The 57671-nt window shown below is 34.1% G+C and carries 44 protein-coding genes (2 of these 44 only partly in view); 29 read left to right on the forward strand and 15 right to left on the reverse strand.

Annotated elements, in window-relative coordinates; all coding sequences use genetic code 11:
- Nucleotides 1-6118 carry the 3' portion of a GA-like domain-containing protein gene (locus tag ACW5YJ_RS02535; RefSeq protein ID WP_457338444.1) on the forward strand. 4697 nt of this gene lie to the left of the window's left edge, so only the last 6118 of its 10815 coding nucleotides appear in the window; its start codon lies beyond the left edge, outside the window; its stop codon occupies nt 6116-6118.
- A gap of 105 nt (nt 6119-6223) precedes the next feature.
- Here ACW5YJ_RS02535 and ACW5YJ_RS02540 read toward each other — a convergent pair whose 3' ends face one another.
- The 4 genes from ACW5YJ_RS02540 to ACW5YJ_RS02555 all read right to left on the reverse strand — a co-directional run bounded on the left by ACW5YJ_RS02540 (nt 6224) and on the right by ACW5YJ_RS02555 (nt 9645).
- Nucleotides 6224-6793: an NADPH-dependent FMN reductase gene (locus tag ACW5YJ_RS02540; RefSeq protein ID WP_017723958.1), complete on the reverse strand. Its 570-nt coding sequence runs from the start codon at nt 6791-6793 to the stop codon at nt 6224-6226.
- A gap of 11 nt (nt 6794-6804) precedes the next feature.
- Nucleotides 6805-7866: an LLM class flavin-dependent oxidoreductase gene (locus ACW5YJ_RS02545; protein WP_017723957.1), complete on the reverse strand. Its 1062-nt coding sequence runs from the start codon at nt 7864-7866 to the stop codon at nt 6805-6807.
- Between the two features lie 13 nt (nt 7867-7879).
- Entirely contained in the window at nt 7880-8806 is a 927-nt protein-coding gene (locus ACW5YJ_RS02550; protein WP_107551815.1) for a VOC family protein, read from the reverse strand.
- Nucleotides 8807-9027: 221 nt separating this feature from the next.
- The gene (locus ACW5YJ_RS02555) at nt 9028-9645 is read right to left on the reverse strand and encodes a GntR family transcriptional regulator (RefSeq protein WP_107551816.1); all 618 of its coding nucleotides are present in this window, start codon (nt 9643-9645) and stop codon (nt 9028-9030) included.
- A gap of 116 nt (nt 9646-9761) precedes the next feature.
- On the opposite strand from ACW5YJ_RS02555, the gene ACW5YJ_RS02560 reads away from it, so the two are divergent.
- The 3 genes from ACW5YJ_RS02560 to ACW5YJ_RS02570 are packed head-to-tail and all read left to right on the forward strand — an operon-like array spanning nt 9762 to nt 13400.
- Nucleotides 9762-10637, forward strand: a complete 876-nt coding sequence (locus tag ACW5YJ_RS02560; protein WP_457338445.1) for an NAD(P)-binding domain-containing protein — start codon at nt 9762-9764, stop codon at nt 10635-10637.
- 8 nt (nt 10638-10645) lie between these two features.
- Nucleotides 10646-12022 (forward strand): four-carbon acid sugar kinase family protein, encoded by a 1377-nt coding sequence (locus tag ACW5YJ_RS02565; RefSeq protein ID WP_457338446.1) that lies wholly within the window; start codon nt 10646-10648, stop codon nt 12020-12022.
- 16 nt (nt 12023-12038) lie between these two features.
- A complete protein-coding gene (locus ACW5YJ_RS02570) occupies nt 12039-13400 on the forward strand; it encodes a gluconate:H+ symporter (RefSeq protein WP_107551819.1) in 1362 nt (453 codons plus the stop codon).
- 71 nt (nt 13401-13471) lie between these two features.
- On the opposite strand, the gene ACW5YJ_RS02575 is transcribed toward ACW5YJ_RS02570, so the two are convergent.
- The 4 genes from ACW5YJ_RS02575 to ACW5YJ_RS02590 all read right to left on the reverse strand — a co-directional run bounded on the left by ACW5YJ_RS02575 (nt 13472) and on the right by ACW5YJ_RS02590 (nt 16375).
- On the reverse strand, nt 13472-14134 hold the full coding sequence (locus tag ACW5YJ_RS02575; RefSeq protein ID WP_017723951.1) for an ABC transporter ATP-binding protein: 663 nt from the start codon (nt 14132-14134) through the stop codon (nt 13472-13474).
- A 14-nt stretch (nt 14135-14148) separates the two neighbouring features.
- Nucleotides 14149-15198, reverse strand: a complete 1050-nt coding sequence (locus tag ACW5YJ_RS02580) for an ABC transporter permease (protein ID WP_017723950.1) — start codon at nt 15196-15198, stop codon at nt 14149-14151.
- A 93-nt stretch (nt 15199-15291) separates the two neighbouring features.
- Nucleotides 15292-15717 (reverse strand): pyridoxamine 5'-phosphate oxidase family protein, encoded by a 426-nt coding sequence (locus ACW5YJ_RS02585; RefSeq protein ID WP_017723949.1) that lies wholly within the window; start codon nt 15715-15717, stop codon nt 15292-15294.
- Between the two features lie 115 nt (nt 15718-15832).
- A complete protein-coding gene (locus ACW5YJ_RS02590) occupies nt 15833-16375 on the reverse strand; it encodes a LysE family transporter (RefSeq protein WP_261793564.1) in 543 nt (180 codons plus the stop codon).
- 164 nt (nt 16376-16539) lie between these two features.
- Between ACW5YJ_RS02590 and ACW5YJ_RS02595 the strand changes: the two genes are divergently transcribed.
- A complete protein-coding gene (locus ACW5YJ_RS02595; RefSeq protein WP_017723947.1) occupies nt 16540-17088 on the forward strand; it encodes a helix-turn-helix domain-containing protein in 549 nt (182 codons plus the stop codon).
- A gap of 248 nt (nt 17089-17336) precedes the next feature.
- Complete coding sequence (locus ACW5YJ_RS02600) at nt 17337-18356, forward strand: DUF418 domain-containing protein (RefSeq protein ID WP_017723946.1); 1020 nt, start codon at nt 17337-17339, stop codon at nt 18354-18356.
- Nucleotides 18357-18724: 368 nt separating this feature from the next.
- Here the strand turns inward: ACW5YJ_RS02600 and ACW5YJ_RS02605 are convergent, their stop codons facing one another.
- Nucleotides 18725-20281: an alanine/glycine:cation symporter family protein gene (locus ACW5YJ_RS02605; RefSeq protein WP_017723945.1), complete on the reverse strand. Its 1557-nt coding sequence runs from the start codon at nt 20279-20281 to the stop codon at nt 18725-18727.
- A gap of 246 nt (nt 20282-20527) precedes the next feature.
- Between ACW5YJ_RS02605 and ACW5YJ_RS02610 the strand changes: the two genes are divergently transcribed.
- Entirely contained in the window at nt 20528-21268 is a 741-nt protein-coding gene (locus ACW5YJ_RS02610) for a sulfite exporter TauE/SafE family protein (protein ID WP_017723944.1), read from the forward strand.
- Between the two features lie 136 nt (nt 21269-21404).
- On the opposite strand, the gene ACW5YJ_RS02615 is transcribed toward ACW5YJ_RS02610, so the two are convergent.
- Both ACW5YJ_RS02615 and ACW5YJ_RS02620 read right to left on the reverse strand, forming a co-directional pair.
- The gene (locus ACW5YJ_RS02615; RefSeq protein WP_017723943.1) at nt 21405-21827 is read right to left on the reverse strand and encodes a DUF2871 domain-containing protein; all 423 of its coding nucleotides are present in this window, start codon (nt 21825-21827) and stop codon (nt 21405-21407) included.
- A gap of 541 nt (nt 21828-22368) precedes the next feature.
- Nucleotides 22369-23229, reverse strand: coding sequence for an oxidoreductase (locus ACW5YJ_RS02620; RefSeq protein ID WP_017723942.1), 861 nt, complete (start codon nt 23227-23229; stop codon nt 22369-22371).
- A gap of 82 nt (nt 23230-23311) precedes the next feature.
- Between ACW5YJ_RS02620 and panB the strand changes: the two genes are divergently transcribed.
- The 8 genes from panB to ACW5YJ_RS02660 all read left to right on the forward strand — a co-directional run bounded on the left by panB (nt 23312) and on the right by ACW5YJ_RS02660 (nt 39741).
- Nucleotides 23312-24124 carry a 3-methyl-2-oxobutanoate hydroxymethyltransferase gene (gene panB / locus ACW5YJ_RS02625; RefSeq protein WP_017723941.1) on the forward strand — a complete coding sequence of 271 codons (813 nt, stop codon included), beginning with the start codon at nt 23312-23314 and terminating at the stop codon, nt 24122-24124.
- Entirely contained in the window at nt 24121-24969 is an 849-nt protein-coding gene (panC, locus tag ACW5YJ_RS02630; RefSeq protein ID WP_017723940.1) for a pantoate--beta-alanine ligase, read from the forward strand. Before panB ends, panC begins: the two co-directional genes overlap by 4 nt.
- Before the next feature lie 248 nt (nt 24970-25217).
- Entirely contained in the window at nt 25218-26705 is a 1488-nt protein-coding gene (gene mqo, locus ACW5YJ_RS02635; RefSeq protein ID WP_017723939.1) for a malate dehydrogenase (quinone), read from the forward strand.
- A 702-nt stretch (nt 26706-27407) separates the two neighbouring features.
- Entirely contained in the window at nt 27408-27716 is a 309-nt protein-coding gene (locus ACW5YJ_RS02640; protein WP_457338447.1) for a YSIRK-type signal peptide-containing protein, read from the forward strand.
- Between the two features lie 379 nt (nt 27717-28095).
- Nucleotides 28096-37053 carry an Ig-like domain-containing protein gene (locus ACW5YJ_RS02645; RefSeq protein WP_457338448.1) on the forward strand — a complete coding sequence of 2986 codons (8958 nt, stop codon included), beginning with the start codon at nt 28096-28098 and terminating at the stop codon, nt 37051-37053.
- A 217-nt stretch (nt 37054-37270) separates the two neighbouring features.
- Nucleotides 37271-38791, forward strand: coding sequence for an aldehyde dehydrogenase family protein (locus ACW5YJ_RS02650; RefSeq protein ID WP_017723935.1), 1521 nt, complete (start codon nt 37271-37273; stop codon nt 38789-38791).
- A 97-nt stretch (nt 38792-38888) separates the two neighbouring features.
- The gene (locus tag ACW5YJ_RS02655) at nt 38889-39215 is read left to right on the forward strand and encodes a hypothetical protein (protein ID WP_107551569.1); all 327 of its coding nucleotides are present in this window, start codon (nt 38889-38891) and stop codon (nt 39213-39215) included.
- Nucleotides 39216-39399: 184 nt separating this feature from the next.
- Complete coding sequence (locus ACW5YJ_RS02660; protein WP_017723933.1) at nt 39400-39741, forward strand: DoxX family protein; 342 nt, start codon at nt 39400-39402, stop codon at nt 39739-39741.
- Nucleotides 39742-39806: 65 nt separating this feature from the next.
- Here ACW5YJ_RS02660 and ACW5YJ_RS02665 read toward each other — a convergent pair whose 3' ends face one another.
- Together ACW5YJ_RS02665 and ACW5YJ_RS02670 are read right to left on the reverse strand one after the other, a co-directional pair.
- Nucleotides 39807-40259 (reverse strand): hypothetical protein, encoded by a 453-nt coding sequence (locus ACW5YJ_RS02665; RefSeq protein ID WP_107551568.1) that lies wholly within the window; start codon nt 40257-40259, stop codon nt 39807-39809.
- A gap of 5 nt (nt 40260-40264) precedes the next feature.
- Nucleotides 40265-41068 carry a DUF3100 domain-containing protein gene (locus tag ACW5YJ_RS02670; protein WP_017723931.1) on the reverse strand — a complete coding sequence of 268 codons (804 nt, stop codon included), beginning with the start codon at nt 41066-41068 and terminating at the stop codon, nt 40265-40267.
- Nucleotides 41069-41480: 412 nt separating this feature from the next.
- On the opposite strand from ACW5YJ_RS02670, the gene ACW5YJ_RS02675 reads away from it, so the two are divergent.
- Complete coding sequence (locus tag ACW5YJ_RS02675) at nt 41481-42461, forward strand: tRNA dihydrouridine synthase (protein ID WP_107551567.1); 981 nt, start codon at nt 41481-41483, stop codon at nt 42459-42461.
- 57 nt (nt 42462-42518) lie between these two features.
- Here ACW5YJ_RS02675 and ACW5YJ_RS02680 read toward each other — a convergent pair whose 3' ends face one another.
- On the reverse strand, nt 42519-43709 hold the full coding sequence (locus ACW5YJ_RS02680) for an MFS transporter (protein ID WP_457338449.1): 1191 nt from the start codon (nt 43707-43709) through the stop codon (nt 42519-42521).
- A gap of 112 nt (nt 43710-43821) precedes the next feature.
- Here ACW5YJ_RS02680 and ACW5YJ_RS02685 point away from each other — a divergent pair, with 112 nt between their 5' ends.
- The 9 genes from ACW5YJ_RS02685 (at nt 43822) to ACW5YJ_RS02725 (ending at nt 53433) form a co-directional block, all read left to right on the forward strand.
- Nucleotides 43822-44709 carry a LysR family transcriptional regulator gene (locus tag ACW5YJ_RS02685; RefSeq protein WP_017723928.1) on the forward strand — a complete coding sequence of 296 codons (888 nt, stop codon included), beginning with the start codon at nt 43822-43824 and terminating at the stop codon, nt 44707-44709.
- A 129-nt stretch (nt 44710-44838) separates the two neighbouring features.
- Complete coding sequence (locus tag ACW5YJ_RS02690; RefSeq protein ID WP_457338450.1) at nt 44839-45891, forward strand: M23 family metallopeptidase; 1053 nt, start codon at nt 44839-44841, stop codon at nt 45889-45891.
- Nucleotides 45892-46066: 175 nt separating this feature from the next.
- Entirely contained in the window at nt 46067-46810 is a 744-nt protein-coding gene (locus ACW5YJ_RS02695) for a glycerophosphodiester phosphodiesterase family protein (RefSeq protein WP_017723926.1), read from the forward strand.
- Nucleotides 46811-47037: 227 nt separating this feature from the next.
- The gene (arr, locus tag ACW5YJ_RS02700) at nt 47038-47466 is read left to right on the forward strand and encodes an NAD(+)--rifampin ADP-ribosyltransferase (protein WP_107551563.1); all 429 of its coding nucleotides are present in this window, start codon (nt 47038-47040) and stop codon (nt 47464-47466) included.
- Between the two features lie 209 nt (nt 47467-47675).
- Nucleotides 47676-48617 carry a mechanosensitive ion channel gene (locus tag ACW5YJ_RS02705; protein ID WP_107551562.1) on the forward strand — a complete coding sequence of 314 codons (942 nt, stop codon included), beginning with the start codon at nt 47676-47678 and terminating at the stop codon, nt 48615-48617.
- Nucleotides 48618-48944: 327 nt separating this feature from the next.
- The gene (locus ACW5YJ_RS02710) at nt 48945-49400 is read left to right on the forward strand and encodes a MarR family winged helix-turn-helix transcriptional regulator (RefSeq protein ID WP_017723923.1); all 456 of its coding nucleotides are present in this window, start codon (nt 48945-48947) and stop codon (nt 49398-49400) included.
- A 422-nt stretch (nt 49401-49822) separates the two neighbouring features.
- Nucleotides 49823-51466, forward strand: a complete 1644-nt coding sequence (locus ACW5YJ_RS02715) for an alpha-keto acid decarboxylase family protein (RefSeq protein WP_457338451.1) — start codon at nt 49823-49825, stop codon at nt 51464-51466.
- 255 nt (nt 51467-51721) lie between these two features.
- The gene (locus ACW5YJ_RS02720; RefSeq protein WP_017723921.1) at nt 51722-52288 is read left to right on the forward strand and encodes a PadR family transcriptional regulator; all 567 of its coding nucleotides are present in this window, start codon (nt 51722-51724) and stop codon (nt 52286-52288) included.
- A 14-nt stretch (nt 52289-52302) separates the two neighbouring features.
- Nucleotides 52303-53433, forward strand: a complete 1131-nt coding sequence (locus ACW5YJ_RS02725) for an FAD-dependent oxidoreductase (RefSeq protein ID WP_017723920.1) — start codon at nt 52303-52305, stop codon at nt 53431-53433.
- Nucleotides 53434-53545: 112 nt separating this feature from the next.
- Here ACW5YJ_RS02725 and ACW5YJ_RS02730 read toward each other — a convergent pair whose 3' ends face one another.
- Nucleotides 53546-54775: an NADH-dependent flavin oxidoreductase gene (locus ACW5YJ_RS02730; RefSeq protein ID WP_457338452.1), complete on the reverse strand. Its 1230-nt coding sequence runs from the start codon at nt 54773-54775 to the stop codon at nt 53546-53548.
- A gap of 259 nt (nt 54776-55034) precedes the next feature.
- Here ACW5YJ_RS02730 and ACW5YJ_RS02735 point away from each other — a divergent pair, with 259 nt between their 5' ends.
- The 4 genes in view from ACW5YJ_RS02735 to ACW5YJ_RS02750 are tightly spaced (at most 20 nt apart) and all read left to right on the forward strand, a layout consistent with a single transcriptional unit that may run on beyond the window.
- Complete coding sequence (locus tag ACW5YJ_RS02735; RefSeq protein WP_017723918.1) at nt 55035-56039, forward strand: LLM class flavin-dependent oxidoreductase; 1005 nt, start codon at nt 55035-55037, stop codon at nt 56037-56039.
- Between the two features lie 20 nt (nt 56040-56059).
- Nucleotides 56060-56392 carry a glycine cleavage system H family protein gene (locus tag ACW5YJ_RS02740; RefSeq protein WP_457338453.1) on the forward strand — a complete coding sequence of 111 codons (333 nt, stop codon included), beginning with the start codon at nt 56060-56062 and terminating at the stop codon, nt 56390-56392.
- A gap of 3 nt (nt 56393-56395) precedes the next feature.
- On the forward strand, nt 56396-57181 hold the full coding sequence (locus ACW5YJ_RS02745) for a protein-ADP-ribose hydrolase (protein ID WP_457338454.1): 786 nt from the start codon (nt 56396-56398) through the stop codon (nt 57179-57181).
- On the forward strand, nt 57174-57671 hold the 5' portion of the coding sequence (locus ACW5YJ_RS02750) for an SIR2 family NAD-dependent protein deacylase (protein ID WP_457338455.1). The gene runs 387 nt beyond the window's last position; 498 of the gene's 885 nt are visible here — the first part of the coding sequence; it begins with the start codon at nt 57174-57176; its stop codon lies beyond the right edge, outside the window. Before ACW5YJ_RS02745 ends, ACW5YJ_RS02750 begins: the two co-directional genes overlap by 8 nt.

Consider the following 57671-nt stretch of genomic DNA (forward strand, 5'->3'; position numbering starts at 1 on the left):
GGCGCTAGAAACAGCTAAGACAAACGCAACGGAGAAATTGAATAGCGTACCGAATGGTACAGCAGGCAAGGATGAACTCCAAAGTCGTTTAGATCAAATAGGTTCAGTAACGTCACCAGAAGTGAACGACCAAGATAGCAACGGAGTCATAGATACGGAACAATTAACTGAAGCGCAACAAGCGATTGAAGCAGCCGAACAAGCGAAGCAAGCCGTAGATAACAAGTTGTCTGAAATTACATCGGATGGATTAGTCAATCCGAAAGAAAAAGCAGAGCTAGATAAATTAGTTGAGGCGCTAGAAACGGCTAAGACAAATGCAACGGAGAAATTGAATAATGTACCGAATAGTACAACAGGTAAGGATGCGTTACAAAGTCGTTTAGATCAAATAGGTTCAGTAACGTCACCAGAAGTAAATGACCAAGATGGTAATGGTGTTTTAGATACGGAACAATTAACTGAAGCGCAACAAGCGATTGAAGCAGCCGAACAAGCGAAGCAAGTCGCAGATAACAAGTTGTTTGAAATTACATCGGATGGATTAGTCAACCCAACAGAAAAAGCAGAGCTAGATAAATTAATTGAAGCGCTAGAAACAGCTAAGACAAACGCAACAGAGAAATTGAATAACGTACCGAATGGTACAGCAGGAAAAGATGCGTTACAAAGTCGTTTAGATCAAATCGGTGCAGTGACATCCCCAGAAGTAAATGATCAAGATGGTAACGGAGTCTTAGATACAGAGCAATTAACTGAAGCGCAACAAGCAATCGAAGCAGTAGAACAAGCTAAGCAAGCCATAGATAACAAGTTGTCTGAAATAACATCAGATGGCTTAATCAATCCGAAAGAAAAAGAAGAATTAGATAAGTTAGTTGAAGGACTCGAGGTAGCCAAAGTAACAGCGGCTGAAAAACTAAATAATGTACCGAATGGTACAGCAGGTAAGGATGCGTTACAAAGTCGTTTAGATCAAATAGGTTCAGTAACATCACCAGAAGTAAATGATCAAGATGGTAACGGTGTTTTAGATACAGAGCAATTAACTGAATCGCAACAAGCAATCGAGGCGTTAGAACAAGCAAAGCAATCCGCAGATAACAAGCTGTCTGAGATTACAGCAGATGGTTTAGTCAATCCGAAAGAAAAAGCAGAACTAGATAAATTAGTTGAAGCGTTAGAAACGGCTAAAACAAACGCAACAGAGAAATTGAATAACGTACCGAATGGTACAGCAGGTAAGGATGCGTTACAAAGTCGCTTAGATCAAATAGGTTCAGTAACGTCACCAGAAGTAAATGATCAAGATGGTAATGGTGTTTTAGATACGGAACAATTAACTGAAGCGCAACAAGCGATTGAAGCAGCCGAACAAGCTAAGCAAGTCGCAGATAACAAGTTGTTTGAAATTACATCGGATGGCTTAATCAATCCGAAAGAAAAAGCAGAGTTAGATAAGTTAGTTGAAGGACTCGAGGCAGCCAAAGTAACAGCGGCTGAAAAACTAAATAACGTACCGAATGGTACAGCAGGCAAGGACGCGTTACAAAGTCGTTTAGATCAAATCGGTTCAGTAACATCACCAGAAGTGAATGATCAAGATAGTAATGGTGTCTTAGATACAGAACAATTAAATGAAGCACAACAAGCGATCGAAGCAGCCGAACAAGCCAAAGTGTCTGCGAATAACAAGTTATCTGAAATTACATCGGATGGCTTAATCACTCCAACAGAAAAAGCAGAGCTAGATAAAATAATTGAGGCGCTAGAAACAGCTAAGACAAACGCAACGGAGAAATTGAATAGCGTACCGAATGGTACAGCAGGAAAAGATGCGTTACAAAGTCGTTTAGATCAAATAGGTTCAGTAACGTCACCAGAAGTGAATGACCAAGATAGCAACGGAGTCATAGATACGGAACAATTAACTGAAGCGCAACAAGCGATTGAAGCAGCAGAACAAGCTAAGCAAGCCGCAGATAACAAGTTATCTGAAGTCACATCAGATGGATTAATCAACCCAACAGAAAAAGCAGAGCTAGATAAATTAGTTGAGACGCTAGAAACGGCTAAGACAAACGCAACAGAGAAATTGAATAATGTACCGAATGGTACAACAGGCAAAGACGCTCTACAAAATCGTTTAGATCAAATCGGTTCAGTAACGTCACCAGAAGTGAACGACCAAGATAGCAACGGAGTCTTAGATACGGAACAATTAACTGAAGCACAACAAGCGATTGAAGCAGCAGAACAAGCTAAGCAAGCCGCAGATAACAAGTTATCTGAAGTCACATCAGATGGCTTAATCACTCCAACAGAAAAAGCAGAGTTAGATAAGTTAGTTGAAGGACTCGAGGTAGCCAAAGTAACAGCGGCTGAAAAACTAAATAACGTACCGAATGGTACAGCAGGCAAGGACGCGTTACAAAGTCGTTTAGATCAAATAGGTTCAGTAACGTCACCAGAAGTGAACGACCAAGATAGCAACGGCGTCTTAGATACGGAACAATTAAATGAAGCAAAACAAGCGATCGAAGCAGCAGAACAAGCCAAAGTCGCTGGAGATAACAAGTTATCTGAAATTACAGCAGATGGATTAGTCAACCCAACAGAAAAAGCAGAACTAGATAAATTAGTTGAGGCGCTAGAAACGGCTAAGACAAACGCAACGGAGAAATTGAATAATGTACCGAATGGTACTGTAGGCAAAGACGCGTTACAAAGTCGATTAGAACAAATCGGATCAGTGACATCACCAGAAGTAAATGACCAAGATAGCAATGGCGAGTTAGATACGGAACAATTAACTGAAGCGCAACAAGCGATTGAAGCAGCAGAACAAGCTAAACAAGCTGTAGATAACAAGTTGTCTGAAATAACATCAGATGGCTTAATCACTCCAACAGAAAAAGCAGAGTTAGATAAGTTAGTTGAAGGACTCGAGGCAGCCAAAGTAACAGCGGCTGAAAAACTAAATAACGTACCGAATGGTACAGCAGGCAAGGACGCGTTACAAAGTCGATTAGAACAAATCGGTTCAGTGACATCACCAGAAGTGAACGACCAAGATAGTAATGGTGTCTTAGATACAGAGCAGTTAACTGAAGCACAACAAGCGATCGAAGCAGTAGAACAAGCCAAAGTAGCTGCGGATAACAAGTTGTCTGAAATCACATCGGATGGCTTAATCAACCCAACAGAAAAAGCAGAGCTAGATAAATTAGTTGAGGCGCTAGAAACAGCTAAGACAAACGCAACTGAAAAAATAAATAACGTACCGAATGGTACTGAAGGAAAAGATGCGCTCCAAAGTCGTTTAGATCAAATTGGTTCAGTAACGTTACCAGAAGTGAACGACCAAGATAGTAATGGTGTGTTAGATACAGAGCAATTAACTGATGCCCAACAAGCCGTTGAAGCAGCCCAACAAGCTAAAGTAGCTGCGGATAACAAGTTATCTGAAATTACATCGGATGGATTAGTCAATCCGAAAGAAAAAGCAGAGCTAGATAAATTAATTGAAGCGTTAGAAACAGCTAAGACAAACGCAACAGAGAAATTGAATAACGTACCGAATGGTACAGCAGGTAAGGATGAGTTACAAAGTCGCTTAGATCAAATTGGTTCAGTAACGTCACCAGAAGTGAACGACCAAGATAGTAATGGTGTGTTAGATACGGAACAATTAACTGAAGCGCAACAAGCGATTGAAGCAGCCGAACAAGCCAAAGTAGCTGCGAATAACAAGTTATCTGAAATCACATCAGATGGCTTAATCAACCCAACTGAAAAAGAAGGATTAGATAAATTAGTTGAGGCGCTAGAAACGGCTAAGACAAACGCAACAGAGAAATTGAATAACGTACCGAATGGTACAGCAGGTAAGGATGAGTTACAAAGTCGTTTAGACCAAATTGGTTCAGTAACGTCACCAGAAGTAAATGACCAAGATAGTAATGGTGTGTTAGATACGGAACAATTAACTGAAGCACAACAAGCGATTGAGGCAGCCGAACAAGCCAAAGTAGCTGTGAATAACAAGTTATCTGAAATTACATCGGATGGTTTAGTCAATCCAACAGAAAAAGCAGAGCTAGATAAATTAGTTGAGGCGCTAGAAACGGCTAAGATAAACGCAACAGAGAAATTGAATAACGTACCGAATGGTACAGCAGGTAAGGATGCGTTACAAAGTCGTTTAGATCAAATAGGTTCAGTAACGTCACCAGAAGTGAACGACCAAGATAGCAACAGCGTCTTAGATACGGAACAATTAAATGAAGCAAAACAAGCGATCGAAGCAGCCGAACAAGCCAAAGTCGCTGGAGATAACAAGTTGTCTGAAATAACAGCAGATGGATTAATCAATCCGAAAGAAAAAGCAGAGCTAGATAAATTAGTTGAGGCGCTAGAAACGGCTAAAACAAACGCAACAGAAAAACTAAATAATGTACCGAATGGTACAGAAGGAAAAGACGCGTTACAAAGTCGATTAGAACAAATCGGGTCAGTGACATCACCAGAAGTGAACGACCAAGATAGTAATGGTGTCTTAGATACAGAGCAATTAACTGAAGCGCAACAAGCAATCGAGGCGTTAGAACAAGCGAAGCAAGCCGCAGATAACAAGTTATCTGAAGTCACATCAGATGGCTTAATCAACCCAACAGAAAAAGCAGAGCTAGATAAATTAATTGAAGCGCTAGAAACGGCTAAGACAAATGCAACTGAAAAACTAAATAGCGTACCGAATGGTACAGCAGGCAAGGACGCGTTACAAAGTCGTTTAGATCAAATAGGTTCAGTAACGTCACCAGAAGTGAACGACCAAGATAGCAACGGTGTGTTAGATACAGAGCAATTAACTGAAGCGCAACAAGCAATCGAGGCGTTAGAACAAGCGAAGCAAGCCGCAGATAACAAGTTATCTGAAGTCACATCAGATGGCTTAGTCAATCCGAAAGAAAAAGCAGAAGTAGATAAATTAATTGAGGTGCTAGAAACAGCTAAGACAAACGCAACGGAAAAACTGAATAACGTACCGAATGGTACAGCAGGCAAAGACGCTCTCCAAAGTCGTTTAGATCAAATCGGCTCAGTGACATCACCAGAAGTGAACGACCAAGATAGTAATGGCGAGTTAGATACGGAACAATTAAATGAAGCGCAACAGGCGATTGAAGCAGCCGAACAAGCTAAACAAGCCGTAGATAACAAGTTATCTGAAGTTACATCAGATGGCTTAATCACTCCAACAGAAAAAGCAGAGTTAGATAAGTTAGTTGAAGGACTCGAGGCAGCCAAAGTAACAGCGGCTGAAAAACTAAATAACGTACCGAATGGTACAGCAGGCAAGGACGCGTTACAAAGTCGTTTAGATCAAATAGGTTCAGTAACGTCACCAGAAGTGAACGACCAAGATAGCAACGGCGTCTTAGATACGGAACAATTAAATGAAGTAAAACAAGCGATCGAAGCAGCCGAACAAGCTAAACAAGCCGTAGATAACAAGTTGTCTGAAATAACAGCAGATGGATTAATCAATCCGAAAGAAAAAGCAGAGCTAGATAAATTAGTTGAGGCGCTAGAAACGGCTAAGACAAACGCAACTGAAAAACTAAATAACGTACCGAATGGTACTGAAGGTAAAGAGGCTCTCCAAAGTCGTTTAGATCAAATCGGTTCAGTAATGTCACCAGAAGTAAATGACCAAGATAGTAATGGAACATTAGATGTAGAATCACCAAATATAAAAGGTCAAAATCATGCTAAAGTAAATAAACATTTGGATAATGCTATCAAAAATTCAAAAACAAATAATCCTATGCATAAAAATGTGAAAGAACAATATTTAAATGATAGAGATAGTAAGTTATTAGAAGAAAGACCTCCTCAAAATCAGCAACAATTAAATGGAGTTTCGAACCATTTGCAAATAATGAAAAATGAAACAAATGAAAATTCAAAACAGAGTATGAAGTCACTAACTCATTTACCTAATACAGGTGGAAAAAATAAAGATAGTTGGATTTTTGGAACTTTACTAGGAGCTATAGGTTCAATGATGCTCTTAAGAAGGAAACAAGAAAAAAAGATAGAAAAAAATAACTAAAATTTAATAACGACTATAGGGACAGTACAAAAAAGAGCCGAGGCATACTTTTATGCCTCGGCTCTTTAAATTTATAGGTAGCTAAAATATTAATGCAATAGTGATTTAAAAATCGTATTGATTATTTTCTTCTTCTAAAAGCTGATTATATAATTTAGAAACACGCAAGGTTGATGTTGCCAAGTCATTAATTCTAAATATAATGTCATCATTAACGATAGTGCCATTAGAAAAATCACGTTCTTCAATAAATACATAAGTTTGCATAACATGGGCTTTCATATAGCTTAATATTGGTTTTAATTGTGTTTCAGCAATTAAGTAATGCTTAGGAGAACCCGCAGTTGCTATAATACCTACAACTTTATCTCTAAATGCATTAACAGGAAGTAAATCAAATACGTTTTTAAGTGTTCCTGGTATAGATGCTTGAAAGATTGGAAAACCTATAAAAATAATATCAGCTTGCATTAAAGCAGTAGTTAATTCTAATGTGTCTCCAGAATAATCCAAGTAATTTCGTCCATCGCTAAAAGCTAAATCTAAATTCTTTAAATCGAATAATTGGATATTAAGTGTATCATCTTGATTTGTTATGGCTTCGTTTAGATATTTTATAGCAGTACTTGTTTTAGAGCCAACTGTAGAACCAGATAGTAGCACGACGTTTTTCATTTTTATACCTCCTATTTGTTCAAATGCTTTTTAACACCTGGAATGATTTCATTACCAATGAGTTCTATATTTTTCATTATTTTATCGAAAGGTACGCCACCGAAATCAATTTGAGCCATAAATCTCTGATGATTATAAAGTTCATGTTGGTAAAGTATTTTTTCAATGATTTGTTGTGGGCTTCCAACCATTAAGGCATCTCTATAATCTGGTGCATTAGCAAATTGTTGTTTTGGATATCCAGTACCTCTTATAAAAGACATACCAACATTAAGGTGAGGATAATATTCTTTTAATGCTGATTGTGTAGTTTCAGCAGTGTAGAATAAACTAGCAGTAGAAACTGGTAACGATTCGGCTGAAGTATCGAAACCATGTTCTTTTGCAGTGAGTCGATATTCATCTATTGAATCTTTAAATGTCATTGCTGGCCCACCTAATGTTGTAATCATCATTGGAATACCTTGACGTCCTGCTTTAATCGCACTTGCTGCTGGCCCACCAACAGCACGCCAAATTGGTAGTTCATCGTCTATTGGTCTTGGGAATATTTTCATATTATTTAAATCTGGTCTAAATTTACCAGACCAAGTGATTTTATCAGTCTTATTCAACTCTAACAGTAAATTTAATTTTTCTTCGTAAAGCTCATCATAATTATTTAAATCTAAACCAAATAAATCAAAGATACCTGTACGAGAAGCTCTACCTGCTACTATTTCTGCTCGTCCATGTGATATTAGGTCTAAAGTTGCAAAATCTTCAAATATTCTAACTGGGTCCGCTGCGCTTATAATTGAAGAAGAACTAGATATTTTAATTTTATTAGTCGCTTGTGCAATAGCACCTAACACAACTGTATGTGCTTGTGTAGTAAAGTGCTCTTGGTGACTTTCGCCTACACCGAATACATCTATACCTGCTTGTTCTGCTAATTGACTTGCCTCGATTAATTCTTGAATGCGTTGTTCATAACTTACTTTTTCACCGTTGTGAGGGTTGAGTAAGTGATCTCCAAGTGAATAAAGTCCAAATTCTAATGGAGTATTTTCGTTCATTTTTAAAATAGCCATATATCATCATCCTTTATAAATCGTGTAATTGTGATTCGATTTGAGTACGTTGATCTTCCATAAAATCTGGTAAATTGAGCTGTTTACCCAAATTTTCAATAGCTGTGTCTACCGTGAAACCAGGAGATTCTGTTGCAAATTCATACATAATGCTATTGTGTCGATAGTATAATGATTTGAAAAAGTAACGATCAATAATACCGCTATTATTTCCAGAATTTTTATTAACTGTTGCTAAAATAGCTTCTAAATTTGAATCTTTGGGTGTGTTTACAGCTATGTGGTGCACATAACCTTGACCAGGCCTAGCGCGTTGCCCTTGTTGTTCGACAATCACAAAATCTGAGTATAAGCCAGTTTCATCCAAGGTCATAACTATTTCCTCTGTATCCTGCCTTGGAGTATAACGAAGTTCATTTTGTAAAAAATCGACAGTTTTTTGCGTATCACGTAATCGTAATTCGACAGGTCCCATACCTAAAATTTGATGCTCTGTAGGGATATCTGAGTATGGATTTTTGCGCCATGACTTTGGTAGGTTATATTGTTGGTTAGCAATTAATATAATCTCTAAATCATCTGGATCTTTAAATAACAAAGCTGGTTGGTTTAAATATGTCATATTTATCGTATCTATATTGTTATCTTCTAAACGAGATTGGAAATAAGTTAAAGATGCTTTATCAGGGACTAATAAACCTATACGATGAATGGAGTTTGTACCGGGGCGATTTTTCCCTATATTAGGTATCTCAAAAAAGCTCAGCAAAGTTCCTGCAGACCCGATTTCATCTCCGAAAAATAGATGGTACATCATAGGGTTGTCTTGATTTACAGATTTTTCTACTAAACGTAATCCTAAAATTTTAGTATAAAAACCTTTATTTATTTGTGCATCTTTTGTATACATAGAAATGTGATGATGGCCAATGATATTCATATAGCGCCCCCCATAGATTTGATAGTTACTATTGTATTAATTATTACCTGTTTACAGTATATATAAACTGTAGGTATAAAAAATATACTTGTTAGCAATAATATATACCTTGTTTAACAGAAAATCAACACCTATGGTTTGCACACTACTATTCGTTAATTATAAATTAATTTTAATTCATAAAAAGACACGAAACTATTAAAATTTCGTGTCTTTTTAAATTATTCATTGTTTTTAAATTCTAAATAATAAAGACTGAATTCTAAGTCGTTTTTTAAATGGTCTTCGAGTAACGTGACAGCTAAATTAATATCTCTGTCATAAAGCGCTGAAACAATGGCTTTATGTTCTTCTATTAAACCAGGCCGACGTTTGTTAATTACAGTTTGGCTAAATAAATAAATGAAACTCTTATATTTCTGGTATGTATCTAGGATAAATTGGTTATTAGTAGCGGCGATAATTTTTTGATGGAATTTGTCATTGATTTCAATGATTGTAGCTTCATCCTCCACTTCGATATCTATCTCTGTGTAACCTTTTAATTCTTCTAAATCTGATGTTGTATAAACAATAGCAGCTTTTTTTAACGCGTGTGTTTCTAATAAAATACGCATTTCAAATATTTGCCTATATTCTTCACTAGTTGGAATGAAAATATAAGCATTTTTAATAAAATATTCTAGCTCTAATTGCTTTAATGCTTCACGAATTGGAGTTCGACTTACCTCATATTTCTTTGCAAGTTTAGCTTCGGTAATTTTCTCATCTTTTTTAAAAGCTCCAGAAATGATGTCATTTCTAATTCTTTGATAAATTGTTAATTCATTATTATTCAATTAACTCACCTCATTACAATAAGTGTACTATAAAAAAATTAGTAATAAAATGTATACATTTTATCTGATTTGGTATACAATTATTTTGCAAACGTTTTCAGGAAGGGTGTCGATTTATGAAAGTAGGATTTATAGGTTTAGGTATTATGGGGAAACCAATGGTAGAAAATTTATTAAAAGCGAACGTAACTGTTCTTGTTAATGATTTAAATAAAGAAGCAGAAAGTGAAGTAGTGATGCAAGGGGCAAATGCTGTTTCAGTAAAACAAATGGCCCAACAAGCTGATTATGTTATTACATCGTTACCAAATGGTGCGATAGTAAAGGCTGTTTTATATAGTGGCGAAGATGCAATAGTTAAGCAAACTGATATTAATGTAAAAGCTGTTATTGATACTAGCTCTCTAACGCCAAATGAATCATTGGAAATAAGTAAAGTACTAGAAACAAAACAAATTAAATATATGGATGCTCCCGTAAGCGGGGGAGAGCCTTTAGCGATAACTGGTGAATTATCAGTGATGGTTGGTTGTACAGAAACGGATTTACCAGAAGTTCAAAAAGTTTTAGAACCTATTGCTGCATCAGTTATAAGAGTCGGTGATGTTGGCGCGGGTAGCGTAGTAAAGTTAGCAAATCAAATTATAGTTAACACCAACATTGCTGCGCTTTCTGAAGCGGTAGTATTAGCGAAAAAATTTGATATAGATTTAGCAAATATGTATAAAGCAATTAAAGGTGGTCTAGCAGGTTCTAGCGTAATGGATGCGAAGTTTCCAAAAATGATTGAGGAAGACTATCAACCAGGGGGAACGTTAAATATAAATTTAAAAGATATGAAAAACGTGAGTTCAACAGCAGATACAGTTGGTCTTACATTGCCTATAGCAAATCAAGTGAAAGAAATTTACAAATCAGAAGTTGCACACGGTAATGGTATGAATGACCATTCAGGCATTATAAAATACTTTGAAAATATAAATAATATGTAGGTGAAAAGATGTTAAACGAGCGTTTAATAAATGTAACGAAGCAAGATGTTATTTCAAAAAAACTTAGTACTTTTAAATATAAAATTATCGTTCTAGATGACGACCCAACTGGCACTCAAACAGTAAAAGACTTACCGGTATATACAGAATGGTCAGAATCATTAATTGAAGATGGTTTTAAGCAAGAAAATCATATGTTTTATATATTAACGAATTCCAGAGCGTTAAATGAACAAGAAACTACACAATTACATCAAGAAATCAGTCGTAATATAGCACGTGTTTCGCAACGATTAGATTATCCATACATTGTAATAAGTAGAGGAGATTCGACATTAAGAGGGCATTTTTATTTAGAGCCGAAAGTCTTGAGCGAAGCTTCAGATGAACAATTTGATGGAGTATTTTATATACCAGCGTTCTTTGAAGGAAAACGTTACACATTGGATGGTATTCATTATTTAAAAGAAGGCAATGGATATATTCCTGTGTCTGAAAGTGAATTTGCAAATGATACTACATTCGGATTCAGTAGTAGAACGATGGCAAGTTTTATAGAAGAGAAAAGTAACGGAGAAATTAATGCTGATGACGTAAAACATATTCGTTTGTCACAAATACGAGAACGTGATGCCCAATCAATTAATGAAGTACTTAACAGTATCTCAAATTTTGATGCTGTTATCGTCGATGCATTAAATGATGAAGATATGGATTATTTTGTTTCATGTTTAACTAGATTTTTAGAAAGTAATGATAAAAAATTCATGTTTAGAACAGCCGCGTCATTTGTTAAGGCTATGTGCGAAACACCAGGAGAGATCATTAACTTAAATCATTATAGTGATCAAACGAATGGTGGACTTATGATTGTAGGATCACATGTTAAAAAAACTTCATTACAACTACAACATTTATTAAAAAATACTGATATAGCATCCATTGAGTTTGATGTAAAAGCAGTAACTACAAATGATTTACAAACGTACATAAATCAACAGATAGAAAAGGTGACATCATATATTCAATCGGGAAGAGATGTCGTTGTATATACTTCAAGAGATGTAATCAAAACAGAAGATTTAACGAATAATTTAAGTATTTCTACGAATATTTCCAATGCATTGGTTGGTATTGTACAAGGCTTGAAAGTAAAACCAAGATTCATTATTGCTAAAGGTGGTATTACTTCTAGCGATGTTGCCACTAAAGGACTAAATATTAAAAAGGCACTTGTTATTGGCCAAATAACGCAAGGTGTACCAGTTTGGCTAACAGGGGAGGAAGCAAAATATAGTCAAATGCCTTATGTTATTTTCCCGGGAAATATTGGAGATGAAGATACGTTAACAACTGTATATAAAATGAATACGAAAGAGATATAGAAAGTAGGGGAAGAACATGATGGGAGAATTTTGGCCATTAGTTGCTGTTGTGATTGGTGTACTTATATTATTAATGTTAATTATGTGGTTTAAACTTAATACATTTATCGCGCTAATTATCACTTCAATGGTAACCGGTATTTTACTGGGAATGCCTTTAGATACAATTGTAACTACTATTGAAAAAGGTATGGGGGATACACTAGGACATATTGCTATTATTTTTGGTTTAGGTTCCATATTAGGTAAGTTGTTATCAGATGGCGGTGGCGCTACACGCATTGCTGATACATTAATCAATGTGTTTGGTAAGAAATATGTGACGTGGGCAATGATTATTGCTTCATTTATTATTGGGATATCACTATTCTTGGAAGTAGCATTTGTGTTATTGATTCCTTTAGTATTTACATTAGCTAAAAGGATGCAGATTTCAAATTTAACAGTTGGCCTTCCGATGGCAACTTCTATAGCAGTAACACATGGTTTTTTACCACCACATCCAGGACCAGTTGCAATTTCAGAAGCGGTAAATGCCAATATTGGTCATGTATTAATGTATGGCGTTATTATCGGTATACCTTTAGCAATTATTGTTGGAGGTATTTTCCCAAAAATTGCACGTAAATTAACGCCTGAAGCTTTTAAAAGAAAAGGAAATCAAGCAGCTGTCGGTGAGTTTAAAGTGTTTGAAAACAAGGATTTACCAAGTTTTGGTATGAGTTTGCTCACGGCACTTGCACCAGTTATCTTAATGCTACTAGCTACAATTGTACAGTTAATCACTGGTAATGAAGAAGGAAAAGCAAGTGGTTTCGAAGGATTTATCTACTTTATTGGAACTTCTGTAACTGCGATGTTAATTGCCGTATTATTTGCAATTTATTCTATGGGGATTAGAAGAAAACAGAGTATGAAACAGATTATGGATACCGTTTCGAATGCCATTACACCCATAGCAATGCTTATTCTTATCATAGGTGGTGGCGGAACATTTAAACAGATACTAATTGATGGTGGTGTAGGTGACACCATTTCGGAGATATTTAAAGGTACTGAAATGTCACCGCTTATCCTTGCATGGCTAGCTGCGGCGCTATTACGTACAGCATTAGGTTCAACAACAGTTGCAGCAATTTCGTCGGTAGGTATTGTTTTACCATTATTACAGTCATCTGATGTAAATATTTCATTAGTTGTATTAGCTATCGGAGCTGGGAGTATTTTTTGTTCACATGTGAATGATGCAGGATTTTGGATGTTTAAAGAATATTTTGGTTTAACTATGAAGGAAACATTTTTAACTTGGACCTTATTAGAATCCATCTTATCAATTGTAGGTTTAGGATTGATTTTAATTGTGAATTTCCTCGTATAACAATGAATTGGAGTGAGTATTCTCAATCAAATTTTGGTTGGAATCTCACTCCTTTTTATTATAAAAAGTGGTTAAGTCAGTTGCAAAGTACCATCTTCCATATGATATACACGATCACAAAATGATGTTAAACGCTCATCATGAGTCACAACGATACAAGTTTTATTGTGTTGTACTGTTTGTTCTTTCAATATATGCATTACTTCCATAGCGTTATCTGTATCCAAGGAAGCGGTTGGTTCATCTGCTAATATGAGTGAAGGTTTTGTATATAATGCTTTAGCAATAGCGACACGTTGTTTTTGTCCACCAGATATCTCACTTGGTAATTTGTTTTCTATCATTTTGAGATTAAGTTGTTCCATAAGTTGTGTATATTCATTTAGTGTTAGAACATCTTTTTTTTGTTTTTGCAATAATTTAAATTGTTGCTTTACCGTTAAAAAAGGAACAAGATTCGTTGCTTGTAGAATGAAACCTATTTCTTGCATACGTGTATCCGATAATGCTTTTTGATTCATTTGTGAAATGTTTTTATTATTGATTATAATTTCTCCAGATGTAGGTGTCTGCAATGCGCCTGCCATTGTTAAGAATGTACTTTTTCCAGACCCAGAAGGTCCTATAATAGCGATAAGTTCATTTTTATCAAAATTAACTGTCGTAGGTTTGACAGCTTCAATGGTTTGGTTACCATCCTTAAAGTATTTGGTTACATCTTTAAATTCTAGCATTTAATACCTCCTTATTAACTAATCGCTTTGAGCGGATCAACTTTTCTAATTGTTAAAATAGAGAAGAGGCTTCCTATAAGTGAAACCAAGATAAGTACAATACCATATACTGTTAGTGTGACAAAACTAAATTTAATTGGAACAGCATCAGGTAAAAAGAAACCAGTAATTATAGTAAGTACAAGACCTATAATTGTACCAATGACTGCAATGATAAAAGTTTGTGACAGCACTACTTTAGCAAGATAAGCATTTGTAAAACCTTGTGCTTTTAAAACACCAAAGAGATTTGTTTTTTGTAATGTAATGACATATAAAAAAATAGCAATGACTGTTGCAGAAATTATGAATAAAAATGTAATCATAAAGTTTAATGTCAGGTTTTGTGCTTGATAACCAGGTAAATTTTCAATAAATTTTTCAATTTCAATGGCTTCTAAGTCGTTATCTAAAGACTTTTGCTTCCACTTTTTATCTTTGACGATTACAGCATTTGTTTTATCTTCTATTAATGATGGATTGATATTTTGAATAGTTTTATTACTTGAGAACAGGACTGGAGAAGCATTATATTTTGCACTTTCACTAAATCCTACAATTTTTAATTTTTCGTCTGATTGTGATAATGACAATTTGTCACCTAATTTGAAACCTTTATCTTTCAAAGTTTTATCCGCTACGACATCATTTTCATTTTTGAATTTTTCTCCTTCTAGGATTTTAGGTAGTAAGAAAGTATTAGATTTAACTCCGAAAAGTAATGCATTTTCTTCTTGTTTGCCATTTGAAACAATAACTCCAGTTTGTTTTAAAGTCGTTTGTTGTTTGTAAGTGTTTGCTACTTTATCTTTATTAAAGATAGATTGTTCGACAGTCTGGTTTGCATCGCTATTCAATATAATTGCATCGGCTTCCCATTTATCAATTCCTTCTCTATTCATATTCATCAAGCCACTCGCTAAACCTGATAATAGAAAAAGGAGATAACTAATCATAATTAAAACGCCTATGATTAGACTGAATTTTAATTTATTCCTTTTTATTTCATTCCATGCTAAAAACATATGTAACCGCCTTTTCAATTAAAATAATCAGCCATTAAAAAGCACTTATTAATATGCATATTTAGCGTCACATAATAAGTGCTAGTTTAATAATTAATCAAATTGTACTATTTCAGGTTGATCTAACTCATCATCGTTCATAATTTTTATAGTATTAGGTAAGATTTTTAATACGCATAGTTCCGGGTCTTCACTATTATCAAAGAAAGATTTGTCTTGGCGTTTCCATAGCCAATCAATTGTTTCCTGATCTTGTACTACAGATAATGTTGCTTCAATTTCTAAATAGCTTCTGTTCTTTGTATCATCATAGCCTAACAATATATGTGCTTTAGGATTTGATTGGATTTCATCTATTTTAATAGAATTAACATTTGTTTTGGTGTACAAGGTGTTACCATCATTATAAAACACCATGTACCTACTATTGGGTACATTATTATGTGCTGTAGATAATATGCCGATTCTTGACGTGTTCAAAATTTCATTAATTTTATTTGATGCTTTAGAATTACTCATTGAATATATCACCTCATTTAGATTAATTCCCTATTTTTATTAAATTAAAAGCATAAATCTCATTTTCAATTATAAAAATGCACGATAATCTGTTTTTTAGTTCTAGTATACATAGTTATTCTAACAACATCATAAAGGCTAATACAACTAAACTTAATGACATGAAAATCTTATAGGCAGTATTATATTTTAGTAATATTTTTTTGAAACAGATCCCTAAAAATGCCCAAGCAATAGCGCCAGAAACACCTATTAGAGCGATAGTAACTGTATAGCTCATGGAAGTGAAAGTTGTCATATCTTGTGTAGTGACGTAAGTGACAATTGCGGTTAGTACATAAACGATAGTCTTAGGGTTCATGTATTGAAGATATAATCCATCACGTAAGCGATAAGTGTGACTTAAATTAGCATCTTTATGATTATGTTTGAAAACTGTATAAGCTAGATATAGTAAATAAACAAATCCTATTAATTTTACAATGAAAATGAAACTTGTGAAATAAATTGTCATAAACTCACTAAAAATAAGACATAGTAATGAGAGTGTTAAGAAGCCCAAACCAATTCCAATTAAAAATTTCAATGTACCTCTAATACCTAATCGTAAGGCGCCATCCAAAGCTAATAAATTATTTGGCCCAGGTGTATAGCTCATAAAAAAAGTATAAATTATAAAAGATAGAAACAAATTGCATTCTCCTCACATCATCCTTTATCATGGAAATATAGCGCTAATAATTCCTATTTACTGGATGTATCCATTTAAAAGGATTTTATATCCGTTTTACAGGAAAGTCAATAGAAAAAGGAGCAGTTACGATGGAATTCCATAAAATTGTGGCAAAAAATATTTATTTATATAGAAAGAAAAATAAAATTAGCCTGGAAAAATTATCAAAACTCACTGGGGTGAGTACATCTTCACTAAATGAGATAGAAAAAGGAAATACAATTCCATCTATTAATACTGTTTGGAAGATTAGTAATGGACTGAAATTATCATTTAGTAGCCTCATGAGTGAAGCAGAATCTGATTATATACAAGTGAAAAAGGAAGATATTGTGCCAGTAACAGAAAATGAAGGGAAATATAGAGTTTATCCTTACTTTCCATTTGAAAAAAGTAAGTCATTTGAATTCTTCTATGTTGAATTGGATCCCGGTGCAATATTAAATTCCGAACCACATTTAGCTGGCTCCGAAGAATCAATTATCATTATTGAAGGTCAATTAGAAATGCATTTAGAAAATGAAGTGCTTACCTTAAAAGAAAGAGATGCATTGAGATTTAAATCTGATATTGCCCATAGTTATATTAATAACGGGAACGATATTACACTCATTTCTATGGTTATAGATTACAAATAAGATGAGTAGTGGCATAATGTAATTATTGTAGTGACAAGTAATTTTATTGTCGTATTTAACATAAGGTAAATAGTTGTGAGATAATTTTTATATTACAAAATCGTCATTTCACTTTCACTTTATAATATGGAGCTCATATGATTTGCAATGCTAGAATATACGAAAGAAAAGTTTTATAGGTGTATTTTGGATTAATAACGAGATATACAGTATTGTAAAGCGAATATAGAGTGAAGAGGAGTAATATTTTGAACAAAATTAACAATAGAATAGAAACATTGGATTTTCTTCGTGGGTTTGCGTTATTGGGAATCATACTTGTAAATATTATTGCAATAGCACAATTACCGGCTCCGGAACTTTCAAATGATATTACATATAAAAAGTTCCTAGATTTCTTTATTGAAAGCAAATTTTTTGCTATTTTTTCATATTTATTTGGTATTGGTTTTTATATTTTTATGCAAAGAGCGGAGCATAAAGTAGAAAATAAATATGTTATCTTTTTACGTCGTATTATTGTACTTGGTATTTTTGGTTTCTTCCATATGCAACTGCAATCAGGAGAAGCGTTGTTAATATACGCTATATTTGGATTGTTGCTTATCCCATTTTTTAAAGTGAATAAGTATATTAATTTAGTAATCGGTGTAATTATATTAGTTTTTGTTATTTGGTTAGATGCTAAATTCTTGATTCCATTTCCATATTTTATATTAGGATTAGCGTCGGCACAATTTGAAATTATTTTTAAATTTAAGACTACTAAAAAGATATGGAGCATAGTAGCAATTGCTTCAGGTATTGTATCACTACTTGGATGGTATGTACTTAATAAATTCTACGTTGTGCCACATATTGATTTGTCACCTCAGCAACTTCAAAAAAATCCAGAAGATTATATAGTAGCTGTTGATCAATATCATCATCTTATTACAATATTCTCACCTTTCATGAGTTTATTTTATATATCTTGTCTCATTTTATTACTGAATATGACTTGTGGTCGTTTTATTTTAACACCACTTAAATATTATGGCAGAATGGCATTGACAAATTATATAGGTCAAACTTTAATCATATGCTTGTTAATTTTAATATTTGATGGAGAACAGTGGAGTTTACTTAACACATTGTGGATATGTTTGATGATTTATATAGTTCAAATAATTTCAAGTTTGGTATGGCTTAAATATTTTAAATTGGGCCCATTAGAATATATTTGGAAATTAGCAACTTACATGAAATGGATTAACATGACAAAGTAAAAGCTAAGATTTGTAGTGAGAATATACATTATCAAAAATGAGAGTTAACCAGTATAGTGTTGTGTTCATAAAATCATACATTTGTATATATACATGTTTTTACAGAATATGATTCGAGTTTTTATTCTTTCTCCTATACTATTTCCCAGGACATCAGCAAGGTGCAAACTTTCATAAAAATAAAATGGCCGTCAACTTCTATATTCTTTCATAATTAGAAATTGACGGTTATTTTTTATTCAGAGACCATTTGTGACATGTTATTTTTTGTAACTGGATATGCATTGAAGCAATACCTTAAATTAAATGGATTTATTTTAGTAATCAATTATTTGTGAACTTGCAGAATTTTATATTACATATTTTTATTAAAAGTTTTGTTCATTTCTTGCTTTATTTATCCAAAAATCAGCATTGGGAACTTCTTCATTTGTAGGATGATATACAGCTAACCCACCGGAACCTTTTTCTTTTTTCTGCTTTTCAAAATCCTTTAGAGCGTGAAAAGCGGGCTTGAATAGAATCCATATAGCTATGATATTTAACCATGCCATCAAACCAACACCTAAGTCTCCCATATCCCAAGCGGCATCTGCTGTTTTTAAAGTTCCAAATGCAGTTGCAATAATTAACATACAACGCGTCAAAGTGATATAAAAATTTGATTTTTTAGGTGTCATTTTACGAGTTAGGTATGCCATATTTGTTTCAGAAATATATGAGTATGCCAATATTGTAGTAAATGCAAAGAAAAATAAAGCAATAGCTATAAAGTATGAGCCAAAACCAGCAAAATTAGGATCAAAGTGGTAGTCAGATCCTTGAAACGCTTTATCAATACCAGATTGAACATACATCGCTGTGCCTGAATAATCTCTTGAGCCATCTGCATTCTGTACATAAATACCGTTATCTTCAATTAAATTCGGAGAGCCATGTATATTTTTGGTACCATCTGTTGTGTTAAAAGTACCTGACATTAGAATAATTAATGCAGTTGCTGTACAAACAAATAATGTATCTATGTAGGCAGAGAATGCTTGGACGAGTCCTTGTTTAGCTGGATGAGATACTTCAGCTGCCGCAGCTGCATGAGGGCCTGTGCCTTGTCCAGCTTCATTAGAATAAAGCCCTCTTTTTACACCAATTTCAATCATTGCACCGACTATGCCACCAAATGTTGATTGTAGTCCAAGTGCAGATTTAAATATAAGCGCAAACAATGCTGGTACTTCTTCTAAATTCAGGCAAATAATTATAATAGCTAACAAGATATACGCAATAGCCATAAATGGAACCACTGCCGTAGCCATACTAGCAATACGTTTAATGCCACCAAATATTATGAGCGCAAGAAGTATGATTAGAAAAATTGTAACAAACCATTTTGGAATATTAAAAGCACTATGCAAAGAAGTTGCAATTGCATTGGATTGAACACCTGGCATTAAAAAACCTATAGATATTACTGTAATACCAGCAAATACTAGCGCAAATATTTTACCAAATTTGCCCCCTATACCTTTCTCTATATAGAAAGCAGGACCACCTCTGTATTCTCCGTTTTCTTTCTGCTTATAGATTTGACCTAGTGTGGATTCTACAAACGCTGTACTAGCGCCAATTAATGCAGTAACCCACATCCAAAATACTGCACCAGGTCCACCTATAAAAATTGCTGCAGAAACACCGACTATATTCCCAGTACCAACTCTGCCAGCCAGTGATAGGGATATTGCTTGAAAGCTAGAAATACCTTGTGGGGATTTTTCACCTTTAAATAATAAACGAATCATTTCTTTAAATTGCCTGATTTGCGCAAAACGAGACATGATTGAAAATAGTAATCCAGTAATTAATAATCCAAAGACGAGCGGTGGACTCCAAATGATTTTATCTAAAAAACTAATGATATCTGAAAGCAAAATAATTCTCCTAACATAATGAATTTACACTAATTTTTGTAAGCGTTTCCACCGATTCTACACTTTTGAGAAATCTTAGCAAGTCTACATATTAAATTGTTAATTGTTTAATTCATTAAATTATTAAAATTATTTTCAAATGTTTATAAAGAAGAAAATAATAGTGATATGATGTAGATAAATTTGAAAATTATGTGGGGTTTTGTATTTAAATATTTTCAATTAAATGGATATAGGGGTATATGTATGGATGTAATTATAATACTTAGTCTGTTCGCGATATTTCTAGGGGGACTAGTAAGGACATATTTTGGATTTGGAGAAGCACTTATAAGTATGCCGTTACTAGCACTGATAGGATTAGAAACACATACAGCGATATCTGTCGTTGGTTTGGCTGGCTTATTTGTAGCAAGTTTAAATATATTTTCTGGTTATAGAAATATAAAATATAATGTTTTATTACTGATGTTAGTAGGTAGTTTAGTTGGTATACCTATAGGCATTTGGATTTTAAGATATTTTAATACTAATATGGTGCAAATGATGTTAGGTGGATTTTTAATCATGTACGGTACATATTCATTATGTAAGTTTTTATTTTTTAATAATCGCATACGAGTTGTATTAAAATCTAACATATGGTCCGGTATTACAGGCATTGTTTCTGGAATCTTAGGTAGTCTATATAACTCTCATGGTGTTCCAGTTGTAATCTATGGTACTTTATCACGTTGGCATATCAAAGATTTTAGAAGCACAATTCAAGCACATTTTTTCTTAACTGCAATATTTGTGGTTATGGGGCAAGGATTTGGTAGTATATGGACAGAACAAACGATTCCTTTATTTTTATTGTCATTACCTTGTTTAATTATTTCCGTGATAATAGGTAAGTATTTATCTAAGTTAACGTCTTATAATCATTTTGAGAAATGGCTGTATCTATTTATTGTCATATTAGGAGCGTTAATATTAATAACTTAAAAAATAATAAAGTATGATGCTCCTTATCATTATATTGATATTTGCCTCGCTACTGAATCATAATAAATAAAATCGCTTTAAAGTACTACTTTATCATAAGCACTTTAAAGCGATTTAATTATCACAATATAAAGTATTATTTAATTTTATTTGAGTTCGCATTTATTCTTTTATTTAAAAGTACAAAGAATAAAATAAAGGCGATAGAAATCATTATGTGCCCTAATCCTGCGATACCCGCTATTGCTGGGCTAACACTAAAACCTTTAATTGTCGCAATACCATTAACATATTGCATGGCTACTGTTACTAAAATACCTAAATGGAAGATATAGAAAAAGCTGTTAAATAATTTACTATTTTTAGTTAATTTCAATTGATATTCAATAATCATAAATATTAGGAACATAATTGTACCTAAAACGAGTAAATGCGTGTGTGTAACATTTAATTGAGAGTAACCACTAAAATTTTCTCCTTTAGACATTTCGCGGTAAAAAAGACCGCTTAACATACCTAGTAAAGTATAGAATGCTGAACTAAACATTAATTTTTTCATTTTTTTCGACCTCCTATTTGTTAATAACTGTAATATAAATTTCTTATATGAACTCTATGTGAACAAAAATAAAAAAATGCTAATTTTATATAGTTGGTATATGTAGTTATTAAAAGATAGGAGAAAAAGAAGGGGGTATTGTTTCTCAGCTATATTTTTTAGTATTAGCAATTGTTTTAATTGTTATATTATTAGTGTTTATTTTCAGAAAGTCTTTAAAATCTATAGGAGTTTGTATCGAATGATGGTTAAGAAGTATAGGCCGTTACTTATAATTTTGAAATGAAGAGGGGTAATGTGATTAGTGAAATGTGCAATTCATCATTACTTACATTTATCAGATAACGATGAAGAGCCTGGGACATAAATAGATGTCTCAGGCTCATTTTCAATTTGGCAGTAGGTGACTGAATTGAAAATACGCTTATATCAAGCTTTTTTCAATGCTAGTCACCATTGCCGGGGTGGGACTACGAAATCTATGTTAGAAAATTTGATTTCTGTCCCACTCCCTTATTTTAAAAGTAAATAGTGTTTTATTTTAATTTTTTTGCTGAGCTAATAAAAGTGGATAAATTGTATCAAGTGTAGGGGTCTTTAAACCATGCAATCGTGCTTTGTTATATAAAAACCCTTGAATTCCCTCAATCTCTAGTGGCTTGTTTTCTACAATATCGTAGTACATACTCGTCCCCATTTCATTAGGGTAACCTTCATAAATTGTCATAATTTCAGTTACGATTTTTTCCTCAAATAGTACATTTTCATATTTGGCAATTTCTATACCTTCGCGTAATAAATTTTCACATAGGTTTTTAATACCTGGGACAGTTAATACAGAAGCGGTAGAACGGCTCAAAGCTGTCACACTATTGATAGCTAAGTTCACAAGCAGTTTATACCAAATTGCTGTTTCTATATCATCAGTTAGGTGAATATCTAGTGGTGTATTATCTAGTTCTTTGCGTAGTGCTTCTGTTTGAGGTGTATTCTTTAAAATTAATTTATGATCACGAAAGTGAGTTACTTTATCATTCTCTTTTTGACCACTAATATACACAACAGCTTGATAAACGAATGGATGTTTAAACTTTGATAATTGGCCATGACCATTTTGAGCTAAAATAATAGTAGTATCTTTATGTAACAAGTGATCTAATTCAGTTAAGACTTTTGACAGTTGATGTATCTTTACAGTAATAAATATAACGTCAAATTTTTTATCACAGTTACTTAAAGTAGTTACAGTTAATTGATGTGCTTCATTTGGGTTTCCATTAACAAAGAAATTAATTGTTTTATTGTGACGACCCAATAATTTTAAGTTAGGTTGATTATGTTGAAGATCATACGCAATTGTACTGCCTACTGCGCCAGGACCAATAATAGCAAAATTACTCATGTTATTTTATTTCCTTTTCTAGAAAGTTTAGTTAGTATATGTATGACAATATAAATATATCAAATTGTGGAGTTGATTTTAATTGAAAACATTGAGTCAGTTACAAGCATATAAAGAGTATAAAGAAAAAATTTCAATGGTAACAGCTTATGATTACCCAAGTGCTAAACAAGCTGAAGCGGCACAGATAGATATCATATTAGTTGGAGACTCACTAGGTATGACAGTTTTGGGTTACGACAGTACAGTACAAGTAACTGTCGAAGATATGATACATCATGCAAAGGCAGTGCGCCGTGGCGCACCTGATACTTATGTAGTCGTCGATGTGCCATTTGGTGGCGTAGGTATTACTGAACAATATGACTTAGAAATAGCAGTCAAATTGTACCAGCAGACTAATGCCAATGCGATTAAAGCAGAGGGGGCGCATCTAACAAAATATATTGATAATTGTAGCCGTATGGGAATTCCAGTCGTTTCACATTTAGGACTTACGCCACAAAGTGTAGGTATTACAGGATATAAAATGCAAGCAAGTAACAAAGAAGCGGCACAACAACTTCTGAATGATGCCCATGCAGTACAACAGGCTGGCGCAGTCATGTTAGTGTTAGAAGCGGTACCAGCAGATTTAGCATCAGAAATCTCAAAACAATTAGATATCCCTGTAATAGGAATAGGAGCAGGTAAAGATACAGATGGCCAAGTATTGGTTTACCATGATTTATTAAATTATGGTGTTGAGCATAAAGCGAAATTTGTAAAACAATATGGAGATTTTTCAGTGGGTGTTGATGCATTGATTGAATACAACAGCGAAGTGAAATCTAGCCAGTTTCCTGACGAAAATCATACTTATAAAAAACGCGTAATGGATGAGGATACAAAATGACTAAAATAATCACGAGTATTAAAGAAATGAGACAGATTACAAAGGAGTTACAACGTCAAGGTAATGCTATTGGTTTTGTGCCGACAATGGGGGCATTACATGATGGTCATTTAAAGATGATGGCTCAATCTGTTGAAGAAAATGATGTAACTGTAATTAGCATTTTTGTTAATCCTTTACAATTTGGACCCAATGAAGATTTAGCATCATATCCAAGAGACATTGATGGAGATGCAATTAAAGCACAAACAGTAAACGTTGATTATATATTTCATCCAAGTGAGAAGGAAATGTATCCACAAAAACCAACAATTGAAGTGAAAGCAGGCCGTCTTGCTACGGTGTTAGAAGGTGCTGAGAGACCAGGACATTTTGATGGCGTAGTTACTGTTGTTAATAAATTATTTAATATTGTGCGTCCCAATAAAGCATATTTTGGTAAGAAAGATGCACAGCAACTAGCTATCGTTGAAAAAATGGTAGAAGATTTCAATCATCCAATTAAAATTATTGGTGTAGATATTGTAAGAGAAGAAGATGGATTAGCCAAAAGCTCACGTAATATATATTTAACTGAACATGAACGTTCAGAAGCGGCATATTTATATCAGAGTCTTTGTTTAGCACAATCAATGTATGAACAAGGAGAGAGAGAAAGTAAAAAGTTAATTGAAAAAACACGTGAATATATTGAAAATCATACCACTGGTAACATTGAAACGGTGGCTATTTATAGCTATCCGCAACTCATTAAACAAGAACAAATAAAAGGGAAAATATTCCTCTCATTAGCAGTTAAATTTAGTAAAGCACGCTTGATAGATAATATAATTATAGGTGACTAATTAGCATGATATAAATAATACACTTAATGTAATTTAACAGAAATTAATCTTATCGTAATATACATTTTACATTTCGACAGTGTTGTTTTATCATATGCTATGAGAGATATATATCGAGAAGTAAATTTATGATAGTAAGACAGTATTATAGGGTATAAATACATTAGGAAAAGAATAACTGGTATCTTATAAAATAAAACATATTATAAATTGCTATTAAAAAGTGATGATTGAAAGGTGGAAACATAATGAGTGAATCAAACTCTAAAGACGTTATTTTAATTGGCGCGGGTGTTTTAAGCACAACATTCGGGACAATGTTAAAAGAACTTGCACCAGATTGGAATATTAAACTTTTTGAAAGACTCGACAAACCTGCTATAGAAAGTTCAAATGAGCGTCATAATGCTGGTACTGGACATGCCGCATTATGTGAATTAAATTATACAGTTGAACAAAAAGACGGCTCAATAGATGTAGAAAAAGCTAAAGAAATAAATGAACAATTTGAGATTTCAAAACAATTTTGGTCTCATTTAGTAAAAAGTAAACAAATCGCAAATCCACAAGAGTTTATTCGCCCTTTACCACACATTAGCTTTGTACAAGGGGACAAAAACGTAAACTTCTTGAAAAGACGTTATGAGGCATTAGCTCCATTATCAATGTTTAAAGGTATCGAATATACTGAAGATCACGAAAAATTAAGAGAGTGGATGCCATTGATGATGGAAGGTCGTGACCCCAATGAAACAGTTGCGGCTAGTAAGATTGATGAAGGTACAGATGTAAACTTTGGTGAACTTACTAGAAAGATGGCTAAAAATTTAGGCGAACATGAAAATGCACAGCTTTTCTATAAACATGAAGTCCAAGACTTTAGCCGTCGTAAGGATGGTAAATGGGAAGTTAAAATTAAAGACTTAAAAACTAAAAAAGTAGAACATCATATTACAGATTATCTATTTATCGGTGCTGGTGGTGCAGCGATTCCATTATTACAAAAAACTGGTATTCCAGAAAGTAAACACTTAGGTGGTTTCCCAATTACAGGCGAATTCTTAGTATGTAATAATCCTGAAGTTGTAGCTAAACATGAAGTGAAAGCTTACGGTAAAGAACCAGAAGGTACGCCACCAATGACTGTACCTCATTTAGATAGACGTTACATTCAAGATGAAAATTCATTATTATTCGGACCATTTGCGGCAATCGGACCAAAATTCTTGAAAAATGGTTCTAACTTAGATTTATTCAAATCAATTAATCCAAGTAATGTGATTACGATGTTATCAGCAGCTGCTAAGAATTTCCCATTAATTAAATATTCAATTCAAGAAGTATTAGCGAAAAAAGATGATCGAATGAAAGAGTTACGTCGATTTGTGCCTGATGCTAAAGATGAAGATTGGGATATCTTACAAGCTGGTAAACGTGTTCAAGTTATTAAAGATACTAAAGAACACGGTAGAGGATTTATTCAATTTGGTACAGAGGTTGTTAATTCTAAAGATCATTCTGTTATCGCATTATTAGGTGAATCACCAGGTGCTTCAACATCAGTATCTGTTGCTCTAGAAGTTATTGAAAGAAACTTCCCAGGTGAACTTAAACAGTGGGAGCCAAAATTGAAAGAAATGATTCCATCTTATGGTAAATCATTGATTGAAGACTATGCGTTATTGAAACAAATACGTCAAGCTAATGACACAGAGCTTCAATTAAACAATAAATAATAAAGTTACTTTTACCTCGAAACATGTCTATGTTTCGAGGTTTTTTTGTTGTAGAAATATATTAGCTTATTAAAATTTTAAGAATAAATAAAACTAATGAAAATAATATTTCAAAATAATCATATAATTATTTTAACCACTATAAATGTTATTTAGGAGTTTATCGGTAAAGCTAAAAATATTAATTACTATAATTATTTTGGTATTTAAATTATTGAATAGATACTTTACATTGTGCGCTATCGAAAATATAATTAATAGTGAATTGCGTTACTCAAAAAATAATTGTTTAAATGCAATTTTTTATGTGGAATTTTACATGGAATATCATTTTCAATAATTGGAATTTATACTACTGAGGATGTAGGAGAAATTATAGTTTTGATCATATACGTAGGTAATTAGTATATTTTTTGATGAAACATATTTATTTATTTAAAATACTTCGCATTTCCTCAATAAAACTTTCAATAATTTTAGACTATGCTCAAAACTTCAAGATAAAGAACCAGATTTAAAAAGTGATACCAATGCAATTAGTTGAATTCCAAATTTTTGAATTGTGCGGAATAATAATGTAGCTTTTATTAAATGCGCACGTTTGAATGTAAAAATTATGTAAATATTTACAAAAAATTCTTGCATTTATTATTTAATTGAGTAATATTGAATTGTGAAAAGTAAATTTGAGGTGGAAAAATTATGAAAAATAAACAAGGATTTTTATCTAATAGATTGAACAAATACTCTATTAGGAAATTTACAGTTGGGACAGCGTCATTATTAATCGGAGCTACTTTAGTTATGGGGATAGGTAATGAAGCTCAAGCCGGTGAACTTGATTCAATAACTAGTGATAATGCAAACACTAAAGATAAAGGTGAAGCTTTAGATATAAGCGATATTAAAGGCGTAGAAGATACTAATTCTGTAGAACACAATAATGAAGAAGTAGAAAAAACTAATACAACAACGCAAGAAAAAAACAGAAAATTCAGAACAAACACCTAAAAATAACGTAGAACAATCGACAGCGGATGAACATAACAAAGAACAATTAAGCAACGAAGAACCTAAAACAGAAGAAACAAATGCAGAGCAAAATGATTTTGAAGACACAAATAAAGTTGAAGAACAAACATCATCTTCTAATAGTGCAGAAGAACTTGCAAAATATGAAGAAGCAGATACAGAAGAACTCAAAACAGAAGAAAATAAAAGTAATGTATCAACCAAGGATGAAACACCAACTACAGAAAATGATAAAGAAACAAACTCAGTAAAAACAGAGGAAACAGTTAATAATCAAACTGATAGTGAAAAAGATAAAAAAATAGAACAATCACAAACAGATAGCAATCAAGAAGATACAAAACAACAAGAATCAAATGTGAAAACAGAGGAAGTTGCAACATCTGAAAATTCAACGACTTCGTCTAAAGTTGATGAATCACTTGAAATAACTGAAAAAGACAAGGCAAATAATGAAAATGTTAAATCAAAATTAGAAACAGAGTTAGCAACTTCTAAAGACAAAAAAGACACCGTTAAATCTTTTTTAAGTAGTCAATTATCATCAACTGAAGCAGATGCAATTATGGATAATGCAGATATTAATTATGAGACTGCCACAGCTGAAGAAATCAATACTGAAATTTTGAAAGCTTCACTTATTGAACTTGTAAATGATCAAGAAAGCGCGACAACACTCGCTACACCAACGCGTACAATGTTTAGATCAATGGCTACACCAATGGCCTTAGCTGCCGCAACAGATCAAAATGAAGAGGTCCAAAAATCGTTAGGATATTTAGATAACTATACCTTTGCATCATTAATGTTTAATCCTAAACCATTAGATTCAGACACAATTTTAAAAGGGAATTATATTCCATTCGATATAAATAGCTATATGTCAGGATCAAACTCAGGTGATAGATATAAAATTGATTTAAAATTAGATCCATTAATTGCAGACCATGTAACAAAAATCACAGCTAATCCATCAGGTAGATCAACACCTGTAGAATTTACTAGATTACGAGATACGAATGGAAACCTTACTGATATTTGGGAAATTAATTTTATCAGAGCGAACGGTGGTCTTTTTGGTGGAGCTGAAATTCTATCTCAATACAAAGCTACTAACGGTAGAATAGAGTTGGATGACACAGTTGGAAATATTCTGGAAGCAGCTGGAGATTTAAGTAATAACAAACTTAACTACCAAATGTATGTACGTGACTCAGAAGGAAACAAAATAGTGAGAACATCAGAAAGTAGCGGTTACTTCTTAACAAAAGCTGATGCAGACTTAACTCAGTTACTGAATAATGTTTCAAGTGATAGTAAAACGTCATTTCAAGCGAGTACAGGTTCTGCAACATTTGACCCGACAATAGGTACAAATGGCGGATTTATTGTCGATCAACAAATAATGAAAGATGGTATCTTCACGTATACAAGAGGAAAAGGTTGGAGTTATAATTTCCAAATCGATAAAGATTTATTACCATATATTGATACTGCTGAATTACACTCACTTGATTATAGGGGCTTAAGTGGTTTTGATAAAACTTATATTGCGGGGAATAAAACAGCGACTTTGACACTTGATGCAAATGGTAATGGAACAATTACAAGTTCGAATCTAAATGATTTAATTGAGTTTAATAACTTAACACCAGAAACGGTTGGTATACGAATTGTACTTAAATTAAATCAAAGTGCAAATAATATATTGACGCAAGATGCACAATACGATGCACAAGGAAATTTGATTGGTGAAACAGTTAGGCAGAAGGAAGATTTCACTTTTGCTGGATACTTAACAGATAGTACAGGTAAACTTATCAATAATACTATGGGTACCGCAACATTAGCTTTACAAGATTACGATAGAGATGGTCTTTTAGATAGATACGAACGCCAAGTCTCGCTATCTAATCCTGAAAATAACGATACAGACGGTGATGGTAAAAATGATGGAGATGAAGTTGTAAAATACAAAACTTCACCATTAGTTGGTACGCCTATTGTAGCTGATATAACTACTGATGATGTTGTTGTAACAGGAACTGTTCCATTAAAAACGGGTGCAGCAACTCAAACTGCTAAAGTTATAGATGCAAATGGTAAAGTGATTGGCACATCTACAGTTAATCCAGATGGTACATTTTCTGTGTCAATTTCTAAGTCACCTGAAGGCACATATACTATTGCAATTGATTCACCTAATTATGACAATGATGAAGTTAATACTTTTGATATTATTGATGTTTCTAAAGTTCCTGCACCGTCTATTAATCCAGTGGACGATAACGATACAGAAATACATGTTAATGGTACTGCTGGTGCCACTGTAACTGTTCGAGATAATAATAATATTGAAATTGGAACAGTTAAAATTCCTAATGATGGTTCAGCAGCCACTATCGTATTAAGTAAACCATTACCAACTGGAACAGTTTTAACTGCGACAGCTAGTAAAGATGGTAAAACAAGTGAAATTTCAGATCAAATTACGGTTACAGATGAAACAGCACCTGAACCACCAGTGATTAATACAATAACAAGTAATGATACACAAGTTACAGGCAAAGCTGAGCCTAATTCAACAGTAACAATAGGTTTCCCAGGTGGAGGGAAAGTTTCAGTAGTTGCTGACGATCAAGGAAACTTTACAGTTGATATACCAAATAGTGTAACTCTTGAAGGTGGAGAAGTATTCAAAGCAATTTCAACAGATGAAGCAGGAAATGAATCACCAGTAGCAACAACAACAGTAACTGATACAACAGCGCCAGAAGCACCAACGGTGAATGAAGTAACAAGTGAAGATACAACAATAAGTGGAACAGCAGAACCAGGTTCAACGGTAATAGTAACGTTCCCAGACGGAACAACAGCAACAGGCACGGCTGATGACCAAGGTAACTATACAGTAGAAATACCATCAAACGTAGACTTAAAAGGCGATGAAGAGATCGTTGTCACATCAACAGATAAAGAAGGTAACGTATCAGAGGAAGCAACAACAACAGTTACAGATACAACAGCACCAGAAGAACCAACGGTGAATGAAGTAACAAGCGAAGATACAACAATAAGTGGAACGGCAGAACCAGGCTCAACAGTAACAGTGACGTTCCCAGATGGAACAACGGCAACAGGTACGGCCGATGATCAAGGAAACTATACAGTAGAAATACCATCAAACGTAAAATTAGATGGTGGAGAATCAATCAGAGTTGTAGCAGAAGATAAAGATGGCAATACATCAGAGGAAGCAACAACAACAGTAACTGATACAACAGCGCCAGAAGCACCAACGGTGAATGAAGTAACAAGTGAAGATACAACAATAAGTGGAACAGCAGAACCAGGTTCAACGGTAATAGTAACGTTCCCAGACGGAACAACAGCAACAGGCACGGCTGATGACCAAGGTAACTATACAGTAGAAATACCATCAAACGTAGACTTAAAAGGCGATGAAGAGATCGTTGTCACATCAACAGATAAAGAAGGTAACGTATCAGAGGAAGCAACAACAACAGTTACAGATACAACAGCCCCAGAAGCACCAACGGTGAATGAAGTAACAAGTGAAGATACAACAATAAGTGGAACAGCAGAACCAGGTTCAACGGTAATAGTAACGTTCCCAGACGGAACAACAGCAACAGGCACGGCTGATGACCAAGGTAACTATACAGTAGAAATACCATCAAATGTAGACTTAAAAGGCGATGAAGAGATCGTTGTCACATCAACAGATAAAGAAGGTAATGCGTCAGAGGAAGCAACGACAACAGTTACAGACACAACAGCGCCAGAAGCACCAACGGTGAATGACGTAACAAGTGAAGATACACAAATTTCTGGAACAGCAGAACCAGGTTCAACGGTAACAGTAACGTTCCCAGATGGAACAACAGCAACAGGCACGGCTGATGACCAAGGAAACTATACAGTAGAAATACCATCAAATGTAGACTTAAAAGGCGATGAAGAGATCGTTGTCACATCAACAGATAAAGAAGGTAATGCGTCAGAGGAAGCAACGACAACAGTTACAGACACAACAGCGCCAGAAGCACCAACGGTGAATGAAGTAACAAGTGAAGATACACAAATTTCTGGAACAGCAGAACCAGGTTCAACGGTAACAGTAACGTTCCCAGATGGAACAACAGCAACAGGCACGGCTGATGACCAAGGAAACTATACAGTAGAAATACCATCAAATGTAGACTTAAAAGGCGATGAAGAGATCGTTGTCACATCAACAGATAAAGAAGGTAATGCGTCAGAGGAAGCAACGACAACAGTTACAGACACAACAGCGCCAGAAGCACCAACGGTGAATGACGTAACAAGTGAAGATACACAAATTTCTGGAACAGCAGAACCAGGTTCAACGGTAACAGTAACGTTCCCAGATGGAACAACAGCAACAGGTACAGCCGATGAACAAGGAAATTATACAATAGATGTGCCAACCGCTATTGATTTAGTAGGTGGAGAAGAATTATTAATAGCTTCTATAGATAATAACGGTAATATTTCTGATTCTGTAACAACAACAGTTATAGACACAACAGCGCCAGAAGCACCAACGGTGAATGACGTAACAAGTGAAGATACAACAATAAGTGGAACGGCAGAACCAGGCTCAACAGTAACAGTGACGTTCCCAGATGGAACAACAGCAACAGGCACGGCTGATGACCAAGGTAACTATACAGTAGAAATACCATCAAATGTAGACTTAAAAGGCGATGAAGAGATCGTTGTCACATCAACAGATAAAGAAGGTAATGCGTCAGAGGAAGCAACGACAACAGTTACAGACACAACAGCGCCAGAAGCACCAACGGTGAATGACGTAACAAGTGAAGATACACAAATTTCTGGAACAGCAGAACCAGGTTCAACGGTAACAGTAACGTTCCCAGATGGAACAACAGCAACAGGTACAGCCGATGAACAAGGAAATTATACAATAGATGTGCCAACCGCTATTGATTTAGTAGGTGGAGAAGAATTATTAATAGCTTCTATAGATAATAACGGTAATATTTCTGATTCTGTAACAACAACAGTTATAGACACAACAGCGCCAGAAGCACCAACGGTGAATGACGTAACAAGTGAAGATACAACAATAAGTGGAACGGCAGAACCAGGCTCAACAGTAACAGTGACGTTCCCAGATGGAACAACGACAACAGGTACGGCTGATGATCAAGGAAACTATACAGTAGAAATACCATCAAATGTAAAATTAGATGGTGGAGAATCAATCAGAGTTGTAGCAGAAGATAAAGATGGCAATACATCAGAGGAAGCAACAACAACAGTTACAGACACAACAGCCCCAGAAGCACCAACGGTGAATGAAGTAACAAGCGAAGATACACAAATTTCTGGAACAGCAGAACCAGGTTCAACGGTAACAGTGACGTTCCCAGACGGAACAACAGCGACAGGTACGGCCGATGACGAAGGAAACTATACAGTAGAAATACCATCAAATGTAAAATTAGATGGTGGAGAATCAATCAGAGTTGTAGCAGAAGATAAAGATGGCAATACATCAGAGGAAGCAACAACAACAGTAACTGATACAACAGCGCCAGAAGCACCAACGGTGAATGACGTAACAAGTGAAGATACAACAATAAGTGGAACGGCAGAACCAGGCTCAACAGTAACAGTGACGTTCCCAGATGGAACAACGGCAACAGGTACGGCTGATGACGAAGGTAACTATACAGTAGAAATACCATCAAACGTAGACTTAAAAGGCGATGAAGAGATCGTTGTCACATCAACAGATAAAGAAGGTAACGTATCAGAGGAAGCAACAACAACAGTTACAGATACAACAGCCCCAGAAGCACCAACGGTGAATGAAGTAACAAGCGAAGATACACAAATTTCTGGAACAGCAGAACCAGGTTCAACGGTAACAGTAACGTTCCCAGACGGTACGACAGCAACAGGTACGACTGATGATCAAGGAAACTATACAGTAGAAATACCATCAAACGTAAAATTAGATGGTGGAGAATCAATCAGAGTTGTAGCAGAAGATAAAGATGGCAATACATCAGAGGAAGCAACAACAACAGTCAAAGATACAACAGCGCCAGAAGCACCAACGGTGAATGAAGTAACAAGTGAAGATACAACAATAAGTGGAACAGCAGAACCAGGTTCAACGGTAATAGTAACGTTCCCAGACGGAACAACAGCAACAGGCACGGCTGATGACCAAGGTAACTATACAGTAGAAATACCATCAAACGTAGACTTAAAAGGCGATGAAGAGATCGTTGTCACATCAACAGATAAAGAAGGTAACGTATCAGAGGAAGCAACAACAACAGTTACAGATACAACAGCGCCAGAAGCACCAACGGTGAATGAAGTAACAAGCGAAGATACACAAATTTCTGGAACAGCAGAACCAGGTTCAACGGTAACAGTAACGTTCCCAGACGGTACGACAGCAACAGGTACGACTGATGATCAAGGAAACTATACAGTAGAAATACCATCAAACGTAAAATTAGATGGTGGAGAATCAATCAGAGTTGTAGCAGAAGATAAAGATGGCAATACATCAGAGGAAGCAACAACAACAGTAACTGATACAACAGCGCCAGAAGCACCAACGGTGAATGAAGTAACAAGTGAAGATACAACAATAAGTGGAACAGCAGAACCAGGTTCAACGGTAATAGTAACGTTCCCAGACGGAACAACAGCAACAGGTACGACTGATGATCAAGGAAACTATACAGTAGAAATACCATCAAACGTAAAATTAGATGGTGGAGAATCAATCAGAGTTGTAGCAGAAGATAAAGATGGCAATACATCAGAGGAAGCAACAACAACAGTCAAAGATACAACAGCGCCAGAAGCACCAACGGTGAATGAAGTAACAAGTGAAGATACAACAATAAGTGGAACAGCAGAACCAGGTTCAACGGTAATAGTAACGTTCCCAGACGGAACAACAGCAACAGGCACGGCTGATGACCAAGGAAACTATACAGTAGAAATACCATCAAATGTAGACTTAAAAGGCGATGAAGAGATCGTTGTCACATCAACAGATAAAGAAGGTAATGCGTCAGAGGAAGCAACGACAACAGTTACAGACACAACAGCGCCAGAAGCACCAACGGTGAATGACGTAACAAGTGAAGATACACAAATTTCTGGAACAGCAGAACCAGGTTCAACGGTAACAGTAACGTTCCCAGATGGAACAACAGCAACAGGTACAGCCGATGAACAAGGAAATTATACAATAGATGTGCCAACCGCTATTGATTTAGTAGGTGGAGAAGAATTATTAATAGCTTCTATAGATAATAACGGTAATATTTCTGATTCTGTAACAACAACAGTTATAGACACAACAGCGCCAGAAGCACCAACGGTGAATGACGTAACAAGTGAAGATACACAAATTTCTGGAACAGCAGAACCAGGCTCAACAGTAACAGTGACGTTCCCAGATGGAACAACGACAACAGGTACGGCTGATGATCAAGGAAACTATACAGTAGAAATACCATCAAATGTAAAATTAGATGGTGGAGAATCAATCAGAGTTGTAGCAGAAGATAAAGATGGCAATACATCAGAGGAAGCAACAACAACAGTTACAGACACAACAGCGCCAGAAGCACCAACGGTGAATGAAGTAACAAGCGAAGATACACAAATTTCTGGAACGGCAGAACCAGGCTCAACGGTAACAGTAACGTTCCCAGATGGAACAACAGCGACAGGTACGGCCGATGACGAAGGAAACTATACAGTAGAAATACCATCAAACGTAAAATTAGATGGCGGAGAATCAATCAGAGTTGTAGCAGAAGATAAAGATGGCAATACATCAGAGGAAGCAACGACAACAGTCAAAGATACAACAGCGCCAGAAGCACCAACGGTGAATGAAGTAACAAGTGAAGATACAACAATAAGTGGAACGGCAGAACCAGGCTCAACGGTAACAGTGACGTTCCCAGACGGAACAACAGCAACAGGTACGGCTGATGATCAAGGAAACTATACAGTAGAAATACCATCAAACGTAGACTTAAAAGGCGATGAAGAGATCGTTGTCACATCAACAGATAAAGAAGGTAATGTGTCAGAGGAAGCAACGACAACAGTTACAGATACAACAGCGCCAGAAGCACCAACGGTGAATGAAGTAACAAGTGAAGATACACAAATTTCTGGAACAGCAGAACTAGGTTCAACGGTAACAGTAACGTTCCCAGACGGTACGACAGCAACAGGTACGACTGATGATCAAGGAAACTATACAGTAGAAATACCATCAAACGTAGACTTAAAAGGCGATGAAGAGATCGTTGTCACATCAACAGATAAAGAAGGTAACGTATCAGAGGAAGCAACAACAACAGTCAAAGATACAACAGCACCAGAAGCACCAACGGTGAATGAAGTAACAAGCGAAGATACACAAATTTCTGGAACAGCAGAACCAGGTTCAACGGTAACAGTGACGTTCCCAGATGGAACAACGGCAACAGGTACGGCTGATGACGAAGGAAACTATACAGTAGAAATACCATCAAACGTAGACTTGAATGGTGGAGACACTATTGTAGTGACTGCTACGGATAAAGATGGCAATACTTCAGAACCTACAAATACAAATGTAACTAGCACAGGAGAAAATCCAGGCACAGGAGAAAATCCAGGCACAGGAGAAAATCCAGGCACAGGAGAAAATCCAGGCACAGGAGAAAATCCAGGCACAGGAGAAAATCCAGGCACAGGAGAAAATCCAGGCACAGGAGAAAATCCAGGCACAGGAGAAAATCCAGGCACAGGAGAAAATCCAGGCACAGGAGAAAATCCAGGCACAGGAGAAAATCCAGGCACAGGAGAAAATCCAGGCACAGGAGAAAACCCAGGTACAGGAGAAAATCCAGGTACAGGAGGAAATCCAGGCACAGGAGAAAATCCAGGCACAGGAGAAAATCCAGGTACAGGAGAAAATCCAGGTACAGGAGAAAATCCAGGCACAGGTTCAAATTCACCAAATACTAGCCACAACACAGATAATAGCAATTCTAATGAATCACAAGTAGGAGATTCAAATAATAGTTCTAACGTTGTGGAAAACAACAAATCAAAAGATAATAAAGCAAATAAACAATCAGAATTACCTGAAACAGGTGAGGAAGAAATGCGCAATGGTACATTATTCGGTTCATTGTTTGCAGGATTAGGTGCATTATTACTATTTGCTAAACGTCGTAGAAAAAAAGAAGATGAAAAATAGACGTTTCAAATAAAGTATTATAGAAATCATTATTTATAGAGGCTAGGTCGAAGTTATGTCCTAGCTTCTATTTTTTTATATAAGAAAACATCAAAGAAGATTAAATAAGCGTTTAGCCCTTGTTGCAAAGTATTAAATATTTCTTTTTTACGGTTGTCAATTTAAGCGCTTACACAAATGTTTGAAGGGTATATGACCATATAAAGGAGGTATTTATATGATTTATACAAACCCAAATGAAAGTAATGCAAAATACAAAGTTAAAGAGCAATATAGTAACTTTATTGATGGAAGTTGGACAGAGCCACAAGAAGGTGAATATTTTGATAATATTTCCCCAATTACTGGCGAAAATTATTCAAAAGTACCTAGATCTTCACAAAAAGATGTCGATTTAGCAGTAAAAGCTGCTAAAAAAGCACAAGTTGAGTGGGGGAAAAAGTCATTAGCTGAAAGGTCGCAACTTTTATTAGATATTGCGGATCGTGTAGAAGAGAATCTAGAATACTTAGCAGTTATCGAAACTTTTGATAATGGTAAACCTGTTAGAGAGACGCTTGCTGCAGATTTACCGTTAGTTGTAGATCATTTTAGATATTTTGCAGGTGTGATACGCGCAGAAGAGGGTGGTATTTCACAGATAGATAATGATACAGTAGCTTATCATTATAAAGAACCATTAGGAGTCATTGGTCAAATTATTCCGTGGAATTTCCCGTTACTTATGGCAACTTGGAAAATTGCTCCTGCTATAGTGACTGGAAATGCTGTCGTCCTTAAACCAGCAGAACAAACACCTGTGTCTATTCTACATTTCATTGAAATAATTGAAGACATTTTACCAAAAGGATTAATAAATGTCATAAATGGATTTGGCAATGAAACTGGTGAAGCACTTGCTACGCATAAAGGGATTAATAAAGTCGCTTTTACCGGTGAAACAACAACAGGTAAGATTATTATGAAGAATGCCAGTGACAATGTCATACCAGTAACTCTGGAATTAGGTGGCAAATCACCAAATATATTTTATAAAGATATTATGGATGAAGATGATGAATTTTTAGATAAAGCAGTAGAAGGATTAGTTATGTTTGCCTTAAATCAAGGTGAAGTTTGTACATGTCCTTCTAGAGCTTTGGTTCAAGAAGATATTTATGATGAATTTATAAAATTATGTATTGATAAAGTTAATAAAATAAAACTAGGGAACCCGTTGGATGATACAACAATGGTAGGTGCACAGACCTCCAATGAACAACAAGAAAAAATTAAGAAATACTTAGATATAGGTAAAGATGAAGGTGCAGAAATACTTGTTGGTGGTAATGTAAGAAAAGAAAATGAGAATTTAAAAAATGGTTTTTATATTGAACCTACTATTTTTAAAGGTAATCAAAATATGCGTGTGTTCCAAGAAGAGATTTTTGGACCAGTATTGTCAGTAGCAACCTTCAAAGATAACGATGAGGCGTTAGCCATGGCAAATGATACAATTTATGGCTTAGGCGCTGGTATTTGGACAAGAAATCAGAATATAGCATATCGTGCTGGTAGAGGTATTCAAGCTGGTAGAGTATGGGTTAATAATTATCATACTTATCCGGCACATGCTGCTTTTGGCGGTTATAAAATGAGTGGTATAGGTCGAGAAAATCATTTAATGATGTTGGAACACTACCAACAAACAAAAAATTTATTGGTTAGTTACGATACGAAACCAACAGGACTATTTTAAAAAGTTGTTGTAAATTCAATTTATTTTGTTTATAAATTGCGTCAAATGTGTACAGTATAATAATAAATAATATAATGTTAGAATTGGGGAACTTATTATGTTTATTATTATTCAGTATAGTAGGGGCAATACATTATTCTATTTAAGAAATAAAAATAAAGAACCAATTAATTCTAGAGTAGTTGCTATTTCTGGAGATAATTATAAGGCATTATTATTAGAGAGTATTGAGAAACTACTTGCTCAATCCAATTACCATTCAGAATCGCTTCGTTTTATATTACTTGAGATGAATGAAATAGAAAATCTTCAAGTTAACGCTGTTTGTGAAGTGAGTAGATATCTTAAGTTTAAGCTTGATACAAGTGTTGTTGTTACCAATAATATTGAAACATTTGATTATGATGAGTATTTGAATGTGTAGTTTCTTTCCATAAAGCATATTACCTATAAAAAGTAATTAATTCATATTAAATTAGAATGTTCAATGATATAAAAGAGGAACACTCAAATTGAATCTTGGATTTTGCTTGTTCCTTTTCTTTTTTAATCATACATTATTTCAATTTAGTAAATTGATAGAAAGCGATTAAAGGAGGAATGGTTGTATGGGAATAATTATTTTAATATTGCAAGTAATCCTAGGTTTATTCTTTATCATAACAGGGTTTAAAATATTTTCTGGAGAGATGAAACAAGAATTTGCACGCTTTGGGTACCCACCTATTTTTAATAAAATCACTGGAGCATTTGAGTTTATTGGAGCTATAGGAATGTTAATCGGTGTTTTCTATAGTTCATTGGCACTATTTGCTAGTGTATTAATAGGTTTAACTATGTTGGTTGGTGCGTTGTCACATATTCTTTTAGGAAAAGATCCAGTTACGAAAGCTATGCCAGCGATTGTGCTATTTTTATTAAATTTTGGTGTGTTTATCTATTATATTTAGATCTATTATTTTTCATGTTAAAGCCCCCAGTAACTCATTCCAAGCTGGGGGTTATTTGTAGTTGCTTAAGCTAGACCTTGAATTTTTAATATAATTTCTGCTACGAGCGCAGAACCAATATATGTACTGAGCAAAATAACAATGCCAATAACAATGGTTTTCCACCCTAACTTGGCAAAGTCAGTCCAAGAATTTCCTATTGAAACGCCTGCATAGGCTACAACTGGCGTGGCTAATGATAGTAGATCTACTTTTTCAGTCCAATCGACGATATGTGAGGATCCAGGAACCCCAGGGATAGTAATGATTAAACCTATTATGCCAATATAAGCAATGCTTGGTATGTTTAAAGGCACAATATCACGTAAAATCAAACCTAATAAGGCAATACCCATTAAAGCAATGATGCCCGGAATTGCATCAGTAGGCATGACATTATAACCAATCCAATTACTAAAAAGTGAAATAATTCCTACTATACATAAGGTGAGAACCCAATTTGTAACTTTTGAAGACATCGCAGTCACTCCTTGTCTTTAGTGATTTTTGATTTAACGTGCATAATCAAACTATAGTATTTTCGGGTTAAAGGCAGAGCAATTAACATACCAATATAAAGCCCTGTCACTGACGTTAGAAGATTACTTACGCCAGAAAATGCGGTGATTGTGCTAGCTTGGTTAGGATACATTTCGACTAAAGGTCCCAGAGCAGCTGCAGTCATTACACCACTTCCTACTCCTGTAGCCATGGCAAAAGCAATTGGACTAAATGGTAAAATGGAAACTAAAATGCCAGAAAAAATACTAAAAAATATTGCCCCAAAAATGGTTCCAAAAATGTACATAGACATTACGCCTCGCCATTCTGGAGAAGAGATGCCGTATTTTTCGGTAATTAGTGCTAAATTGGGTTCTCTACCTATTGAATGTGTCATCCCTATAGACTCTCGTCGTAACCCTAATAATATAGCTAATGGTAATGAAATGACAATCGTAGCTAAATTGCCAGCTTCCTGTAATATTAAAGCAGGTCCAGCTGCAATGATTTTAGGTAAAGCAGGTCCTGCTTCTACACCAAATTTTGCTATTAGTAGTGCTACGGAAATAAATACCATTGGTTCAGAATTTTTAGCTTGGATTTTACTGATGATGGGCGTGAAATAAACTCCTAATCCGAGTAAAACTGCGTAAACAACTGGTAATAAAAGGATTGAAGTTATCCCTAAAGGTATTTTATGTGTGCCAATTACCTCAGAAATAATCATAATAATTAATACAACGCCATGTAATCTCCAATCTTTCCAAAGAATATTTTGTGGTTTCATATCAATACCTCCTGATTAAAATATTCAGAAAATTAAGAATTCGAATAAAATCCATTGTATACTTAATATTTCAAAATTAAAAGGGGGATTAATATGATTTATATACTTTGAAATTTTGATGAATATAAATATATAGCTTAAATCATTTTGTTGTTTTCAATTGATTTACTAAAAATGTTAGAATGACGTAATATTCTGTTGCAATTTCACCTATATAGAACGTTATTTGATATCAAATCTAAATTATTAAGGAAAGCAGCGCCTTTTATCTTCTTTGTAATATATTGATAGCGAGCTTTATTTGAATAGGTTTTTTATTGGATAACTTCCTTTTGTGTAAGTTGACTTTTTGTGGTAATATCGTCATGGATAAAAATTCGAGATAATAATAGATAAGAAGGTTTAAATATATATGAAAGAAAATTTTTGGCGTGAATTACCACGTCCATTTTTTGTCTTAGCACCTATGGAAGATGTTACAGATGTTGTCTTTCGTCATGTTGTAAGTGAGGCTGGAAGACCTGATGTGTTTTTTACTGAATTTACGAATACAGAAAGTTTTTGTCATCCTGAGGGGATACACAGCGTACGTGGTCGCTTAACATTTACTGAAGATGAGCAGCCAATGGTTGCTCACATTTGGGGAGATAAACCTGAGCATTTTCGTGAAATGAGTATTGGTATGGCTGAGATGGGCTTTAAAGGTATCGATTTGAATATGGGGTGCCCAGTAGCAAATGTTGCAACGAAGGGTAAAGGTTCAGGCTTAATACAACGACCTGAAATTGCAGCTGAAATCATTCAAGCAGCAAAAGCAGGAGGCCTGCCAGTAAGTGTAAAAACAAGACTCGGTTATTCTGAAATAGATGAGTGGAGAGATTGGTTGAAACATGTATTTGAACAGGATATTGCCAACCTATCTATTCATCTTCGTACACGTAGAGAGATGAGTAAAGTAGATGCACATTGGGAATTGATTGGAGAAATTAAAAAACTCCGTGATGAGATTGCACCACATACATTATTAACTATTAATGGAGATATTCCAGATAGAAAAACCGGGCTTGAGCTTGCTGAAAAGTATGGAATTGACGGCGTAATGATCGGGCGTGGTATTTTCCATAACCCCTATGCATTTGAAAAAGAACCACGAGAACATACAAGTGAAGAACTTTTAGGATTATTAAGGTTACACCTTGATTTGTTCGATAAATATTCAAAAAATGAATCGCGTTTATTTAAACCTTTACGTAGATTCTTTAAAATATACGTACGTGGTATTAGAGGTGCTAGTGAATTAAGACACCAGTTAATGAGCACAAATACAACAGATGAGGCTCGCGAGTTACTTGATGAATTTGAAGCACAAATAGAAGCGACAATAGAACGATAAAGTTTAAATGTAAATAACAAAATAGACTTGGAAATCTTAAAACTTAGATTTCCAAGTCTATTTTTGTTTAATAGTAAGGGAAATAGCAAATGCAATAATCATAAAAATTGTAATCATTAAAACCACGCCAGGCCATTGAATATAGTTATAAAAAACACCGGCTAAAGTACCGCCAACAGAAGATCCCATATAATAGAATAATAAATATAGGCTAGAAGCTTGTGCTTTATGGTCTTCTGCGCGACTGGTAACTACTGCACTTGAGATTGCATGCCCACTAAAAAATGCATAGACACTAAAGGATAAACCAATAATTTTAAAATATAGAGGTGATAATAAAGTAATATTTATACCGATAATTAGTAATAAAATGCTAAATTTTAACGCATTTAAAGTACCTAATTTAGTACGTAATTTTGCATTTAAAATCGAGGAAATCATGCCTATTAAAAATAATAAATAAACAAAGCTAATGATACTATCATGCAAATTGTAAGGCTTATCTGCTAATTCAAAACTAATATAATTAAATGCAGCTATGTTACAACCAAGTAGTAAAAAGCCTATCATAAAGGGTTTGAGTAATCGGATATTTGTTAAATGATTATAATAACTAATTAATAACGTTTTTACAGAAAAAGTTTGTTTTTCAAAATGCTTAGACTTAGGTATTAAAACTACAAACAGTATAGTTGCAATGACGCTAATTATGGCGATAGATAAAAGCCCAATTTGATATCCATAAATACTTGAAATGAATCCTGTAAATATACGTCCAAAAGCCCCTCCAAAGGCATTTCCACTTATATAAATTCCCATGGCTTCAGGCAAATTATGTGGTGAAATTTCTTCGCCAATATAGGCCATAGCTATAGAAGGTAATCCTGCTAAACAAATACCTTGTATTAGTCTTATAATAAGGAAGGTATTAAAGTCTGCTACAAAAGGTTGAACTAATGCTAATAGTGTTACGGATATTACTGAAAAAATCATAATAGGTTTACGTCCTAATACTTCTGATATAGCACCAAAAAATAGCATAGCAATAGCTAAAGTAATAGTTGCTGCTGACAAAGCTAAACTCGCAACAGTTTCACTAATATTAAAGGATTTAGTAAAATTTGGAATCAATGGTTGAACACTATATAAGATTGAAAAGATAGTAAAACCAGAAATAAAGAGTGCAACAATAATTTTGATATAATCTTTTGAACCTTTTGCTACATAGTTGTTTTTTAAGTTATTCAATGTCATGTCCTCACTTAATGATTGATGTATTTATGGTAGCATGTAATTAATAATATAAAAAATGCATTATTTTCATATTATTAATGCATTATTTTCATAGGAGTTGTTGTTTATGGAATGGCATCATTTTGAATACTTTAAATATTTAGCACAAATTGAAAATATGTCTGAATGTGCGCGTGTGTTAAATATAAGTCAGTCAACACTAAGTAGAGCGATAAAAAATTTAGAGACAGAGCTTGGCGTACCTCTTTTCAATAGAATTGGTCGGGTAATTAAACTGAATAAATATGGAGCAGAATTTTTGAAAACAACAAATAATATTGTTGAAGAAATGGATATTTATAAAACTAATATTATAGATTCTACTAACGTTTACAATGGTAAATTGAAAATTGGCTTTCTACATTCGGTTGGCGTGACATATATTTCAGAATTTTTAAAAACATTCAATTTAAAATATCCCAATGTAGAATTAAAATTAGTGCAAAATGATGCTAAAAATTTAATTGTGATGCTAGATAAAGGAGAAGTAGATATCATTATCACAACCGTTGAAGAAATGAATAAACATACGCATTTCGAACCACTGATCGTAGAGCAATTATATGTAACAGTAAATGAAAACCATAAATTAGGAGAACGTAATGAAATAGCAATTGATGAATTGATAGATGAAAAGTTTATACTTCTAAAAACAAATTTATTATTACGTCGTCAAATAGACGAAATTTTAAAATCATATCAATTTACACCAAAAATTAGTTTTGAAGGTGACGAAGTTATTACAATTGCAACTTTTATCAGCTCAGGATTAGGAATTTCTATTTTACCTCATTTAAGAAATGTAAAAATTCCAAATTTAAGACAAATCCCAATAAAAAACCATGATGCGAAAAGGGTAATTGGATTATGTTATAAAAATAAAAATGATGTAGTACCAATTATAAATAAAGCAAAAGAAAGTTTAGTCAACTACTTTAAAACGATAAGCAATTAGGAATATTCAAAATAATTACAGCTATCTCAAAACAATTACCAGTAAATTAAAAAACGATGTCTACTATTCTATTAAATCACTCTATCTGATATATTAGCTTAAGAAAAAATTTGGGAGGATTTATTAATTATGAAAAAGTTTGTTACAGCAACGATTGCTACATTGTCATTGGGAGCAATTGGCATAGCACAAGGAGAGGCACAAGCATCAGAAAATGATCAATCTAATTCACAATATTCGAGTAACCAGTCTTCTAATAGTATTTTTAACTATGGTTATATTGATCAAGATGCTAGTGGTAATTATCATCACACGCTAGATGGTAATTGGGACCAATCTATGTTTGATCAACAACAATATTATTTCTATTTAATTGATGGTGAAGGAAATTATCATTACTTTTATTTCCCTATGAGTGATCAAAGTGGAGATACAAATGCAACAGTAAATAATGATAACAATTATTCGGCTAATCAAAGCCATGAAGAAGTTCAAAACGAGGGTTATGATGTAAACCAAACTAATACGCCAAATATAAATAGTTCTGACGAAGTTTCTGCTCAAACTTCATCAGAAAAAGCAACCTCACAAAGAAAATACCAAGAAAAATCACTAGCAACATCAAACGTAGATTACAATAGTGGTTATACACGTAATGACGGTAATGGTGAACAAAATGTACAACAGAATGCGACATCAAATGACACAACTAATGCATCTACACAAAGTTCAACAAGTCAAAGTACTTCAAATAATACATCGGATTCAAATTCAACAACGAATTCGAATTCATCAAATTGGTTAACTAAAAACCGTCAATTACAACCATACGGTCAATATCATGGTGGCGGTGCCCACTATGGTGTCGATTATGCTATGCCTGAAAATACACCAGTTTATTCATTAACTGATGGGACAGTAATTCAAAGTGGTTGGAGTAATTATGGTGGTGGTAACCAAGTTACTATCCAAGAAAAAAATAGTGATAACTATCAATGGTATATGCATATGAATTCTTTAAATGTTCAAAAAGGACAACAAGTTAATGAAGGACAACAAATTGGTGCGTCAGGTAGTACGGGTAACTCTACTGCTCCTCACTTGCACTTCCAACGTATGCAAGGTGGTGTAGGTAATCAATATTCAGTTGATCCTACATCATACGTAAATTCAAAAGCATAATAAATAATTAATTAGTCGTCTTTGAATGCCTTTAAAAAGGTGTCAAAGGCGATTTTTTGTTAAGTCATATTTTTATAGACCTAGTGAATAACTCTAATAAAGGGTTTAGATTATTTGTAATATCTTAAATGACATATCATAATTACACTAAAATCTATTTGAAAAGGAAGATGAGATGTTTACTATATATGGACATAGAGGTTTATCAAGTAAAGCGCCTGAAAATACTATAGCAGCATTTGAAGCGGCAGCAAAAGTGACTGGATTAAAATGGGTGGAACTAGATGTTGCAATTACAAAGGATGAACAACTCGTTATTATTCACGATGACTTTTTAGATAGAACCACAGATATGGTTGGTGAAATTACACAATTAGAATATGAAGAAATCAAGCATGCTTCTGCAGGGGATTGGTTTGGACCAAAATTTAAGAATGAAAAATTACCAACTTTTGATGAAATAATAGCATTTGCTAATAAATATCAAATGAATTTAAACATTGAGTTAAAGGGTGTTACTGGAAGTAACGGTAGTGATTTATCTTTAAGCTTGGTTCAGCAAGTAGCTGAAAAATTAAAAGACTTAGATAAAAGCATAAATGTATTGATATCTAGTTTTAATATTTATTTAGTAAAATTAGCAGAAGTACATATGCCAGCATACAAACGAGCAGTTATCTTCAAAGCAGCTGCATTTCAAGGAGACTGGAGGACACTTTTAGATTTTTGTAGATCAACAATTGTTAATATTGAAGATGCAAAGCTTACAAAAAATCGTGTTCGCGCAATAAAAGATGCTGGCTATGAATTAAATGTATGGACAGTAAATAATAAAATGAGAGCAAACCAATTGGCTAATTGGGGAGTGGACGGGGTCTTCACAGATAAAGCTGATGAATTAGTTCATTTAAATAGCTAATTCATCTACATATAATAGTATGAGGATACAAAACGATAATCTGATTTTGTATCCTCATTTTATATAAAATTATGTATGATATTGTTGGAAGAATGTTTAATAATTACAATTAAATATTCTCTTTGCTTTTATTATACTATATGAAAAATAAATATTATAGACTATTTCTTTTATTAATTGACACATATAATAGTAAGACACTTTAGCGAAATGTGGGGGATTATTTAATGGGAAATCAAAAGCAAGCATTTGAACAAGATTTATATTTACATGGTACAAAAGCTCAGTTGCAGATAGGTGATTTATTGAAGCCTTTGCAAAAATCTAATTATCAAGACCGCATAATGAATCATATTTATTTTACAGGAACATTAGAAGCAGCAAAATGGGGGGCTGAATTGGCTGTAGCTTTAGCTAATGAAGAAGCAGATGCACACATTTATATCATAGAGCCACTAGGAAAGTTTGAAGATGATCCCAATGTTACAGACAAGAAATTTCCTGGCAATCCAACGCGCTCATATCGTTCTACTGAGCCATTGAAAATTGTTGCAGAATTAGGTTCGTGGGAAAGTCATACTGAAGAAGAAATCAATCAGATGCTAGCAGGAATTGAACAATTGAGAAGTGAAGGTCTAGACATTATAGAGGATTAATAATTATAAAATAAAAAATAATTAGAAGGTTAATTTAATAGATGTTCACTTCATTTGTATTTAATTATTTGGTAATCTGTTCATTTAGTGTTTTACAAATAAATAGCGTGTATAATTATCTTAATTTACAAAGATGTTTTTAAAAAAATATATAAATATGATTATCTTTATTTTTCTAGGGTATTTGTCCAAAAAAGGGGGCAATTTACATGAGTAAAATTTTAGATTCTTTAATGGGAGCGCTTGATAGTGTTATAAGTTTCATCCCAAATATTATAGGTGCATTAATATTCTTAATTATTGCTTGGATTATTGCAGTAATTGTTAAGAATATCATAGTCAAAGGGCTAGGTGCATTAGGTTTTGAATCCTGGTTACAAGAAAAAGGTTTAGTAGATGCAGAAAGCGGAAAGTCTGAGTCAGCAGGTTTAATACAAACCTTTGGTAAGTTAGCCTACTTCTTAGTATTTTTACTATTCTTACCATCAGTTTTTGATTCATTAAACATGCAATCAGTATCTAAACCTATTAAAGGTATGATGAGTAGCATACTTAACTTTGCACCTAAAATTATTGTTGCAGTAGTTATATTAGTAATTGGCTTATTCATTGCAAAAGTTTTAGGTACATTAGTAAAAAACATATTATCAAGTTTAAATGTAAGCAAGTTTAATCAATATGTTAATTTTGGAAAAAATAAAGATAGCATAGATATTCCAGTAGCAGCTGGATGGGTAATCACTACGCTAATTGGTTTATTCTTTACGGTTCAGGCACTTAGCACAGTGAATTTATCTGTATTAAATCAAATTGGTGAAGCGATTATAGGTTACTTACCGCTTGTCATTTCTGCTGCGATCATTTTAGCACTAGGATTAATCGGTGGTAACTTAGTTGCAAAATTAATCAACAAATCAACTGGAAATGGTATGTTGGCTGAAATTGTAAAATACTTAGTCATCATTGTTTCCGTATTCATGACTTTAGATCAGCTAAACTTTGCGCAAAGTATTGTTAACGTAGCATTCTTATTAATTTTAGGTGCTGTAGCTGTAGCATTTGCAATTGCGTTTGGTATTGGTGGTAAGTCATTTGCCGAGAAACAACTTGAAAAATTCTCTAATAAAATTGATTCAGAAAATAAGAAATAATTAAAAACAGAATTAGTTTTTGTTTAATTAGCAAAAGGACTATTGCTACCAATTTTGGGGCAATAGTCCTTTTTTAATTATGAGTTGAATACAAAAATAATATATAATAGAAAGGATTGAGGTTTTATTGATATATCGTTATTATCGTTTTATTTAGCTGCTCAGAGTCAACTGTGGTATAAGCCTAAATGTTTTATAATGAATTAATCCAGTAGTAAGTCTGTTATAATCATAAAAGTGCTATGATTATATTATATATATTTCCTAGAAAAAAGGTAAAGCGATTATAACAAAAGCGATTAATATAGATAAGGAATGTGAGTATAAATGGAAGGAAATAATAATGATTATGAGAATTTGTTATTTTACTTTGCGTATAAAACATTTATAAATACCGCAGATGAAATAATTGAAGATTATGGTTTGAATAGACAACATCACAGATTTCTATTTTTTATAGAGAAAGTCCCAGGTATTACAATCAAAGATCTCTTAAAAGGCATGGAAATTTCTAAGCAAGGTAGTCACGCAACTTTGAAAAAACTTAAAGATGAAGCATTTATTATTGAAAAACAGACTGAAGCTGATAAAAGAGTTAAAGCCCTTTATCCTACTGAAAAAGGTACCAAATTAGTTCGTGAATTAAACAAAGCCCAGAATGATTTATTTAGAGATATTCAAAAAAAAGTCGGAAATGATTGGTATGCAATTATGGAAGAATTTGCTTCGTATCGCACAGGATTTCAAGAGGTAAAATATTTGAAAGATGAAGTGAAAGATTAAAAAGTTAGTGCAATATCCAGTTAACGTTATTAGGCCCAACGCTTTTTAAAATGAAGCATTGTATTCATACAATGCTTCATGAGTCTGAAAAAACTAAATTGCACTATATAAATAGTATTCCGGGACATTATTAGATGTCTCGGAATTTTTAATTATAATTTAGAAAAAACACAATTAATATTTCAATTAGCTGTGTTTTAAATTATACAATTTTTAGGGGATGGCGAAATTTAATTGTAATCATAGGTCTCTATAATCTCTTTTATGTGCGTCAATAAGTCGTTAACATTTAATCGTGTTGATATGTAAATGAGCGATTTCAGAAAGATTCATATAATATTAAAAGTCAATATTGTTGACCTTTATTGTGTTATAAGTTAAATTTGAAGTGTATTAGATATAGAGAAAAAGGGGAAATGAAAATGAAAAAACGCGTAGGACAATATCTAATGGACTGTTTGAGCAATGTTGGTGTAGATAAAGTGTTTGGTGTACCAGGAGATTTCAACCTTACTTTTCTAGATGACATTATTAGTCGTGATGACTTAGAATGGGTTGGCAATACAAATGAACTAAATGCAAGTTATGCTGCAGATGGTTATGCAAGGCTGAAGGGCATTGCTGCTATGGTAACGACATTTGGTGTAGGAGAGCTAAGTGCCGTAAACGGTATTGCAGGATCATATGCAGAACGTGTACCAGTTATACAAATTACTGGCGCACCGACACGTGCCGTTGAACAGGCTGGTAAATATGTACATCATTCTTTAGGTGAGGGACGTTTTGATGACTATAGAAATATGTATGCTTCAATTACAACAACACAAGCTTATATCACACCTGAAAATGCCCAATCAGAAATTCCAAGAGTGATAAACGCTGCACTATTTGAAAAGAGACCGGTCCATATTCACTTACCAATTGATGTAGCAAATACTGAAATAGAAGTGACATCACCTTTTGAACTAGCAGAACATCAACACATGGATGTTTCTAAATATATGCAAATGATAATGGAAAAATTACAAAGTGCAGAGCAACCGGTTATCATCGCTGGTCACGAAATTAACAGTTTTGGGTTACATGAAGATTTAGAAAAATTCGTAACACAGACACATATCCCAGTTGCACAATTATCATTAGGTAAAGGCGCATTTAATGAGCAAAGTCCATATTATATGGGGATTTATGATGGTGCATTAGCAGATAAAGCCATTAGAGACTATGTAGACCAAAGTGATGCAATTTTAAATATTGGTGCAAAATTGACAGATTCAGCCACAGCCGGTTATTCATATCAATTTGATATTGATGATGTAGTAATGATCAATCATCATAATTTTAAAATGAATGAAACGAAAGATACGGATGTATCGTTAGTAGATTTGCTAGCTGGATTAGATAAACTTAATTATGTAAATCATACGGATTTTCCGAAATATCAGCGTCCAAGTGCGCATGATTATGATTTGAATGATGACCCTTTAACACAAGAGACTTACTTCAAAATGATGCAAGATTTTATTAAAGAAGAAGATGTAATTATAGCTGAACAAGGAACTTCATTCTTTGGAGCGTATGATTTAGCATTAAATCAACATAATAAATTTATAGGGCAACCATTATGGGGATCTATTGGTTATACTTTACCTGCGACTTTAGGTGCACAATTGGCTGACCCTAATCGTAGAAACTTATTATTAATTGGTGACGGTTCGTTACAATTAACTGTGCAAGCTATATCTACGATGATAAGAGAAGAAATTAAACCAGTTATATTTGTTATCAATAATGACGGATATACAGTGGAACGTAAAATTCACGGCGAAAATGCAATGTATAACGATATTAAAATGTGGAATTATAAATCATTACCAACTGTCTTTGGTGGTAAAGAAGAAGTGTGCACATATGATGTCAACACGAGTGAAGAATTCCAAAAGGTATTGCTTCAAGTCGAAGCCCAACCTGACAAAATGCATTTTGTAGAAGTGAAAATGGATGTGCATGATGCGCCTCGTAAGTTAAATGCGATAGGTCAAGCATTTGCTAATCAGAACGGTTAATAAGGAAAAACAGTTTGGAATTTATATATGTATGCTAGATTTATAGCTAGTATCTCAACTTAAAAGAAGCGGAAACATAAGATTAAATGATCTTATGTTTCCGCTCTTTTTTAATAATAATTAGTAAAATTTAAATTATTATTTTTATTAAGAAAGACTGTTTGAAAACTTATTATAAAATAGCGATATATCGTTGACTTATTTCGATATATCGTTTATAGTTTCGATATATCGAAATAAGGGAAGGTGAGATCTATGTTCAGAAGACAATTTCACAAAGGACATGCACAATTTGGAAATATAATGCAAGACAGAGAAGACTTTGGGTTTGGAAGAGGGATAGGAGATTTTGGTGACTTTCGTGGCAGAGAAAGATTCTTTAAAAAAGGAGATTTACAGTTTGTCATACTAAAAATGCTCAAAGAGGAATCAAAACATGGTTATCAAATTATTAAAGATTTAGAAGAACAATTTAAAGGTTTTTATTCCCCTAGCCCGGGGTCGGTGTATCCAATTTTACAAATGCTTGAAGATAGAGAGTTTGTTTCTATTTCTAAAGAAGGTAAGAAGAAGATATATACAATTACAGATGAAGGTATTGCATTCTTGAAAGAGAATATAAATGATGAAGTGCTACAACATTTCGATCAAGTAAAAAATATGGACTTTGAATCTATGAAAGAAGCGCGTGTACAATTACAAATTTTATTTAAAGAACTGATAAATAAAAATAAAGAAGCATTAAACGATAAAGGAAAAAAACAAGAATTTGATAATTTTATTGAAAAAACAATGAATGATTTGAATAACTTATTTAAATAAAGAGAAGGTAAACTATGGCTGTGAAAAATTTAAAAAATATAGCAATTATTGGTGGTGGTCCAGGAGGATTGATGCTTGGATTACTAATACAAAGACTAGGTTATAACTATACAATATTTGAAAAAGGAAATCCGCATGACAATCATCAACGCGGAGGCTCTTTGGATATCCACTCTGATACTGGTCAATTACCTATTAAAAAAGCTGGAATATATAATGAATTTATGTCGTGTGCTCGATTTGAAGGAGAGGATACACGTGTAATAGGTGCAGACGGAACCATCTACTACGAAGAAGATGCAGAAGGTGATGGAGAACGTCCTGAAATAGATAGAGGTGAATTGTGTGACATAATTATGAAACAAATTGATTCACACCATTTAAAATATGGTTATGAATTTGAGTCACTTGTTCAACATAGTACTCAAGATATTGAGATTATTTTTACAAATGGTGAGTCAGAACATTTTGATTTAGTTGTTGGAGCCGATGGTTCATTTTCAAAATTGCGTACACATCTATCTGATGTGAAGATTGAATATAGTGGTATTTCAATGATAGAAATTAATATTGATGATGTTAAAAATCAACACCCAGCATTATATAAGTATAATAAGAATGGAAAGATGATGGCGTTAGGTGGGGACCAAGCACTATTAGCTCAATTGAATGGTGATGGTCGAATTAAAGCATATGTTTCTTATAGAATGGATATGGATAAACTAGATACTTATAAATTTATGACGTTGTCAGAGTTAAAAGAACAATTATTATTAGATTTTAGTGGTTGGGATATTCAGCTACAGAAATATATTATGAATATGAGTGACGATGTACTTTTTAGAAGAATATATAAATTGCCAATTGGTTTTAAATGGCAACATAAACAAGCTATTACATTAATAGGAGATGCGGCGCATTTGATGAGCCCCTTTGCTGGTGAAGGTGTTAATATGGCTTTGTATGATGCATTTATACTTGCTAGAGCATTGGAAGACTATGAAAAAATTGATGTGGCACTTAACGCGTATGAACAAGAAATGTATCAGATTTCATCAACAAGTGCTCAAGCTTCTCAAGACAATTTGGAATTAATGTTTTCAGAGGATGCAGCTAAAAAATTAGGAGAATTCTTTAAAAATTGATGTATTATTGAAATACTACTTTTTAAAAGAACATCCTTACATTTATAAAATATAAAGGCAGATGCTCCAGTATCTTAACTTAAAAGAAGTGGAAACATAAGATTAAATGGTCTTATGTTTCCGCTCTTTTTTCAACTGTAGTATATTCTACTTGTTCATAATTTTTTTCAAGCTTACGGAGTTCATCTCGTGTTTCTTTATTTAAGCCCTCACCATAATCCATCATCTTAACGATATCTTTAAATGCTGCGTATGGGATAGCTAATTCATCTATATCTTCTAACGTGACATGTAAATTGATTTTTTCTGGAGTGCCATTTGCTAATTTCGTTACGAAATCCGGCTCTGTTACAAAAGGTGAAGACATACCAATCATATCAGCGTGTTTCAAGGCGTCCAACGCACTTTCAGGAGAATTAATTCCACCACTTGCAATCATAGGCACTCTGCCTCTTAAATAGTCATGAACAACAGCATTTACAAATTGCCCCTTATAGATACCATCTGAGCGAACCTTGTTTTGGTAAATTTGACGCCCCCAACTAGCAATCGCTAAATATTGTATATCTGCTACCTCTAAAACCCAGTCTAGATGTTGGTTGAATTCATCAATTGTATAACCAACATCATTCCCACGTGTTTCTTCTGGTGTGGCACGATAACCTAGTATAAAGTTAGGGGGCGCTTCCTTATCAATAACAGATTGCACAGCATTTAATATCTCTAAGCCAATGCGCGCTCGATTTTTAAGGTTTTGTGGGCCATATTGATCCGTACGTTGATTAGAGAATGTAGAGAAAAATGTTTGAATGAGTAGACGTTGTGCTGCAGAGATTTCAACGCCATCAAATCCAGCTTGAATGGCACGTGAAGTTGCATCTGCGTATTGTTCGATTATAGTGTCAATCTTTGTTTGTGACATTGCTAAGACTTCATGTTCGATAGGTGAATGTAATAACATAGGGCTAGGGCCATATACTTGGCTAAAATTTAAAATAGCTTGGTTTGAAAACCTACCCGCATGTGTAAGTTGCAAAACAGCTTTATTGCCATCTTGTTTCATGGCAGTAGCTAATTTTTTTAAACCTGGTATACAGCTGTCATCTGTAATACTAAAGCCGTATTCAAATAGTTGACCATATGGTTCTATATAAGCTGCACCAGTTACTTGAAGAGGTGCTGCATGAGAACGTCTTTGAGCATAACGCAAGTCTTCTTCGGTAATATGCCCATTTTGTGTAGAGGAATTGGTCGTCATAGGTGAAAGTACAAAACGATTATTTAATTTAATACCGTTAGGCAATATAAGTGTTTTGAAAAGTGAATCAAAATTATTTATCATAGCTTTGACCTCATTCTTTGTTGTAATATGTAATTTAAAATTAACACTAATATGACAAGATGGTCAATTAAACGAGAAATTTCAGCATTTTATAAGCAAAATATAACAAAAATTTTCTATATCCGTTATTCTATAAAGTGAGAGTAATATGTATTGAATGTGATACTTTGACTGAATATAAAATAATATTACATTGCCATATGTAATAGAAATAGAGATGCAAACGCATATATGTGGTATAACGGGAGTGAATGTAAACGTGGTGCAGTTGAATATATTAGATTACGCTGTCATTGACGAAGGTCAAACGGCACAAGATGCTTTGCAAGATACTGTGAAGTTAGCGCAATTAGCAGATGAATTAGCTTACAAACGTTTTTGGGTCACCGAGCACCATAATGTACCGGCGTTTGCCTGTGCAAGTCCAGAGTTGTTGATGATGCAATTATTAGCAAAGACACGACATATACGCTTGGGATCGGGTGGTGTGATGTTACCACACTATAGTCCTTTTAAAGTGGCAGAAAACTTTCGATTATTGGAAGCATTTTACCCGGGGAGAGTGGATTTAGGCATTGGTAACAATCCGGGGACATCTAGCGTGAAAAAAGCACTTAATGAAACGAAGGATTATTTTTTAGACTACGCGCAGTCTATATCAGATGTGAAAGACTATTTAATTGAAAATAATACCGAACAGCGATTAGACAGTATTATGGCCCAACCAAGTATTACGACAGTTCCTGAAATGTGGTTGTTAAGTACAAGTATTACATCTGCGGAAATGGCAGGTGAAGTAGGCATGGGTTATACATTGGGTACGTTCTTATTACCCAATGCACAGGCTATCCAAAATGCCAAAGCAAGTGTTCAAACTTATAGAAAGTCTTTTAAAGATACTAAGTTGAATATGGCTCCTACAGTTATGGTCACGGTATTTACCGTAGTTGCTGATAGTGAAGTGCACGCACAATCGTTAGCGCAATCGTTAGATGTTTGGCTTTTAGGCAAAAAACAATTTGCAGAATTTAAACGGATGCCATCAATAACAACAGCTCAAAATTATCAAAAATCAGAACGAGATAAGCAACTAATTAAACAAAATCGTGCACGTATGGTCGTGGGAACAAAAGCAACTGTTCAAAACCAACTAAAGCAAATAATAGAGACGTTTGATGCAGACGAACTTATGATTGTTCCTTTAATACCCGGTATCGAAAATCGAAGTCGCACAATAGAATTGATTGCACAAATGAATTTATAATCAAAGAAAGGAAGATACAAATGAAAAAATTAGCGAATTACTTATGGATAGAAAAAATTGGAGAACAATATGTTTATAGAATGACACCAGAACTACAAGATGATGTTGGAACTGTTGGTTATGTTGCATTTATGGGTGAAAATGATGTGAAAGTTGACGATGAAATTGTAAGTATCGAAGCTTCAAAAACAGTTTTGGACGTCCAATCACCATTAGCAGGTAAAATTGTGGCGCGTAATACAAAGGCAGAAGATGAACCGACACTTTTAAATTCTGAAAAACCAGAAGAAAACTGGTTAGTAAAATTAGAAAAAGTTGATGAAACAGCCTTTAACGCACTTCCAGAGGCATAATATATGCAACAGGTAGAACGCTTAGCGTATTTGATTGAATATTTATGGGTTGAGGCAAACCGTGATGAAATATTAGACTTACCTAGTACGGAACAAGCACGCTGGCACATGTTTAGAAGTTTAATAAATGTAAGACCAGCAAAAGATATATCTAAAGATTTTCTTGATGTACAAGATGCATTATTAATTCAATATAATAACCAGCAAGTGACTGATATAACGTCATTAACACCATATTTAGGCAACGATATTTATTTATGGCAAGGTGACATTACACAATTACAATTAGATGCAATTGTTAATGCAGCTAATAGTCAGTTTGTAGGTTGTTTTGAACCAAATCATAATTGTATAGATAATATCATTCATACAAGAGCAGGTGTACAGTTACGTTTAGCATGTGCAGAACTAATAGAAAGACAAGGGAAACGTGAAGGTGTGGGTAAGGCAAAAATTACAGATGCTTATAATTTACCAGCAAATTATGTAATTCATACAGTAGGGCCACAAGTACGCAAGACACCAGTGTCACGAATGAATAGTGATTTACTTGCACGATGTTATCAAAGCTGTTTAGAAATAGCAGATGCTCATCAATTAACGAGTATTGCTTTTTGTTGCATCTCTACAGGTGTTTTTGGTTTTCCTCAAGCAGAAGCTTCTCGTATCGCTATAGATACAGTATTAAATTATAAACGAACTCATCAATCAGATATCAAAGTGGTATTCAATGTGTTTACTGATACAGATTCAAAGTTGTACAAGGAAGGATTGAAACAGAATGACTGAGTCAACGTGGAATGCCTTAACGACAGTATATGACCAACAAGCTGACCAATTAGCAGATGCATTGCAAGAAGCAAATGCTGTCGTAGTAGGTATTGGTGCAGGTATGTCTGCGGCAGATGGGTTTACATATATTGGAGAAAGGTTCACGCAGCATTTTCCAGATTTTATAGCTAAATATGGTTTTTTTGATATGTTGCAAGCAAGTCTACATCCTTTTGAAAGTTGGCAAGAGTATTGGGCATTTGAAAGTCGTTTTGTTGCATTAAATTATTTAGATCAACCTGTCGGGGCATCTTATGTAGCATTAAAACAAATTTTAGGAGCTAAAGACTATCATATTATTACTACAAATGCTGATAATGCTTTTGCAGTGGCAGATTATGATTTAGAGAAAGTCTTTCATATTCAAGGAGAGTATATTTTATGGCAATGTAGTCAACATTGCCATGCGCAAACATATCGTGATGATAATGCGATACGTCAAATGGTA

The sequence above is a fragment of the Staphylococcus sp. mip270_02 genome (assembly GCF_054031535.1).

Excerpts from the sequence above, each read along its gene's own strand:
- ACW5YJ_RS02685 (WP_017723928.1), top strand. The coding sequence starts at position 43,822 with ATGGAATGGCATCATTTTGAATACTTTAAATATTTAGCACAAATTGAA.
- ACW5YJ_RS02660 (WP_017723933.1), top strand. The coding sequence starts at position 39,400 with ATGGGAATAATTATTTTAATATTGCAAGTAATCCTAGGTTTATTCTTT.
- mqo (WP_017723939.1), top strand. The coding sequence starts at position 25,218 with ATGAGTGAATCAAACTCTAAAGACGTTATTTTAATTGGCGCGGGTGTT.
- ACW5YJ_RS02745 (WP_457338454.1), top strand. The coding sequence starts at position 56,396 with ATGCAACAGGTAGAACGCTTAGCGTATTTGATTGAATATTTATGGGTT.
- ACW5YJ_RS02695 (WP_017723926.1), top strand. The coding sequence starts at position 46,067 with ATGTTTACTATATATGGACATAGAGGTTTATCAAGTAAAGCGCCTGAA.
- ACW5YJ_RS02725 (WP_017723920.1), top strand. The coding sequence starts at position 52,303 with ATGGCTGTGAAAAATTTAAAAAATATAGCAATTATTGGTGGTGGTCCA.
- ACW5YJ_RS02665 (WP_107551568.1), bottom strand. The coding sequence starts at position 40,259 with ATGTCTTCAAAAGTTACAAATTGGGTTCTCACCTTATGTATAGTAGGA.
- ACW5YJ_RS02740 (WP_457338453.1), top strand. The coding sequence starts at position 56,060 with ATGAAAAAATTAGCGAATTACTTATGGATAGAAAAAATTGGAGAACAA.
- ACW5YJ_RS02670 (WP_017723931.1), bottom strand. The coding sequence starts at position 41,068 with ATGAAACCACAAAATATTCTTTGGAAAGATTGGAGATTACATGGCGTT.
- ACW5YJ_RS02550 (WP_107551815.1), bottom strand. The coding sequence starts at position 8,806 with ATGAATATCATTGGCCATCATCACATTTCTATGTATACAAAAGATGCA.
- ACW5YJ_RS02720 (WP_017723921.1), top strand. The coding sequence starts at position 51,722 with ATGTTCAGAAGACAATTTCACAAAGGACATGCACAATTTGGAAATATA.
- ACW5YJ_RS02710 (WP_017723923.1), top strand. The coding sequence starts at position 48,945 with ATGGAAGGAAATAATAATGATTATGAGAATTTGTTATTTTACTTTGCG.
- ACW5YJ_RS02545 (WP_017723957.1), bottom strand. The coding sequence starts at position 7,866 with ATGGCTATTTTAAAAATGAACGAAAATACTCCATTAGAATTTGGACTT.
- ACW5YJ_RS02620 (WP_017723942.1), bottom strand. The coding sequence starts at position 23,229 with ATGAGTAATTTTGCTATTATTGGTCCTGGCGCAGTAGGCAGTACAATT.
- ACW5YJ_RS02705 (WP_107551562.1), top strand. The coding sequence starts at position 47,676 with ATGAGTAAAATTTTAGATTCTTTAATGGGAGCGCTTGATAGTGTTATA.
- ACW5YJ_RS02595 (WP_017723947.1), top strand. The coding sequence starts at position 16,540 with ATGGAATTCCATAAAATTGTGGCAAAAAATATTTATTTATATAGAAAG.
- ACW5YJ_RS02655 (WP_107551569.1), top strand. The coding sequence starts at position 38,889 with ATGTTTATTATTATTCAGTATAGTAGGGGCAATACATTATTCTATTTA.
- ACW5YJ_RS02560 (WP_457338445.1), top strand. The coding sequence starts at position 9,762 with ATGAAAGTAGGATTTATAGGTTTAGGTATTATGGGGAAACCAATGGTA.
- ACW5YJ_RS02675 (WP_107551567.1), top strand. The coding sequence starts at position 41,481 with ATGAAAGAAAATTTTTGGCGTGAATTACCACGTCCATTTTTTGTCTTA.
- ACW5YJ_RS02640 (WP_457338447.1), top strand. The coding sequence starts at position 27,408 with ATGAAAAATAAACAAGGATTTTTATCTAATAGATTGAACAAATACTCT.
- panC (WP_017723940.1), top strand. The coding sequence starts at position 24,121 with ATGACTAAAATAATCACGAGTATTAAAGAAATGAGACAGATTACAAAG.
- ACW5YJ_RS02570 (WP_107551819.1), top strand. The coding sequence starts at position 12,039 with ATGATGGGAGAATTTTGGCCATTAGTTGCTGTTGTGATTGGTGTACTT.
- ACW5YJ_RS02715 (WP_457338451.1), top strand. The coding sequence starts at position 49,823 with ATGAAAAAACGCGTAGGACAATATCTAATGGACTGTTTGAGCAATGTT.
- ACW5YJ_RS02650 (WP_017723935.1), top strand. The coding sequence starts at position 37,271 with ATGATTTATACAAACCCAAATGAAAGTAATGCAAAATACAAAGTTAAA.
- ACW5YJ_RS02690 (WP_457338450.1), top strand. The coding sequence starts at position 44,839 with ATGAAAAAGTTTGTTACAGCAACGATTGCTACATTGTCATTGGGAGCA.
- ACW5YJ_RS02610 (WP_017723944.1), top strand. The coding sequence starts at position 20,528 with ATGGATGTAATTATAATACTTAGTCTGTTCGCGATATTTCTAGGGGGA.
- ACW5YJ_RS02540 (WP_017723958.1), bottom strand. The coding sequence starts at position 6,793 with ATGAAAAACGTCGTGCTACTATCTGGTTCTACAGTTGGCTCTAAAACA.
- ACW5YJ_RS02730 (WP_457338452.1), bottom strand. The coding sequence starts at position 54,775 with ATGATAAATAATTTTGATTCACTTTTCAAAACACTTATATTGCCTAAC.
- ACW5YJ_RS02575 (WP_017723951.1), bottom strand. The coding sequence starts at position 14,134 with ATGCTAGAATTTAAAGATGTAACCAAATACTTTAAGGATGGTAACCAA.
- ACW5YJ_RS02590 (WP_261793564.1), bottom strand. The coding sequence starts at position 16,375 with ATGAGCTATACACCTGGGCCAAATAATTTATTAGCTTTGGATGGCGCC.
- ACW5YJ_RS02615 (WP_017723943.1), bottom strand. The coding sequence starts at position 21,827 with ATGAAAAAATTAATGTTTAGTTCAGCATTCTATACTTTACTAGGTATG.
- ACW5YJ_RS02585 (WP_017723949.1), bottom strand. The coding sequence starts at position 15,717 with ATGAGTAATTCTAAAGCATCAAATAAAATTAATGAAATTTTGAACACG.
- ACW5YJ_RS02580 (WP_017723950.1), bottom strand. The coding sequence starts at position 15,198 with ATGTTTTTAGCATGGAATGAAATAAAAAGGAATAAATTAAAATTCAGT.
- ACW5YJ_RS02565 (WP_457338446.1), top strand. The coding sequence starts at position 10,646 with ATGTTAAACGAGCGTTTAATAAATGTAACGAAGCAAGATGTTATTTCA.
- arr (WP_107551563.1), top strand. The coding sequence starts at position 47,038 with ATGGGAAATCAAAAGCAAGCATTTGAACAAGATTTATATTTACATGGT.